This is a genomic window from Companilactobacillus sp. RD055328, assembly GCF_022835675.1.
Taxonomy (GTDB): Bacteria; Bacillota; Bacilli; order Lactobacillales; family Lactobacillaceae; genus BQUT01.
On sequence record NZ_BQUT01000001.1, the window covers coordinates 115,344 to 170,228 of the forward strand.

The 54,885-nt window shown below is 34.2% G+C and carries 81 protein-coding genes and 2 riboswitches (2 of these 83 running past the window's edge); of the genes, 8 read left to right on the forward strand and 73 right to left on the reverse strand.

The window, feature by feature from the left end:
• The 5 genes from RD055328_RS00565 to RD055328_RS00585 form a co-directional block, all read right to left on the reverse strand.
• Positions 1-170, reverse strand: the 5' portion of a protein-coding gene (locus RD055328_RS00565) for a PRD domain-containing protein (protein ID WP_244086886.1). 670 nt of this gene lie to the left of the window's left edge; only the first 170 of its 840 coding nucleotides appear in the window; the start codon lies at positions 168-170; its stop codon lies off the left edge, out of view.
• Between the two features lie 210 nt (positions 171-380).
• The gene (locus tag RD055328_RS00570; protein WP_244086887.1) at positions 381-1,292 is read right to left on the reverse strand and encodes a PTS system mannose/fructose/sorbose family transporter subunit IID; all 912 of its coding nucleotides are present in this window, start codon (positions 1,290-1,292) and stop codon (positions 381-383) included.
• A gap of 17 nt (positions 1,293-1,309) precedes the next feature.
• Positions 1,310-2,125, reverse strand: a complete 816-nt coding sequence (locus RD055328_RS00575; protein WP_244086888.1) for a PTS mannose/fructose/sorbose transporter subunit IIC — start codon at positions 2,123-2,125, stop codon at positions 1,310-1,312.
• Between the two features lie 23 nt (positions 2,126-2,148).
• Entirely contained in the window at positions 2,149-3,123 is a 975-nt protein-coding gene (locus tag RD055328_RS00580) for a mannose/fructose/sorbose PTS transporter subunit IIA (protein ID WP_244086889.1), read from the reverse strand.
• 244 nt (positions 3,124-3,367) lie between these two features.
• Positions 3,368-3,976 (reverse strand): Ada metal-binding domain-containing protein, encoded by a 609-nt coding sequence (locus tag RD055328_RS00585; protein WP_244086890.1) that lies wholly within the window; start codon positions 3,974-3,976, stop codon positions 3,368-3,370.
• Between the two features lie 93 nt (positions 3,977-4,069).
• Between RD055328_RS00585 and RD055328_RS00590 the strand changes: the two genes are divergently transcribed.
• The 3 genes from RD055328_RS00590 (at position 4,070) to RD055328_RS00600 (ending at position 5,280) form a co-directional block, all read left to right on the forward strand.
• Positions 4,070-4,555 (forward strand): methylated-DNA--[protein]-cysteine S-methyltransferase, encoded by a 486-nt coding sequence (locus tag RD055328_RS00590; protein WP_244086891.1) that lies wholly within the window; start codon positions 4,070-4,072, stop codon positions 4,553-4,555.
• 4 nt (positions 4,556-4,559) lie between these two features.
• Positions 4,560-4,844, forward strand: a complete 285-nt coding sequence (locus RD055328_RS00595) for a rhodanese-like domain-containing protein (RefSeq protein ID WP_244086892.1) — start codon at positions 4,560-4,562, stop codon at positions 4,842-4,844.
• Positions 4,845-4,959: 115 nt separating this feature from the next.
• Positions 4,960-5,280, forward strand: a complete 321-nt coding sequence (locus RD055328_RS00600) for a multidrug efflux SMR transporter (RefSeq protein ID WP_244086893.1) — start codon at positions 4,960-4,962, stop codon at positions 5,278-5,280.
• Positions 5,281-5,305: 25 nt separating this feature from the next.
• Here the strand turns inward: RD055328_RS00600 and RD055328_RS00605 are convergent, their stop codons facing one another.
• From RD055328_RS00605 to RD055328_RS00640, 8 genes are all read right to left on the reverse strand, one after another.
• Entirely contained in the window at positions 5,306-6,781 is a 1,476-nt protein-coding gene (locus RD055328_RS00605) for a DHA2 family efflux MFS transporter permease subunit (RefSeq protein WP_375708053.1), read from the reverse strand.
• 95 nt (positions 6,782-6,876) lie between these two features.
• Positions 6,877-7,890, reverse strand: coding sequence for an alcohol dehydrogenase AdhP (gene adhP, locus RD055328_RS00610; protein WP_244086895.1), 1,014 nt, complete (start codon positions 7,888-7,890; stop codon positions 6,877-6,879).
• Between the two features lie 86 nt (positions 7,891-7,976).
• On the reverse strand, positions 7,977-8,759 hold the full coding sequence (gene thiD, locus RD055328_RS00615) for a bifunctional hydroxymethylpyrimidine kinase/phosphomethylpyrimidine kinase (protein ID WP_244086896.1): 783 nt from the start codon (positions 8,757-8,759) through the stop codon (positions 7,977-7,979).
• 11 nt (positions 8,760-8,770) lie between these two features.
• Positions 8,771-9,406, reverse strand: coding sequence for a thiamine phosphate synthase (gene thiE, locus RD055328_RS00620; RefSeq protein ID WP_244086897.1), 636 nt, complete (start codon positions 9,404-9,406; stop codon positions 8,771-8,773).
• Positions 9,390-10,208, reverse strand: coding sequence for a hydroxyethylthiazole kinase (gene thiM / locus RD055328_RS00625; protein ID WP_244086898.1), 819 nt, complete (start codon positions 10,206-10,208; stop codon positions 9,390-9,392). Before thiM ends, thiE begins: the two co-directional genes overlap by 17 nt.
• Before the next feature lie 96 nt (positions 10,209-10,304).
• Positions 10,305-10,411, reverse strand: a riboswitch (TPP riboswitch).
• Between the two features lie 169 nt (positions 10,412-10,580).
• On the reverse strand, positions 10,581-13,190 hold the full coding sequence (locus tag RD055328_RS00630) for a hypothetical protein (RefSeq protein ID WP_244086899.1): 2,610 nt from the start codon (positions 13,188-13,190) through the stop codon (positions 10,581-10,583).
• 34 nt (positions 13,191-13,224) lie between these two features.
• A complete protein-coding gene (locus RD055328_RS00635; protein ID WP_244086900.1) occupies positions 13,225-14,262 on the reverse strand; it encodes a DUF916 and DUF3324 domain-containing protein in 1,038 nt (345 codons plus the stop codon).
• Positions 14,263-14,293: 31 nt separating this feature from the next.
• Positions 14,294-14,965, reverse strand: a complete 672-nt coding sequence (locus tag RD055328_RS00640) for a WxL domain-containing protein (protein WP_244086901.1) — start codon at positions 14,963-14,965, stop codon at positions 14,294-14,296.
• Between the two features lie 321 nt (positions 14,966-15,286).
• On the opposite strand from RD055328_RS00640, the gene RD055328_RS00645 reads away from it, so the two are divergent.
• The gene (locus RD055328_RS00645) at positions 15,287-15,925 is read left to right on the forward strand and encodes a hemolysin III family protein (RefSeq protein ID WP_244087146.1); all 639 of its coding nucleotides are present in this window, start codon (positions 15,287-15,289) and stop codon (positions 15,923-15,925) included.
• 34 nt (positions 15,926-15,959) lie between these two features.
• Here the strand turns inward: RD055328_RS00645 and RD055328_RS00650 are convergent, their stop codons facing one another.
• Positions 15,960-16,583 (reverse strand): pentapeptide repeat-containing protein, encoded by a 624-nt coding sequence (locus RD055328_RS00650; RefSeq protein WP_244086902.1) that lies wholly within the window; start codon positions 16,581-16,583, stop codon positions 15,960-15,962.
• A 5-nt stretch (positions 16,584-16,588) separates the two neighbouring features.
• Positions 16,589-17,359, reverse strand: coding sequence for a nucleotidyltransferase domain-containing protein (locus RD055328_RS00655; RefSeq protein WP_244086903.1), 771 nt, complete (start codon positions 17,357-17,359; stop codon positions 16,589-16,591).
• A gap of 126 nt (positions 17,360-17,485) precedes the next feature.
• Here RD055328_RS00655 and RD055328_RS00660 point away from each other — a divergent pair, with 126 nt between their 5' ends.
• Positions 17,486-18,277, forward strand: a complete 792-nt coding sequence (locus tag RD055328_RS00660) for a Cof-type HAD-IIB family hydrolase (RefSeq protein ID WP_244086904.1) — start codon at positions 17,486-17,488, stop codon at positions 18,275-18,277.
• A gap of 34 nt (positions 18,278-18,311) precedes the next feature.
• Here RD055328_RS00660 and RD055328_RS00665 read toward each other — a convergent pair whose 3' ends face one another.
• From RD055328_RS00665 to RD055328_RS00720, 12 genes are all read right to left on the reverse strand, one after another.
• The gene (locus RD055328_RS00665) at positions 18,312-19,130 is read right to left on the reverse strand and encodes an SPFH domain-containing protein (RefSeq protein ID WP_244086905.1); all 819 of its coding nucleotides are present in this window, start codon (positions 19,128-19,130) and stop codon (positions 18,312-18,314) included.
• Positions 19,130-19,462 carry a toxin-antitoxin system HicB family antitoxin gene (locus RD055328_RS00670; protein ID WP_244086906.1) on the reverse strand — a complete coding sequence of 111 codons (333 nt, stop codon included), beginning with the start codon at positions 19,460-19,462 and terminating at the stop codon, positions 19,130-19,132. The genes RD055328_RS00665 and RD055328_RS00670 overlap by 1 nt, the downstream gene beginning before the upstream one ends.
• 110 nt (positions 19,463-19,572) lie before the next feature.
• Positions 19,573-19,986: a DUF1801 domain-containing protein gene (locus RD055328_RS00675; RefSeq protein WP_244086907.1), complete on the reverse strand. Its 414-nt coding sequence runs from the start codon at positions 19,984-19,986 to the stop codon at positions 19,573-19,575.
• A gap of 30 nt (positions 19,987-20,016) precedes the next feature.
• Complete coding sequence (locus tag RD055328_RS00680) at positions 20,017-20,406, reverse strand: hypothetical protein (RefSeq protein WP_244086908.1); 390 nt, start codon at positions 20,404-20,406, stop codon at positions 20,017-20,019.
• Between the two features lie 19 nt (positions 20,407-20,425).
• Positions 20,426-21,022, reverse strand: a complete 597-nt coding sequence (locus tag RD055328_RS00685; RefSeq protein ID WP_244086909.1) for a Fic family protein — start codon at positions 21,020-21,022, stop codon at positions 20,426-20,428.
• A complete protein-coding gene (locus RD055328_RS00690) occupies positions 21,019-21,210 on the reverse strand; it encodes a hypothetical protein (protein ID WP_244086910.1) in 192 nt (63 codons plus the stop codon). Before RD055328_RS00690 ends, RD055328_RS00685 begins: the two co-directional genes overlap by 4 nt.
• A gap of 73 nt (positions 21,211-21,283) precedes the next feature.
• Complete coding sequence (locus RD055328_RS00695; RefSeq protein ID WP_244086911.1) at positions 21,284-21,772, reverse strand: hypothetical protein; 489 nt, start codon at positions 21,770-21,772, stop codon at positions 21,284-21,286.
• A 19-nt stretch (positions 21,773-21,791) separates the two neighbouring features.
• Entirely contained in the window at positions 21,792-22,934 is a 1,143-nt protein-coding gene (locus RD055328_RS00700) for a hypothetical protein (RefSeq protein ID WP_244086912.1), read from the reverse strand.
• Positions 22,934-23,374 carry a hypothetical protein gene (locus RD055328_RS00705; RefSeq protein ID WP_244086913.1) on the reverse strand — a complete coding sequence of 147 codons (441 nt, stop codon included), beginning with the start codon at positions 23,372-23,374 and terminating at the stop codon, positions 22,934-22,936. The genes RD055328_RS00700 and RD055328_RS00705 overlap by 1 nt, the downstream gene beginning before the upstream one ends.
• Before the next feature lie 35 nt (positions 23,375-23,409).
• A complete protein-coding gene (locus tag RD055328_RS00710) occupies positions 23,410-24,354 on the reverse strand; it encodes a hypothetical protein (protein WP_244086914.1) in 945 nt (314 codons plus the stop codon).
• Positions 24,355-24,357: 3 nt separating this feature from the next.
• Positions 24,358-24,654, reverse strand: a complete 297-nt coding sequence (locus tag RD055328_RS00715) for a hypothetical protein (RefSeq protein ID WP_244086915.1) — start codon at positions 24,652-24,654, stop codon at positions 24,358-24,360.
• A gap of 163 nt (positions 24,655-24,817) precedes the next feature.
• The gene (locus tag RD055328_RS00720; protein ID WP_244086916.1) at positions 24,818-25,858 is read right to left on the reverse strand and encodes a LysM domain-containing protein; all 1,041 of its coding nucleotides are present in this window, start codon (positions 25,856-25,858) and stop codon (positions 24,818-24,820) included.
• 156 nt (positions 25,859-26,014) lie between these two features.
• On the opposite strand from RD055328_RS00720, the gene RD055328_RS00725 reads away from it, so the two are divergent.
• Positions 26,015-26,326 (forward strand): helix-turn-helix transcriptional regulator, encoded by a 312-nt coding sequence (locus RD055328_RS00725; RefSeq protein ID WP_244086917.1) that lies wholly within the window; start codon positions 26,015-26,017, stop codon positions 26,324-26,326.
• A gap of 10 nt (positions 26,327-26,336) precedes the next feature.
• Here RD055328_RS00725 and RD055328_RS00730 read toward each other — a convergent pair whose 3' ends face one another.
• The 7 genes from RD055328_RS00730 to RD055328_RS00760 form a co-directional block, all read right to left on the reverse strand.
• Complete coding sequence (locus RD055328_RS00730; protein ID WP_244086918.1) at positions 26,337-26,837, reverse strand: hypothetical protein; 501 nt, start codon at positions 26,835-26,837, stop codon at positions 26,337-26,339.
• Between the two features lie 116 nt (positions 26,838-26,953).
• The gene (locus tag RD055328_RS00735; RefSeq protein WP_244086919.1) at positions 26,954-27,187 is read right to left on the reverse strand and encodes a hypothetical protein; all 234 of its coding nucleotides are present in this window, start codon (positions 27,185-27,187) and stop codon (positions 26,954-26,956) included.
• Positions 27,184-27,504 carry a hypothetical protein gene (locus RD055328_RS00740; protein WP_244086920.1) on the reverse strand — a complete coding sequence of 107 codons (321 nt, stop codon included), beginning with the start codon at positions 27,502-27,504 and terminating at the stop codon, positions 27,184-27,186. The genes RD055328_RS00735 and RD055328_RS00740 overlap by 4 nt, the downstream gene beginning before the upstream one ends.
• Positions 27,505-27,513: 9 nt before the next feature.
• Positions 27,514-27,735, reverse strand: a complete 222-nt coding sequence (locus RD055328_RS00745; protein ID WP_244086921.1) for a hypothetical protein — start codon at positions 27,733-27,735, stop codon at positions 27,514-27,516.
• Positions 27,736-28,290: 555 nt separating this feature from the next.
• Positions 28,291-29,826: a hypothetical protein gene (locus RD055328_RS00750; protein WP_244086922.1), complete on the reverse strand. Its 1,536-nt coding sequence runs from the start codon at positions 29,824-29,826 to the stop codon at positions 28,291-28,293.
• Positions 29,827-29,830: 4 nt separating this feature from the next.
• Entirely contained in the window at positions 29,831-30,988 is a 1,158-nt protein-coding gene (locus RD055328_RS00755; protein WP_244086923.1) for a helix-turn-helix domain-containing protein, read from the reverse strand.
• Between the two features lie 45 nt (positions 30,989-31,033).
• Positions 31,034-31,186, reverse strand: a complete 153-nt coding sequence (locus RD055328_RS00760; protein ID WP_244086924.1) for a hypothetical protein — start codon at positions 31,184-31,186, stop codon at positions 31,034-31,036.
• A gap of 61 nt (positions 31,187-31,247) precedes the next feature.
• Between RD055328_RS00760 and RD055328_RS00765 the strand changes: the two genes are divergently transcribed.
• Positions 31,248-31,682 (forward strand): site-specific integrase, encoded by a 435-nt coding sequence (locus RD055328_RS00765; protein WP_279593863.1) that lies wholly within the window; start codon positions 31,248-31,250, stop codon positions 31,680-31,682.
• 111 nt (positions 31,683-31,793) lie between these two features.
• Here RD055328_RS00765 and rpsI read toward each other — a convergent pair whose 3' ends face one another.
• The 39 genes from rpsI to rpsL all read right to left on the reverse strand — a co-directional run bounded on the left by rpsI (position 31,794) and on the right by rpsL (position 54,381).
• Positions 31,794-32,186: a 30S ribosomal protein S9 gene (rpsI, locus tag RD055328_RS00770; protein WP_244086926.1), complete on the reverse strand. Its 393-nt coding sequence runs from the start codon at positions 32,184-32,186 to the stop codon at positions 31,794-31,796.
• Between the two features lie 13 nt (positions 32,187-32,199).
• Positions 32,200-32,643, reverse strand: coding sequence for a 50S ribosomal protein L13 (gene rplM, locus RD055328_RS00775; protein WP_244086927.1), 444 nt, complete (start codon positions 32,641-32,643; stop codon positions 32,200-32,202).
• Between the two features lie 136 nt (positions 32,644-32,779).
• Positions 32,780-33,529: a tRNA pseudouridine(38-40) synthase TruA gene (gene truA / locus RD055328_RS00780; RefSeq protein ID WP_244086928.1), complete on the reverse strand. Its 750-nt coding sequence runs from the start codon at positions 33,527-33,529 to the stop codon at positions 32,780-32,782.
• The gene (locus RD055328_RS00785; RefSeq protein ID WP_244086929.1) at positions 33,526-34,332 is read right to left on the reverse strand and encodes an energy-coupling factor transporter transmembrane protein EcfT; all 807 of its coding nucleotides are present in this window, start codon (positions 34,330-34,332) and stop codon (positions 33,526-33,528) included. The genes truA and RD055328_RS00785 overlap by 4 nt, the downstream gene beginning before the upstream one ends.
• A gap of 11 nt (positions 34,333-34,343) precedes the next feature.
• Positions 34,344-35,189: an energy-coupling factor ABC transporter ATP-binding protein gene (locus tag RD055328_RS00790; protein ID WP_244086930.1), complete on the reverse strand. Its 846-nt coding sequence runs from the start codon at positions 35,187-35,189 to the stop codon at positions 34,344-34,346.
• Positions 35,165-36,004 (reverse strand): energy-coupling factor transporter ATPase, encoded by an 840-nt coding sequence (locus tag RD055328_RS00795; protein ID WP_244086931.1) that lies wholly within the window; start codon positions 36,002-36,004, stop codon positions 35,165-35,167. The genes RD055328_RS00790 and RD055328_RS00795 overlap by 25 nt, the downstream gene beginning before the upstream one ends.
• Positions 36,005-36,044: 40 nt before the next feature.
• Positions 36,045-36,557, reverse strand: a complete 513-nt coding sequence (gene thiW, locus RD055328_RS00800) for an energy coupling factor transporter S component ThiW (RefSeq protein ID WP_244086932.1) — start codon at positions 36,555-36,557, stop codon at positions 36,045-36,047.
• Between the two features lie 69 nt (positions 36,558-36,626).
• Positions 36,627-36,716, reverse strand: a riboswitch (TPP riboswitch).
• Between the two features lie 228 nt (positions 36,717-36,944).
• Positions 36,945-37,325, reverse strand: a complete 381-nt coding sequence (gene rplQ, locus RD055328_RS00805) for a 50S ribosomal protein L17 (protein ID WP_244086933.1) — start codon at positions 37,323-37,325, stop codon at positions 36,945-36,947.
• A gap of 22 nt (positions 37,326-37,347) precedes the next feature.
• Positions 37,348-38,283, reverse strand: coding sequence for a DNA-directed RNA polymerase subunit alpha (locus RD055328_RS00810; protein WP_244086934.1), 936 nt, complete (start codon positions 38,281-38,283; stop codon positions 37,348-37,350).
• Between the two features lie 49 nt (positions 38,284-38,332).
• On the reverse strand, positions 38,333-38,719 hold the full coding sequence (rpsK, locus tag RD055328_RS00815) for a 30S ribosomal protein S11 (RefSeq protein WP_244086935.1): 387 nt from the start codon (positions 38,717-38,719) through the stop codon (positions 38,333-38,335).
• A 15-nt stretch (positions 38,720-38,734) separates the two neighbouring features.
• On the reverse strand, positions 38,735-39,103 hold the full coding sequence (gene rpsM / locus RD055328_RS00820) for a 30S ribosomal protein S13 (RefSeq protein WP_244086936.1): 369 nt from the start codon (positions 39,101-39,103) through the stop codon (positions 38,735-38,737).
• Between the two features lie 24 nt (positions 39,104-39,127).
• On the reverse strand, positions 39,128-39,244 hold the full coding sequence (gene rpmJ, locus RD055328_RS00825) for a 50S ribosomal protein L36 (RefSeq protein WP_244086937.1): 117 nt from the start codon (positions 39,242-39,244) through the stop codon (positions 39,128-39,130).
• A 37-nt stretch (positions 39,245-39,281) separates the two neighbouring features.
• A complete protein-coding gene (gene infA / locus RD055328_RS00830) occupies positions 39,282-39,500 on the reverse strand; it encodes a translation initiation factor IF-1 (RefSeq protein ID WP_244086938.1) in 219 nt (72 codons plus the stop codon).
• Positions 39,501-39,592: 92 nt separating this feature from the next.
• Positions 39,593-40,249, reverse strand: a complete 657-nt coding sequence (locus RD055328_RS00835) for an adenylate kinase (RefSeq protein ID WP_244086939.1) — start codon at positions 40,247-40,249, stop codon at positions 39,593-39,595.
• 20 nt (positions 40,250-40,269) lie between these two features.
• Positions 40,270-41,568 (reverse strand): preprotein translocase subunit SecY, encoded by a 1,299-nt coding sequence (gene secY, locus RD055328_RS00840; RefSeq protein WP_244086940.1) that lies wholly within the window; start codon positions 41,566-41,568, stop codon positions 40,270-40,272.
• The gene (gene rplO / locus RD055328_RS00845) at positions 41,568-42,008 is read right to left on the reverse strand and encodes a 50S ribosomal protein L15 (protein ID WP_244086941.1); all 441 of its coding nucleotides are present in this window, start codon (positions 42,006-42,008) and stop codon (positions 41,568-41,570) included. Before rplO ends, secY begins: the two co-directional genes overlap by 1 nt.
• A 26-nt stretch (positions 42,009-42,034) precedes the next feature.
• The gene (rpmD, locus tag RD055328_RS00850; protein ID WP_244086942.1) at positions 42,035-42,217 is read right to left on the reverse strand and encodes a 50S ribosomal protein L30; all 183 of its coding nucleotides are present in this window, start codon (positions 42,215-42,217) and stop codon (positions 42,035-42,037) included.
• 18 nt (positions 42,218-42,235) lie between these two features.
• Positions 42,236-42,736 (reverse strand): 30S ribosomal protein S5, encoded by a 501-nt coding sequence (gene rpsE, locus RD055328_RS00855; RefSeq protein WP_244086943.1) that lies wholly within the window; start codon positions 42,734-42,736, stop codon positions 42,236-42,238.
• Positions 42,737-42,754: 18 nt separating this feature from the next.
• Positions 42,755-43,111, reverse strand: a complete 357-nt coding sequence (gene rplR / locus RD055328_RS00860; protein WP_244086944.1) for a 50S ribosomal protein L18 — start codon at positions 43,109-43,111, stop codon at positions 42,755-42,757.
• 28 nt (positions 43,112-43,139) lie between these two features.
• The gene (gene rplF / locus RD055328_RS00865) at positions 43,140-43,670 is read right to left on the reverse strand and encodes a 50S ribosomal protein L6 (RefSeq protein ID WP_244086945.1); all 531 of its coding nucleotides are present in this window, start codon (positions 43,668-43,670) and stop codon (positions 43,140-43,142) included.
• 31 nt (positions 43,671-43,701) lie between these two features.
• Positions 43,702-44,100, reverse strand: a complete 399-nt coding sequence (gene rpsH / locus RD055328_RS00870; RefSeq protein WP_244086946.1) for a 30S ribosomal protein S8 — start codon at positions 44,098-44,100, stop codon at positions 43,702-43,704.
• 28 nt (positions 44,101-44,128) lie between these two features.
• Entirely contained in the window at positions 44,129-44,314 is a 186-nt protein-coding gene (locus tag RD055328_RS00875) for a type Z 30S ribosomal protein S14 (RefSeq protein WP_244086947.1), read from the reverse strand.
• A gap of 17 nt (positions 44,315-44,331) precedes the next feature.
• Positions 44,332-44,874 carry a 50S ribosomal protein L5 gene (rplE, locus tag RD055328_RS00880; RefSeq protein ID WP_244086948.1) on the reverse strand — a complete coding sequence of 181 codons (543 nt, stop codon included), beginning with the start codon at positions 44,872-44,874 and terminating at the stop codon, positions 44,332-44,334.
• A 20-nt stretch (positions 44,875-44,894) separates the two neighbouring features.
• The gene (rplX, locus tag RD055328_RS07270; RefSeq protein WP_279593865.1) at positions 44,895-45,245 is read right to left on the reverse strand and encodes a 50S ribosomal protein L24; all 351 of its coding nucleotides are present in this window, start codon (positions 45,243-45,245) and stop codon (positions 44,895-44,897) included.
• Positions 45,246-45,295: 50 nt separating this feature from the next.
• Positions 45,296-45,664, reverse strand: a complete 369-nt coding sequence (gene rplN / locus RD055328_RS00890) for a 50S ribosomal protein L14 (RefSeq protein ID WP_025084417.1) — start codon at positions 45,662-45,664, stop codon at positions 45,296-45,298.
• Between the two features lie 38 nt (positions 45,665-45,702).
• Positions 45,703-45,975, reverse strand: a complete 273-nt coding sequence (gene rpsQ / locus RD055328_RS00895; RefSeq protein ID WP_244086949.1) for a 30S ribosomal protein S17 — start codon at positions 45,973-45,975, stop codon at positions 45,703-45,705.
• Between the two features lie 22 nt (positions 45,976-45,997).
• Positions 45,998-46,195: a 50S ribosomal protein L29 gene (gene rpmC, locus RD055328_RS00900; RefSeq protein ID WP_244086950.1), complete on the reverse strand. Its 198-nt coding sequence runs from the start codon at positions 46,193-46,195 to the stop codon at positions 45,998-46,000.
• Entirely contained in the window at positions 46,185-46,619 is a 435-nt protein-coding gene (gene rplP, locus RD055328_RS00905) for a 50S ribosomal protein L16 (protein WP_244086951.1), read from the reverse strand. The genes rpmC and rplP overlap by 11 nt, the downstream gene beginning before the upstream one ends.
• A 3-nt stretch (positions 46,620-46,622) precedes the next feature.
• A complete protein-coding gene (gene rpsC / locus RD055328_RS00910; protein WP_244086952.1) occupies positions 46,623-47,297 on the reverse strand; it encodes a 30S ribosomal protein S3 in 675 nt (224 codons plus the stop codon).
• A gap of 16 nt (positions 47,298-47,313) precedes the next feature.
• Positions 47,314-47,664, reverse strand: a complete 351-nt coding sequence (gene rplV, locus RD055328_RS00915; protein ID WP_244086953.1) for a 50S ribosomal protein L22 — start codon at positions 47,662-47,664, stop codon at positions 47,314-47,316.
• Between the two features lie 36 nt (positions 47,665-47,700).
• Positions 47,701-47,976 carry a 30S ribosomal protein S19 gene (gene rpsS, locus RD055328_RS00920; RefSeq protein ID WP_244086954.1) on the reverse strand — a complete coding sequence of 92 codons (276 nt, stop codon included), beginning with the start codon at positions 47,974-47,976 and terminating at the stop codon, positions 47,701-47,703.
• A gap of 39 nt (positions 47,977-48,015) precedes the next feature.
• Positions 48,016-48,849, reverse strand: a complete 834-nt coding sequence (gene rplB / locus RD055328_RS00925; protein ID WP_244086955.1) for a 50S ribosomal protein L2 — start codon at positions 48,847-48,849, stop codon at positions 48,016-48,018.
• Between the two features lie 22 nt (positions 48,850-48,871).
• Positions 48,872-49,156, reverse strand: coding sequence for a 50S ribosomal protein L23 (gene rplW / locus RD055328_RS00930; protein ID WP_244086956.1), 285 nt, complete (start codon positions 49,154-49,156; stop codon positions 48,872-48,874).
• A complete protein-coding gene (gene rplD, locus RD055328_RS00935) occupies positions 49,156-49,779 on the reverse strand; it encodes a 50S ribosomal protein L4 (RefSeq protein ID WP_244086957.1) in 624 nt (207 codons plus the stop codon). The genes rplW and rplD overlap by 1 nt, the downstream gene beginning before the upstream one ends.
• Positions 49,780-49,797: 18 nt before the next feature.
• Positions 49,798-50,442, reverse strand: a complete 645-nt coding sequence (gene rplC / locus RD055328_RS00940; protein WP_244086958.1) for a 50S ribosomal protein L3 — start codon at positions 50,440-50,442, stop codon at positions 49,798-49,800.
• Positions 50,443-50,472: 30 nt separating this feature from the next.
• Positions 50,473-50,781, reverse strand: coding sequence for a 30S ribosomal protein S10 (rpsJ, locus tag RD055328_RS00945; protein ID WP_244086959.1), 309 nt, complete (start codon positions 50,779-50,781; stop codon positions 50,473-50,475).
• Positions 50,782-51,318: 537 nt separating this feature from the next.
• Complete coding sequence (gene fusA / locus RD055328_RS00950) at positions 51,319-53,427, reverse strand: elongation factor G (RefSeq protein ID WP_244086960.1); 2,109 nt, start codon at positions 53,425-53,427, stop codon at positions 51,319-51,321.
• Positions 53,428-53,458: 31 nt separating this feature from the next.
• The gene (gene rpsG, locus RD055328_RS00955) at positions 53,459-53,929 is read right to left on the reverse strand and encodes a 30S ribosomal protein S7 (RefSeq protein ID WP_244086961.1); all 471 of its coding nucleotides are present in this window, start codon (positions 53,927-53,929) and stop codon (positions 53,459-53,461) included.
• Between the two features lie 38 nt (positions 53,930-53,967).
• Entirely contained in the window at positions 53,968-54,381 is a 414-nt protein-coding gene (rpsL, locus tag RD055328_RS00960) for a 30S ribosomal protein S12 (protein WP_244086962.1), read from the reverse strand.
• 208 nt (positions 54,382-54,589) lie between these two features.
• On the opposite strand from rpsL, the gene RD055328_RS07295 reads away from it, so the two are divergent.
• On the forward strand, positions 54,590-54,885 hold the start of the coding sequence (locus RD055328_RS07295; protein ID WP_375708054.1) for a prepilin peptidase. The gene runs 379 nt beyond the window's last position; only the first 296 of its 675 coding nucleotides appear in the window; it begins with the start codon at positions 54,590-54,592; its stop codon lies off the right edge, out of view.

The window sequence follows — 54,885 nt, forward strand, 5'->3', positions numbered from 1 at the left end:
TCACTATTAGTATCGTCAGCAGCTTTATAGCGATGTTCAACTTTGTTCTCATCAATTTCTTGCCCAATTTTTTTCCCAAAACCAACGCCCTTCCCAACTACGACGAACTCCGAATTCTTATCATCTCTGACCAAGGCAGCATTATTATTAAAATTCTTAATAAATTTCACTTTTTAGATTAGCCTCCTTTCAGTCAAACAAAAAACCTACCAATTGGTATACAAATAATATTGCACAACTAATTAGTAGGTTCATGCCTGATCGAATCAGTAACACACTTGCTTAATTAAAAATATATACCCCTGTGTAAGCGCTGTCAATTAAAAAACAATAAAAGACTTCGAAAAATTTCGAAGTCTTTTAAGTTGCTTATTATTTGATTACATAAGGTTCATGTAGTGGAAAAGAATTCCGACTGCGAATAATCCGAAGATAATAATAATTGGTGAAACTTTCTTCTTTAGTAACCACATACAGAAGAATGTTAATAATAATCCAGCAAGACCTGGGATCAATTGATCCAAGTTTTGTTGCAATGTTGTAACTTTAGTTGCATCCATTTGCATACCAGCAGCTTGTTGTTCTAATGCTGACTTGATACCTTGAGCACCATCTGGAAGTTTGTCCCAGTGAATGTATGCTTTTGAATCAAGCTTAACTGATGAAACAACTGGTGTAAACTTAACAGCAACCCAACGGTTAACCAATGATCCAAGAATGAACATACCAAGAATTGAAGCACCCTTAGTAACATCTCTTAGAAGTCCACCTGAAAGGTCATCACTGATTTTTGAACCAGCACGGTAACCAAATTCTTGAGTGAACCATGTAAATGACATACGAATTGCATTCCATGCAATAAAGTATAGAAGTGGTCCAACAATACTACCAGTCATAGCTAGTGAAGCAGCAATAGCACCAATAATAGGTTTAACAGTAAACCAGAATACGGGATCACCAACACCGGCTAAAGGACCCATCATACCAACTTTAACACCTTGAATAGTAACATCAGTAACGGGAGCACCGTTAGCACGTTCTTCTTCAAGAGCCATAGTAACACCAAGAACTGGTGAAGCTAAGTATGGATGTGTATTAAAGAATTCCAAGTGACGTTTTAGTGCTGCGGCACGGTCTTCTTTTGTTTTATATAATTTTTTAAGAGCTGGGATTAAAGTATAAGCCCAACCACCATTTTGCATACGTTCGTAGTTCCATGATCCTTGAAGGAAAGTAGAACGAAGCCAAACGGAAATTCTATCTCTTTTTGTTAAAGTAATTTTATCTGCCATTTTTATTTCCCTCCTTCTTAGTAATCATCTATGATATCGCCGACTGGGTCGCCTGTGTTTGAGCTTCCACCGTCGTTATTTGAGCCACTGCCTTGTTTTGAAAGTGCAAGGTAGATAATAGCCATTGAAAGTCCAATAGCACCAAGACCAATCAATGTAATATCTGTAACAGTTGCAAGTACGAAACCAATAGCGAAGAATGGCCATACTTCTTTTGAAGCCATCATGTTGATAACCATAGCATAACCTACGGCAACAACCATACCACCACCGATAGCAAGACCATCAGAAAGTTTTGTAGGAATCATGTTTAACCATGAACTAACTGTTTCAGTACCTACGGCTAAGATTAATCCAGCAGGAATTGCGATACGTAGACCTTGCATTGCAATAGCAATATATTGCCACATATCAATTTTAACAAAGCTACCTTCTTCAGCAGCTTTATCCATAGCATGAACAACACCAGTTGTTAATGTACGAACAAGAATTGTTAGAAGTAATCCAGCAACAGCTAGAGGAACAGCAATAGCGATAGCAGTTTTTACACCTTTTTCGCCTTGTCCACCTAGAACAAGAATAATTGCAGAAGCAATTGATGCTAAAGCAGCATCAGGAGCAACAGCAGCTCCAACGTTTGCCCATCCAAGAGCAATCATTTGAAGTGTACCACCAAGGATGATACATGGAACTAAGTTACCAGTTACAAGTCCGATTAGTGTACATGCGATTACTGGTTGATGGAAATGGAATTGATCCAAGATACCTTCCATACCAGCAAGGAATGCAACTAACAAAACTAAAATAATTTGAATAAAGTTTAAATCATGCATAGTTATAACTCCTTAATTAAGATTTATTTCCCTTTGTTAATTTCGTTTTGTGCTTTTTTCAAGATGGCATCCATGTTGTCCCCTGAATCAGCAGGAACTTTACGGACATCAAACTTGATACCAAGTTTTTTAAGTTTTTCAAATGTATCAATATCTTTTTGATCAAAAGCTAAAACTTTGTTTGGTTGAACTTTACCTGTTGAGTGTGCCATAGAACCGACATTAATCTCTTGAACCGGAAGTCCACCTTGAATTGCAGTAAGTACATCTTCTGGTGTTTCGAATAGAAGCAATGCTCTTTCTCCACCGAAGTGTTTATCATCGTTTGCTATTTCAATCATCTTCTTGATTGGTACAACGTGAGCTGTAACACCAGCAGGTGCAGCATCTCTAATCAAGTTCTTACGAAGTTCGTCTTTAGCAACTGCGTCTGAAACAACAATAATACGTGTTGCTTTAGAAGTCTTTGTCCAAGTTGTAGCAACTTGACCATGCAATAAACGAGAATCGATACGAGCTAGACCATAAGTCATTTTTCCTGGTTTACCACCAGCAGGTGCAGCTTTTGCTGTAGCCTTTTTAGCAGGTTCAACCACATCTAGACTTTCTGGTTTAGCCTTAACACCTTCTTTTGCTGCGCCAAGAATTGATTTAGCAATATCTTGAGCTTTGTCCATCGACATTCTTGCTGAATATGCCTCAATTAGCATTGGCAAGTTAAGTCCGGTGACGATAGCCCAGTTATCTTTATGTCCTTCAAACAAGTTATTAGCTTGATTAAAAGGTGAACCACCCCATAAATCGACTAAGAAAAGAACTTGATCGTCAGAACTAAGATTCTTAACTGCTTCTTCCAAATGAGCTTTAAGATCATCTGGTCCTTCATTTGGCATGAATGTAACTGATTGTACGTCTTCTTGTTCGCCAAAGATCATTTGTCCAGATTGTTTAATACCATCTGCAAATTCACCATGACTGGCAATAATAATTCCAACCATTACAAAACCTCCTTATATATTATTGGCTTCAAATAATAAAATAATTGCAATAAAATATGAAACCGTTATCTTGGCTCACATAACAACTTTGTGAACGTTATCAATTATAGAATAGAAAAACAAAAAAGACCACTTTTTTACTGTAAAAGTGGTCTTTTTTTATGCAATTTAATAAACCCTTAAAAAATTGGTATCTAGGTATGTTTGTTAGCTAATGAACAAAATTGGTATACATCATTTCAAATTATGTTTGTTGTAAATTCATCGAAATCGACTTCAAAAGTTCGCTTAATTGATTATTTGGATGTTCTTTTCTAAATTTAAGCGGAGTTTGTCCAACATGTTTTTTAAATAATGTACTAAAATAAGCAGGATTATTTATGCCAACTTCTTGAGCAACTTCAGGAATACTTAATGCTGAAGTTTTAAGAAGATTCTTACTTTTAGCTATTCTAATTTCAGTAAGTTTTTCTAATGGTGTTTTTGAAGTATGTTCTTTATATTGATGGTGTAAATAATACGGTGCTCCATGAGCAAGTTGAGCAATATCATCTAGATTTAAGTCTTTTTGATAATTAATTTTCAAAATATTATCTATTTCTATGATCCATTCGCTTGCAGTAAGTCGGTCATCCATAGGATGACATTTTTTGCATGGCAAATAACTCTTTGCCCGCGCTTCTTTTGCACTATTAAATAGTTCAATATTATTTCTATCAACAATATTGTAATCACAAGAAGGAGCACAGAATATTTTGCTATTTTTGCGTGCATATACGAATTTATCATCATATTCACTATCTTTATTAATGATAGCTTGCCATCTTTTTTCAGTAATTCTAAGTTGTGACATTTCGATACCTCAAGGATATAATATATAAACTAACCGTATTTTTGGTATATAAAAGCTAGATTTTAAAAAAAATTAATAATAATGAGGTTTCTTATGGCGATTGTTTATTATGATGATTTCATCTATCAAAATCAAAGTTTCATCTATGCTTATACCGATATAGGAATATGCTTTATTGGTTCACCAAACAGTGACATTAACGAGATGAACGATTTCATTAAACCTGAAAAAATAATAAAAAAAGCTAATAACACTATTAAAGAAGAACTCATCTCATATTTATCTGGCAAACTTATTGAATTTAATCAAGCCATTGATTTATCTTGGTCTACAGCATTTCAAAAATCTGTATATTCTGCTCTTAGCCAAGTTAAATATAGTGAACTGACTGATTATTCTAGTCTTGCCTCAACAATAAATCAGCCAACAGCTACTCGAGCAGTTGCCACTGCTGTGGCAAAAAATCCCGTATTATTCATGATTCCTTGTCATCGTGTAATTAGAAAAAACGGCTCTCTTGGTGGATATCGCGCTGGATTACCTTTAAAACAATACTTACTAAACTTAGAAAAGAAGTGACATTATGAAATCAATTACCGTTACTGAATTAAAAGAACTATTAAAAAAATCAAACATCAACCTATTAGATGTACGTGAAGTTGATGAATATGCCCAAAGTCATATTGACCAAGCTACTCTATTGCCTTTAAGTACATTTCCAAAGGCAATAGAAACCCTAGATAAAAATGATACGTATTATCTTATTTGCCGTTCGGGTCGCCGTTCCGTTCAAGCCGGTATAATGATGGAAGATGAAGGTTTTGAAGTAATCAATGTTAAAGGTGGCATGCTAGAGTTTTACGAATAAGAAATGATTTGCTAGAATAGTGTTATTAAACAAATTGCCACCGGGCATTATTAACTTCTTTAGGTCTTTGTAGAGGTTAAATAACCGGTGGCTATTTTTTTGGAGGAAACATATTATGTCATGGATTTATCTATTAATTGCAGGTATTGGTGAAGTTTGGTGGGCAACCACTATGAAATTAAGCCATGGTTTTTCTAAAATCAATTATTCAATACTAACAATTGTTGGAATGATTTTTAGCTTTTATTTTTTAATAAAAGCAACTAAGAATCTACCATTAAGTATTGCTTATCCGATTTGGACAGGGGTTGGAGCTTTAGGTTCAATTCTAATTGGTTTATTTTTATTCAAAGAACAGATTTCTCCAATAACCTGGCTGTTCATTTCTTTACTACTTATAGGAATTATTGGAATTAAAGCTACTAGTGGCCATTAAAAAAACACTCTTTTAGAGTGCTTTTTTATTCCACAATACTTTTCTTATTATCTAAATAATTAGCAATAAAAACTATTACAAATAGGAGAATTACTATCATAAAAATACTGTGCATATTATTTATGATAATTTGATTGATTTCACTACTTAAATGTCCATTAATAGTCCCTTTTGTAACTGTACTAATATCATTAGATATTTGATTAATTGAGACGTCTGAATATTGCTTTAACTGGGACTGTGTAGAAGCATTGAAAACTAGTCCAAAGACACTTGTCATAATAGTTTGGCCTAACGTTCTTCCTAGCGTAAACATTGATGACGCCGTACCTAAGTTTTCTTTAGGTACTAAACGTTGTGAGATCACAGTATTTGTTGTAATAATAACCCCCATAATTAACCCGTTAGTTGCGGCAATTATATAAAAGAATATTTGTGGGAATTGGGTCGCGGCAAAGACTAATGGTAAATAACACAATGCTTGAATAATAATTAGTGGCATAATAATCGTTCTCGGAGCATATTTAGTAATTAACATCCCCACAAAAAATGAACCCACTAACCACATAATTGAACTCGGTGTGATCGCAAGCCCTGCCATTGATGGACTTAGTGAATATACTGATTGCAACCAAATTGGGAAGTATATTTGATAAGCCATTTGTACTCCACTTAGAACTAAAGCTGTAACTATTTGTATTGTAAATGTACGATTCTTAAATATATCTAATGGGATAATTGGATCCATAACATGATATTCAGTCTTAATAAAGAAATAACTAAATATAATAATTGCTAAAGCAAAGATTACAATTTCACCAATCTTTATATTCGTTCCTAAAGCCTGGAATAATAGTAAGACTAATAATAATGTTATCGATAACAAAACAATTCCACGATAATCGATTTTGAACTCAGATTTAACTTTAGTTATTTCTTGATATGAAAACAAAATTATCAGAGCAACAATTAATCCTAGTGGTAGATTAATAAAGAATATCCAATGCCAGTTAAGTTTTTCTACAATGAACCCACCTACAAGTGGTCCAAATAATGCAGATATACCCCAAGCGGTATTATTGAATGCAATTTTACTGGAACGTTTTTCGTATGAAAATAAATCAGCAATAATTGTAAACGTAATTGGCATTATTGCTCCGGTTCCAAGTCCTTGAATAGCTCTAAAAATAATTAATGATTGAATATTAGGCGCTATCCCACAAAGAAATGAACCTAAACAAAATAAAATTATTCCTCCTAAGAATATTTTCTTACGACCGATTGTATCTGCTAATTTCCCATAAATTGGTGTACTAATAGCGGAAGTTAGTAAATATGCTGAAAACACCCAACTCTGCATTGATAATCCTTTTAATTCGGATATTATGGTTGGCAATGCTGTTGTTACAATTGTTGCTTCAATTGAAGTCATGAACGTAGCAATGAAAATAGCAACCATAATGAGCGTTGAGTTGTTTTTCTTTTCTAACATGCTCATCATCTCCTATTTCTTATACCACTACTATATTCACATTCAATTAAATTGTTAAATGTTATGCAACAAAAAAAACGCTATAAATAGCGTTTTTTTAATACCTACTTAGAAAAATCAATTACCATTCTTCCGGTTATTTTTCCTTGTTCCATTTCTTCTAAAATATCATTAATATCTTCTAATGGACGTAATGCAACAATCGGATCAACGGCACCTTGTGCCCCAAATTCAAAAGCTTCCCTTAAGTCTTCACGAGTACCTACTAATGAACCTACAACTTCAATTCCATCAAGCACTAATCTTGGAATAGATAGATCCATAGTATCTGTTGGTAGTCCAACAGCCACAACACGGCCAGCAGCTTTCACAATATCTACAGCTTGGTTAAAGGCAACTTTAGAAACAGCTGTTATTACGGTAGATTGTACACCTTCACCAGTGATTTCTTTGACTTTTTGAACTACATCTACTTCTTTTCCATTAATGACTTCGTCAGCTCCTAATTTTTTGGCAACTGCTAGTTTCTCATCATTAATATCAATAGCGATCACTTTGGCATTAAACACATTCTTTGCATATTGAAGTGCTAAATTACCAAGTCCACCCATGCCAAATATTGCTATCCATTGTCCTGATTTAATATGTGAAACTTTGATGGCCTTATAAGTTGTAACACCAGCACATGTTATACTACTTGCTTTTGCAGGATCTAATTTTTCAGGAACCTTAACGGCATAATCTGCATCAACTATGCATTCTTCAGCCATCCCACCATCAACAGTGTAGCCAGCATTTTGTGCTGAACGACAGAATGTTTCTTGTCCATTAACACAATATTCACAATGTCCGCATCCTTTAAAGAACCAAGCGACACTAACCCTATCGCCAACCTTTAAGGTTGTAACATCACTTCCAACTTCTATAACTTTACCAATTCCTTCATGACCTAAAGTACGTCCGGTAACATCACCAAAGTCAGCGTTTTTAACATGTAAGTCTGTATGACAAACACCACAATACTCCATTTTTACTTTAGCTTCATTAAACTTTATTGGGCGTAATTTTTTATCAATAATATCTACTCTATGATCTTTTGTAACAACTGCTGCACGCATAATCACTACCTCACATTTTTTGATTTTATTTTACATACACACAATAACGCTTTGCTCAGTAAATCACAATAGAAAAGTTAACGTTTTCATAAATTATACAAATGGTCTACTGGACCGGATCCTTTACCCAGATTCAGTTTAACTTTTAAGGCGCCGGTTAAGTATTTCTTAGCAAATTCCACAGATTTAAGTAGTGGTATTCGATCTGATAAGTTACAGGCTATTGCTGAAGATAACGTACATCCCGTACCGTGCGTATTATTATTATCAATACGTTCTCCTTTTAACCAGTAACCCTCTTCGTTGACAATATATAGATAATCATTAGCATCATTACCTAAATGTCCACCCTTAACTAATACTGAACAGTTATAGTTATCACTAATTTCTTTTGCTACTGCTTCCATTTGATCTGCAGATTCAATTTTTGATCCACTTAATACTTCGGCCTCAAAAGTATTAGGGGTAATTACAGAAGCTAGTGGAAAAAGTTCTGATTTCAATGCTTCTATGGCCTTCCCATTTGATAAGTTACTACCACTAGTAGCCACCATTACAGGATCAACGACAATGTTCTTTACGTCATATTCTTTTAATTTTTTTGCTATTACATGTACGATTTCCTCATTAGAAACCATACCTATTTTTACTGCATCTGGATAAATATCTGTAAATACCGCATCTAACTGCCAAGATACAACCTCAGGTGTTACATCCATTACATCGAATACTTGTTGTGTATTTTGGGCAGTGATAGCTGTAATAACACTCATTCCATATTTTTTGTGTGCCGCCATTGTCTTCAAATCTGCTTGAATTCCAGCCCCTCCTGATGAATCTGATCCAGCAATCGTTAATACTTTTTCCATCTTACTTCTCCTTACTTGAATGGTTCAACTAACTTAGTTAATTGTTGTGCATTAGCCTTAATATCATCTTGATTAAATATTTCAGAGATTAGCGCTACCCCATCTATTCCCGTGTCATACAACTTACTAATATTAGTTTGATTGATTCCACCAATAGCACAAACCGGAATTTGTACTGCTTGTACAATATTTGCTAACTCAGTTAAAGAAACATCATCAGCATCGTTTTTAGTACTAGTGGGAAATACTGCCCCAACGCCTAAATAAGTGGCACCAAGTTCTTGGGCTTTTTGAGCTTGTTTTACAGTTTGTGTCGATACTCCATAGATTTTATCCGCACTCCAATTCTTACGAACTTCTATTAATGTCTCGTCACTTTGGCCAATATGAATTCCATCAGCATCGCAAGCTTTAGCAACTTCTAAATTATCATTGATAATTAATGGAACGTTATATTGATGACATACTTGTTTAATTTCGTTAGCTAATTCTACAAAGGCAGTATATTCGAGTTGTTTCTCTCGCAGTTGAACTAGAGTAACTCCTCCTTGTATTGCTTGTTCTACACATTGAGCTAAACTTCGATTATTCAACCAAGTTCTATCAGTTACTGCATAAAGTGTTAAATCATTATTTTTTAATCTCATATTTTGCACCTTTTTCTAATTCATCAGGTGTCATCTTACTTATTTCATCGATTAAATAATTTCTGAACGAAGCTGTACCTGCATTATTATTATTTCTAATTTCTTCAGCCTTTTGTCCAGCAAGTCCCATCATACATACGGCTGAAGTTACTGCCTCAAACTGTTCATCTTTGTTAGCTGCGATAAATCCAGTTAATAAGGCACTTAACATGCAGCCAGTTCCTGTTATCTTAGACATTGTTGCCACACCATTCTTGATAATAGCTGAGGAATTGGCATTTGAAACAATATCTGTTGCCCCAGACATTACTATAATTGCTCCAGTTTTTTGGCTGAATTGTTGTGAATATTCCATTAATTGTTCAATATTGTCTTCTTCATCAGTTACAGCATCAACTCCTCTTGTTTGACCTACACCGGCCGCCATAATCGTAATTTCTGATGTGTTACCTTTGATTACCGAAAACTTAACTTCCGACATAAGTTCCTTAATGAATTTCTTTCGGAAATCAGAAGCTCCCACACCTACTGGATCGAGTTCAACCGGGATATTTAACTCATTAGCTTTCTTTCCCGCCGCTATCATTGCTGCACTTGTATTTTCATTTAATGTTCCAATATTGATATTTAATCCATTACAAATGCTCGTAATTTCTTCTACTTCTTTCTGATCATCTGCCATGATTGGTGAAGCTCCACTGGCTAATAAAATATTGGCACAATCATTGATTGTCACATAATTAGTGATGTTATGAATCAGTGGAGTTTGTTCTCGCACGCTTAATAAGTATTTGTCTAACATAAGTAATATCCTTTCAAAATTATCCTACATCCATCTACAAACCAATAAGCAGTTATCAGGTATTAAAAAAGCCTACCTAAAATTAGGTAGACTTCAAGAATCTCGAGTTAAGTCTTCCTACGTTAGTATTAACTAATTCAGGTTATAGGGTCGAAGTTGATTACTTCCTCTCAGCCTGCTAACAAGCTCCCCTGCTTAATATATTTGTATAATATGAGTGTAGGCTCAAAATATCTTTAGGTCAAGAACTATTCTTTTCTAATTTAATTGATTATGTATGATAACTTGCTGAAGATGATATAGCGTTGTGTGAATCGTTATAACGAAATGTCGAATGTTATATAAATAAAAAAACACATCAAATTGATGTGTTTAATTCAAATCTAAATTCCAAGTCAAATCAGCCTTATATTCACCGATATTATAACTATTGCTATATGGCATGTTGAAATACATTGTCTTATTTTGTAATAGTTCATCAATCGACTTAACCCTATAACCTATAATCTTATTTATAGTATTAGGATTTTCAGGATCAACGGGGTCAATAGGATCGATTGAAGAGTTAGAATCCGTCTTTCTATTAAGAACATTAATATACCCTGAACTGCCATCTACAATTGATAGATAATCACCTTTAGGTTCTTTATCTGTCAGTTGATAACCGAAGTTATCAGTCATCTTAAGCGGATTAGTTTTATCTTGTTTTACATGTTTTAGATTTAGCTTGAATTTATACTTCATAGGATTATATACATTCAAGATGGGAGTGTTGCCGTCTATTTGTGCAGCAACATACTTTTTATAAGGTGTTGAAACTTCATTTACTTCTATTTTACGTACAAACTTATTACGATGTCCAAGATATTCTTTACCCATATCTAAGTTTTTAGGAACTGTAACTTCAAGTGTCCCATTAACTATCAAGTTAATACTAAACTTAGATACTGCAGTAATTGATTTATTATCAATACTTTTTCTATCGTAGTCATTAGTTACAGCAAATTCAATTTCATTAGTCCGACCTAAAGCATATCCCATGTGGTTTGAATCAGTCTGTTCTAAGACATTTTTGACTTTACCTTTGTCAAAATTAGAATTACTTACTAGTAACGATTCCAAATCACTAATATCTATTTGAGTATCCTCGGTAGTTTCAGGTTCTCGTTCTCCACTACCCAATCTAATCCAAGTATCAGCATTTTTTAATTTATAATACAAACCAAATTTTTGAGGAGCATTTCTGACATGAATGCTGGCCTTTATTCCGGACTCAGGCAATGGCTTCAAACTACCGTTACTATAATCAAAACTTGCGCTTCCACCACTTGATGATACCTTTTGGGTACCACCATTAATTAGATCAATACTTGAAATAGTAGTTTCTGGTAATTGATTACCTGGCTTATTTAATGTAGGAAAATCAGAAACTCCACCATTTTCTTTTCGTCCAAACACACCAAAGGCACCGTCATTTTGATCTGGAGAAATCGGTGCGCCATATCCATCGATCGTGATGTTATTAGCAGCAGTAATCCCACCAACAAAAGATGCACCACTGGCATTCCCTGCATAAAAAGAACCATGCGGTATTATGAAAGAGCCGTACATCAAATGCGTTTTAGATTTGAAATAAACGGCTGCATTATTCCCTAAGCCAGCCATATCTCTACTTGAGCTTGCTGAACTTTCAGGGTAATTATCAAGATCGTAAATATCAGTGAAATTATTAAGAATTTGTGAGCCCATCCAAAGAACTTGAGAATTATTCCAATCATCTTTGACAACACCAAGAGCTTCATTCATATATTTTTCATTGATTAATTTATCATCTTTGATTTCACCAACACCAAAACCATCAGTATCACCCCATGTGAATTGACCAGGAGTATTTCCTTGTGTAAATCCCTTATAGTTTAGGACAATATAAGGAACTTTTTTGGCATTAAGTGTGCCATTATCATTGTAGAACTCTTTTGAAAAGTTAAACAGTATGTGCATACCTGTTAAATTCCCTCTAGAATTCCCTGCTTTTTTAACGGCTTCAATCATTTTTTGCTTATCAATCGAAACTGCTACTACAGGTTTACCTTGTCCTTCTGCAATATTAGGATCTCGCTTGACGTTTATTACTACCGCCGCCACAGAAGTATCACTTTCAGCTATATATTGAGGATTTTCGGTATTATCATCAACTATTCGTGAATCACTTGAGGTGAAACTTGAAGCAGTATCATCACCTGAAGCCAAATTATTATAGTATTGTGATACATCTTGAATGTCAGTTTCGACACTTCGACCTGCAACATTGGTATTTTGAGATAAATATTTTGTAACATTATTATCTTTGAATTGGGTTAAATCACTCAATCCTGTAATTATTTCACCTGAGTCAGTCTTAGTATCAAAATTATTATTCCATGCAACATCTACTAGTTTTTGGTTAGCCTTAGATAAGCTATTTTTAACTTCTTCTTTAGATGTATCAGTAATGAAACGCACACGCTTTTGTGATTCAGGATAGTTCTTATAAAAAGGTGTATTCTTCACATATGGCCACATCGCAATAATATTAGCAGTTAATTGCGTTGTTGGATCTTTAAAAGTTGGATCGCTTATACTTTTTTCTTTTGTAAAATCATTGATTACAACTCCTGGATTCCATAGTTGCTCATAAAAATCATCAGCAGAATGAGAGTCTTCACCATTATAAGTATTTAGAGTATTATTCCAAATACCCCAATCGTTAAATCCAAGTGAGTCAAAAGCCATTGAATTAGCCATAAAACGGCCAGATATCGTACTCCCGCCAATATGGCGAATACGATTCCCAGCCGTCATCATATAATCTGAAGATACACCAATTGGGTATTGTCCATCAATTCGTGCATCATTTCCATTAGCATTGGCGTTTTGAGGTATGACAAAAAAACTAACAAAAAACAAAGCTATTAAAAATGTTTTTTTAAGTTTCCCTTTCATAAGTCCCCCCTATAGAGCCTTACTAATAATTAATTTACTCTTCTATGTTAATTTTTGAAGCTCTCCTACGATATCCTAAGTAATATACAAAAGCTAAAATAACAATAAAGATAACAACCGCTATTACAACAATCCAAACCCACCAGAAGCTACGGTTCTCACGGTTCAGTTCTATAGCTTGAGTGAAGCTTACATCGAATTCACGATCAAAGACCCACTCATCAATACCATTAGTTGCCGTTAAATGTAGATGGTACTTCCCTGGATTTATCCATTGATTTCCCATAGGAACTGCAAAATCAAATTTTGAGTTTGGCGCTACACTACGATTGTTAGCTTCAGTAGTAAATAGTGCCTTAGAATTAGCCGTTCTTGAAACCTTAGCCTTAATAGTCATTTTTCCAATCGCAGCAGGTTGATTATTTTCTAATGAAACAAGAATCGCTGGATTTCGTGTGAAGTTACGCTGACTAGCACGAACTTGTCGAATCTTTAATTTAGGAACGGCATGTTCTGTACTACTTTCTCGTAGAATTACCCCAATAGCCATTGAAAACTGATTTCTAATTCCAAAATCTTCTTGATTAGTAAGTTTAGATTCACCCTTATTAATATCAACTACATTGATGGCACCCTCTAAAATACCTTCAATTTTTTCAGTTGGCATATTAACATCTAAACTTACTGTCTTGGTTTCATATGGTTTAAGAGTTACCGTTTGTGGTCCAGAAAAAATATCTGAGAACTTATATTTGGCCGTTGAATACTTGTCGATATTGTACTTATCGTAAGCTTCAGTAACACCACTAGCTGTGTAAGCCGAGTTTGGCGATACCTTAAATGTTTTCTCAGCGTCTAATAAGTTCTCAATAGTAATATTTAACTTCTGTGATTGACCAGGCTTCATCAATAAATCAAAATACGAAACACTATCATCATATTGATTATCAGGAATTTGTGCGCTGACTGTGAAACCAGGTTCAGATGCTAGTGCTTTTTCAGGTTTTACAGTAAGCATAATAAGTACAACAGAGAAAGTTGCCAAGATGATACTGATAATTTTCTTGTTCATAATTTCTCCTACTTATTTTTAAAGTTAATTATTACCCTTGAACTGCCACTTTAGTTGTATTTTGTAGTGACCAGTTAATTGTTGCATTATACTTACCAGCTTGAATATCTTGAGAGTCACTTAGTGAAAGTGTAGCTCCACTTGATAAATCTGCATTAGCAACGCCTTGACCGTTAGTTTTAGCATTGCTTGAATCCCAAACTACTGATGATGTGTTGCTGATTGCTGCACCATGATTCAAACCGGGAACGCTGATTACTCCCTTAACTGAACCTTTACCATCTTTATTTGTAAAATCAGTAATTGAAGCAGCTAGTTGCCAAGAACTTCCAGCTCCACGGTAATCACTAATTTGTAAAATCCCTATTGAGATAGCGTCTAATTTGTCACCATCTTCATTAACAGTTGTATGAGAATCATTATGTTCATCAGTAATTAAGTTATTTTTTTGTTGCCATTCACCTTTTAGAATATCCAAAATAGATTTTTGACCAAAGTTGAAGTCAGGTGCTGAGTCGAAACTTAATTTGCCAGCTTCTACACTGAATTCAGCGGTTGTTGTTGCTGAAGCAGATGTTTCATCTTTAACTTCAATTCCATCTTTACTTGGATCTGCAGCTGATGCTGCGTTGACAACTGATGATGTTGAAAGAATTGATCCTGACAACAAGGCAGTTGCTAATAATAAATTTGTTTTTTTCATGCTATATACTCCGTCTTCTATAAATATACTTTGTTGAAAATTGATGGGGATAACCTTTATTTTCAAAATATATATTATAATATTTCGCAAACTAAATCAAATTTTTTCATAGTAAAATAATTTTTTTATTATCATTATAAATAATGCTTCCAACCTCTTTTAAACGCTGTTAAACCAACATTTATCTAGAATTAATTAGCAAACTGGTTATTACCATTATTATCACATGTAGGAACTTTTTTAATTAAATTTTGATAATATATACAACAAGTAGTAATCAATTCTAGATTATGTTATCATCTATTCTAGTTAAGGAGAATTATCATGTTAACTCGAAAACAAAAGATCATTTATGAAGTATTTAATGCAATTACACACGGAATTGGATTCATTGCTAGTGTAGTATTAATTATTCTGTTATTAATTAGAGGAGTTAACCACTCACTAAATAGTTATGAATTAAGTAGCTTAGCTATTTATGGTTTTACTCTTCTATCTTTATACTTAGCATCTACTTTATTCCATTGTCTTGCATTCACACGTGCCAGAAGAATTTTTCAAATATTTGACCATAGTAATATTTTCTTGTTGATTGCTGGAACTTATACCCCCTACTGTGTAATTATGCTTGGTGATACCAAAGGATACGCTATGCTTATTGGAGTTTGGGTATTAGCAATTGGTGGGATATTATTACACCTTCTAACTCACGGAAAAAGGCAAAAGACTGAAACAACTATTTATATTTTAATGGGCTGGTTAGTTATGATTGCCGGACCTGATTTGTATCATAGTCTTTCACTCTCAGGTTTTTGGTTACTTGTAAGTGGTGGTGTTGTTTTCACAATAGGCGCTATTATCTATAGCTTTCCAAACGTTAGAGGAATGCATTTAATATGGCACTTCTTTGTTCTCGCTGGTACAACTCTAATGTATGCTTCTATTTATTTAAACATCTAAAAAAGGATTGAACTTTTTAAGAGTTCAATCCTTTTTATTTGATTTTTATTCGTAAAAATTTCTGGCTCATGATATTTGCTTGAACCTCGTTCATGATGACGCCTTTTAGTTCTTGAAAAGATAGATCAAGATTATCAAAACTATTCGAACTAAGATCAATATCTTTTAAGCTAGTATCATTAAAATCCACATTATTCATTTCACATTCATTAAAATGAGTGTTTTTAATTTTCATTGAAGTAAAAACCGCATCATCTAATCGTGATTCACTAAATGTGCATTCCATCTTTGATTCATTGAAATTAGCATACATAAATGTGCAGCCAATGAATTCAACATTCTTAAAATAAGCTCTATCAAAAATCGTTCCCATGAATTTGCAATTAACGAATTTACTATTATATAAGCTAGCTTCAGTTAAATTAGCATTGGAAAAATCACAATTTTTCGCTTGAATATTATTAATTTCAAATTTCTCAAAACTGTTATTTGCAAGTACTACATTTGTTAACTGACTAAACTCAATAATTGGGTGTCGCAAATCCATGTCAGTAACAGTTTCATTCTCAATTAATGTATTTTCTAGCAGATAATCATCGTAATCTACAATATCAATAAAGTTAGTTTTTATTAGTTCTCTGTTATCTAGTGATTCCATAGGAATTACGCCTCTCTAATAAGTCGAACAAAAGTATCATTTAATAATTGCCAATCATTGTTATTCTCAGGAATTCCTTTAATAATATCTTCGATACTAATCAAATTATCGGTAATGAATTTATCAAGCTCAGGATTTTTTTTGATCATTTTTAACTCTGGAACATTCATTTTCTTATCCAGTAAGTCAGTTATAATCTCTTTAATAGGACCTGTTAATTGATTATTAACTAAATCAGTAAACTTCATAGGTGGATTAGTATTTTTTTCTATGATCCATTGGCACGCCAAAATAGCCCGCAAGACATAAAAATATTTCTTGATGCTAATCATATGATCACCATTCTGAATAGACTGCTTATTATTTGTACGAGCCATATTCAAATAATGATACAAACTTTTTTTCTTAGAAAAAAATTGAGGGAGAATATCACGCAAGATATTTATCTCTTCAGTTTGATAGTAAACAACATCAGAATTAAACCATTCAAACAAAGTTGGATTAGAACGATACAATAATCGTAAGGATTTTTGAATATCCCAACCACTGATATCAAGAGTGTCATCAAGTTGCCACTCAATAACATCCCTAATACCTTCCAATCTCAAATAGTCAGTTTCATTTCGCTTATAAATAAATCTAACATCGTAGTCACTATCAGGAGAATCAAATCCCCAAGCGCGACTTCCTGATTCAACTGCAAGTAAGACTTTTACATTCTCATTTGCTTCGATTTCTTTAACTTTCTCATTAACTAATTCATTTATATTATCCATAGTTTAAGTATACACAAAATTTATTAAAAATATCTTACATCATATTTTTATCAATAATCACAAATAATTATTTGTGCTATAGTTGTCATTGAAAACGATTCCAAGTTAAAGCGAGGGATTTATTACATGTTAAAGTTAATTGCAACTGATATGGATGGAACTTTCTTACGTAGTGACCATTCTTATGATGAAAAATTATTCGCCAAAGTCTATCAAAAAATGATTAACAATCATATTCAGTTTGTTGTTGCTAGTGGAAATCAATATTATTTACTAAAGCGCTTCTTCAAAAATTATCCTGATATCATTTATATAGCAGAGAATGGTGCACTTATAAGAGACACTGAACAAATATATAATATTCAATCATTTTCAAATGAAGTCGTTGATACTATATTATTTAAACTCTCGTTAATTCCCAACTTGAGGATATTAGTTTGTGGCCGTGATAGTGCTTATACTACAGAAGCTACAGAATTTGATTACATTGAAAATCTCAAACATTATTATCATCGACTAGTTGTTGTTGATAATTATTCTGGTATCAAAGATGAAATACTTAAGTTTGCTCTCACCTGCCCACCTGAGAAGACAGATGAATTAATGGAACAACTAAAAATATCTCTTTCTGGTATAGCAGAACCAACAAGTAGTGGACACGGATCAATTGACATTATTCAACCTGGAACTAATAAAGCTTTCGCTTTGCAAAATCTGGGCGAGATATTAAATATCAAAATGAGTGAAATGTGCGCTTTTGGTGACGGCGGCAATGATTTAGAAATGTTAAGAGAAGTCGGCTTAGGTGTAGCAATGAAAAATGCTTATCCGCACGTAAGTAAAGTTGTTACTCAACACACCTTACAAACGAATGAAGAACAAGGTGTCCTTAAATATATAGATAATTTATTGGATTAAAAAAGCAATGTGATAAATCACATTGCTTTTTTAGTTATTTCTTCTTACTTTTTAATAGTTCACCAATAGCCGGAATATTTCCCAATTGGCTAATCTTATCTTCTGACATCACAACCATATTAGCGTCTGATTTTGCTAAATCAGAAAAAGCATTAATTGATTGATTCTTGAAATACTCATCAGTAGCTTCAACAAGCCCTGATTGAATCATATCGATACGATATTTTTCAGCATCAGCACGTGTTTTTGTGGCTTCGGCTTCAGCTTTAGCTGTTGACATAACAGCGTCATTCTTAGCCTTAGTTGTTAACTCGATTGACTTAGCTTCACCTTCGGCTTGTGCAATAACAGCAACACGTTCACGGTCGGCAGTTAATTGCTTATCCATAGCTGCTTGAATTGAAACAGATGGAGTTAGCTCATCAATATTGATACGGTCAACGTTGATTCCGTATGTATTAGTTAAATCCCCAATAGCAATTGCAAGTTCTTGGTTAATCTTAGCAGTAGCTCCTAGAGCTTCATTCAACTCCATACGACCAATAATATCACGTAAGTGACCACGCACTAGTTGTGCCATAGATTCAACTGAATCAGTATTTTCATATGTATATTTTTGAGCATCAGTTACGTGGTAGTTAAGTGTTACACTAGCCGAAACATCAGCGTTATCTTTTGTGATAATTGAATAATTAGGCAAAGATAAAGGTGACATTGCAAGGCTAACCTTGCGCACTCTTTGTACTAAAGGAATGTAGAAATGCATTCCTGATTCAACACTCTTACTATACTTTCCCAGTGTTTCAATTAAACCACGATTATTTTGACGAACAATAGTTATTCCAAATGGCATTAGTCATTCTCCTCTTGTTTAATATAAATTACGTTACCAATTGCTTTTACAATCTCATAAAACGAATCTTTGTTGATTTTGGCTGATTCAACTAGTTGATATTTATAGTAAATACCGGCAACTTCAATTAGTTCTTTGCTCTCAACAATGCTTGATCCCTTAACAAGCGTTCCAACAATATTGCGTCGCTCAAAATTTGTATCTTGTTTAATTCCAACTTCTTTAATCAGAATATCATTAATATACTTGTTTAAAGAAACATTCTTATCCTGAGCCAAATTATTGGCCTTATCAAATAACTCTTCATCAAGTCGCAAAAGAAATTTTTTCAATTCAACCAACCTCCGTTCATATTCGTTCATGATATCACAGTGATATCATATCAATAAGAATGAGAAAGTACAAGAAATATAAAAAGACATCAACTTATGATGTCTTTTTATTAGTGAATTGTTATTTTATCAACGTCCAAAATTACTTGTTTAATTATATCTTCATACTTATTTAGGAACTCAATATTTTTAATATTAATACATCCCTTACCCATAGCGGACTTAGGTAACTGATCTGCATACTTTTCAATAATTTTACCATCGCCACCATTTACCCAAATATATAGACCAACGAAGTTCTTTTGGGTATTAATATTAATTACTCCCGCATCAGCGTAAGCATAATTTTTACGCCCCAAATCACCAATTCTTCCATACGAAATCGCACTGAAAGTTTTGCCATTATCAAAATAGTGACGCTCTAAATTAGTATTAGAAGAAACCATTTCATCTACTTTTTCCATTACTTCTTGATATGGCGATTTACTAATCAAGTCTTCGATTGATTTTGCTTTTGTATACATAATTACCCCCTAAATTACAAAAAGTATATTTTATCTAGCTTTAATATTCTCAAAGCATAATATATAACCTGCAAAATCTCCCCAGCGTTTTCTATCTTCTGACGGACCAAGTTTTGTCATCCAGTCGCCATTTATTCCCAACTGTTCTGTTAGTCTGTGAAATGCTTTTAAGTTAGTAATAAATTGATTATGAAGTCCGGTTCTTTGTGGATCTTTTTCCATCTTCTCTTCTCTAGAAAAATAATTCCAGTTCGTTCTCATTTTAGAATATGCTAGGATCGAATTTATAACTTCTTCCCAAAGCTCATGCAAATATTCATCTTGGTTCTCTAGTGCTTCAAAAATAGAATTATAAATATCCAACGCTTCCTCAAATGACATTGCATCTTTCTTCTTTAAATATTCAGTATAATCTAACATTTAATTTACCCCTCATTTGTTATTGGTTTTTCACCAAAGTTTCTTTCATTGCTTCTATCATTTCTTCGTAATCATCATGCACATTAGCTTGGAAGTATGAATTATATTTTTGCTTTTTATTCGATAAATTCCATTCATATCCTTTGTCTTTGCAGATTAATGAAATAAACAATCGATGACTTCGCCCATTACCTTCTCTAAACGGATGCATATAATTAATATCACTTACAATTGGGCCGAGATGTTTAGCTAAATCATCTACCGATTTAATAGTAGCATTTTTTAATGCAATTAGTTTTTTGTTTAAATCATTTTCTGCATAATCAAAACGTGTACAAGACAAGAACTGCGACTCACCTTTAGCAATTTCTACAGTTCTAAACATCCCCGCCCAATCATATATTTCATTGAACAGTAATTCATGAATCTTCTTATATGATGATACTTGATACAAATCACGGACCGTTAATTTCTTAGCCCCAATTAAATAATCCAATACATTCAACGTAACTATTTCATGTTCACGTTGACCTAGCACTTCACAGTCTGTAATTTCTAACTTATTCTTTAACGTTCCATTTTCTTGTTTATATGGATCAATAAATTTGCTCATCATTTATCCACACTTTCAACATGACGTTGTAGTTCAATAATGTATTCGTGACTGGGATCAAATCCTTCGTACATCGAACTTAACAATGCATTTTTTGCTGCAAAATAATTAGCTTCATTTTTAAATCCAATTCCATCAATTAATAACATTTCATCATCAAATGGCACTCGAAAATTCTTATCATCCATCATCAAACATCCCCTTTTTGTATTCTTTAATTATAACAATTTAAATAAAAAAACGCCTTACTTGGCGTTTTTTGTTTTATATTTCAATCCTTCCATCCGCATAAACTATCCATCTTTCGCCATTATCACCATCTATTGTCCAATAAATTGGTGATGACATTCCTGCAGAACCGTGAGTAACAAACCAATTATGATCCCCTTTTTGAGTAATCAAGTATGCAACTGCTTGATCCGCATTTTTAATAGGATCTGAATCTATTGGCATATTGCCATTTTCAGCTTCAAGTTGTGCATTAGTCTTAGCTGGTGCTTGTTGTTCTTGAACCTGTTCAGTTTGAACTGGTTCATTTGTGGTTATTGCTGGTTTTTCTTCCTCAGTTGTCGTGTCTTTCTTCTCTTGTTTCTTTGTAGTTTCTTTTTTTGTCTTATTTTTCTTCTTGTCTACTTTTTCTGTCTTATTCTTTTCAGATGATTTTTTAGAATCATCATTATTACTACATCCCGATACTAAGAAAAGTAGCATCAAACTAGTTATACTTAGAGTTAAATATTTTTTATATTTCATATTTGCTAGCTCCACTTTTTTATTTAATCATTACAGCTCTACTACCCAAATTATGCTGAACTATTTCTAATGTTTTGCCAGTAACCTTATCTTGAATGCTATCATCTGTATTCTTATCATCAATGTTAAGAATATGATCTTCAATTTCTAATCCTTCATAACCATACTGAACATACTGAACTTCAGCTTTATTATTATAAGTTGAAATTGTCGTAACCTTATACATCCCAAAAACATTATATGTATTACTCATGTCAGAATTATCATTAACAGATACTTGTGAACTAGTCTTCGAGTAATCGTCATCTGCGTTATTTTCTATATAACTATGGACTAACTCAACTTTATAAGTTGTTGCATCGCCACTTTCATTTTCATCGTTAGCTAATGCAGTGTTCAAATTAATAACATCTTCAATATTAGATATTTCATTTACATCTTGAAGGCCACTTACTGTTGTTTCAAAACTTCTACTACCTTCGAATTTTTTACCATTTGATTCCATGTCTTCAATGTCTTGCTTACTAATTACAATTTTTACTTTGTCATTATTTTTTAACTTACCGTTCTTTTTAACATTTAGAACCATGTCTTTGTATTTATTACTATTAACTCTAATTTTTCCTAATCCACTGACACCTTCAAACTTGATTTTTAAGTTCGATTTAATATCTTTAACATCTACTGTTTTTACTTTTTTAAGTCCTTTAACAGTTAATGTTTTTGTGACTTCTTTAATTGGTATTTCTTTTGAAGGAACTACAACTTTCAACTTAATCTTGTCACCATTTGATAAATTATCATCTTTAGATAAGTCCACCGAAACCATATTAGTTAAGTCTTCTGTTTTTGCTGCCTTAGCGTAGATATCAATCATGTCATCATATTCCATATCGTTAGCTATAATACGGTCAATATCTTCTTGCTTCAAACCTTCTCTTTTACCAACTAATTCGAATATCTTTTTATGAGAAGCCGTTCCATCAAAATGAGCCGTACCTCTTCCATTATATCCACTGAAAGACACATTTATTTGATCTGACACATCATATTTTCTATGTGAGTTCCAGAATAAGAAGCCAAAGATAATTACTAAGACTGCAATAGCAGAAATAATCCATTTTCTATTCACTTCTTTAAGTTTATCCAAATATTTTTGCATTATTTAACATCCTCAATTCTAAACATCTTCACTTTTAATGTTTGTTGTCCATATTTAAAACTTCCCGAAATTGTTTTACCATCTATTTTCAAATCGTAAAAACTCATCGTTTCATCATCAGCTTTAATAGTTATAGAATCCTTAGTTGCTGAGTACGTTGCTGTTGTTCTCAAAAGATCACTCTTTAAATTATCATTACTTTTTAGCTCGTTTTTAAATGTATAATCACTATCAAATGAAACAAATTTATCTTTATCACCAAAAATCATTCCACCTGGGACTTTTTGTGAGTCTCCATTCATCTCAATGTTATATTTATAAACACCGTTTTTTATTACATGTTTTACATTTCTACTTTGATAGAAAGTATAACCACCAATAAGAACTACAATAATTGCTATAACTGTTACTATCTTGTTATGTTTTTTAACAAAATCCATTTCTAAGCTCCTCTTTTCAACGATATCTCTCTTTGTTAGACTTTTTGAAACTTCTTTAAATATAATTTTCTAATCAATGTATATAAGAAAAACAACGGCACAATAAAGTTAGCAAATAAAAAAACGTAAGCATTATATACCAATATTATCCATAATTTAAAAATATAAATATAAGTATGTAGCGCTGCTCTTCCAAGTAACTGTTCATCTTTTTGCTTTTCACTGTAATATCTAGTGTGCGCATCTATACCAGTAATTCCACGACTAAAACTAGTTATTCTACTGACACTCCAGATATCCGTATCCATGTATTTTTGAAATGCACTAATTACTTTATCTAAATCTTTATAATTTGATCTAGTCCTAATTCCAATTACGTTGAGAATTAAGTCAGTCAATGCAATCGCATATCTAAACGTATAAAATCCTAATAATAAAACAAAAAAAATATATCCTCTTTTGAATAGCAATTGATCAATGAAATATCCACCATGTTGACTCAAGAGGTTCTTAACTCTCGGTGCATCTGAAAGTAAAGATGATGACTTCATCATCATTTCAGTAAATTGCTGATATTTAAAATAAATAATAAAAGAGAATACTAATATCACAGCGATATAAGCAACCGGATGGGGTCTAACATTCAAGATTTCTTTCAATTCACTCAAATTATTAATTCGCGTTAAAAAGAAACATGAGAATATACATGTAGAAATAATTGCCCAATACATCCAATCTCCAGGGAATATGTATAAAAGTCTAAATAGAAGAATTGACAGTCCTATGATAATCATTACTAAACTAATTTTTCCCTTAGTTAAATACGATAGTAATGATATAGTCGCACCAATGATTCCTATAATATAAAGGACCGAAAGTTCCGGATTCAAATTCAATAAAATTGCATCACTAACTACGTTAATTATTAAATAGCTAAGCAACAATACATGTACATAGTATTTATCAAGTTTATTAACCACTAGCTATTCCTCACCACTATACACGTGCCAATTTAAAACTTTTTTAGATTCGATTGTTGGTTTAGCTTTATCGTCAACACCTTTAATAAATTGAATAGCTCGATTAACATCATCAAAAATAATTGCATTATCAGAATTAGTACTATATTCAAAACTACTATTGATACCATCAACTTTAGATAGATATTTTATGTATCCTGTAACAGGATCTGTTAAAACAACTCGATATTTAGTTTTTTTAATATATTTGAAATAAGCCCAAATAATTACTGCAACAAAAATCAAAAATAAAATAAACATAATTTAAATCTCCTCTTCCCATAAAAAAACACTCACCGAGTAAGTGTTAAGTAATATTTAGTTAAGAAAAATCTCAACAATAATGCCACTGGGATTCGAACCCAGTTCACACCTTAATTATGTTGGCATTACTGATAATTAATGAATTATCATTTTCTTGCTATTAGCCAATTCCGTAGAACGGATCACCGTAATAAGTATAAGTAATGCTGTAATTAATCATACCTGTTGAAGGATTATTTCTATCAACAGAACCAGTTACTGAAATATTTGAAATAACAGCTGATACAAATTTTGGTTCATCAATTTGGTTTGGTTGCGATAAATAATTCTTAACGATATAGCTAGCCACTGCATCATCTGATTGGAAATTACTACTATTACCGAATCCAGTTTGAGGTCCATCATCTAGTGTATCCCAGTCAGCACCTGATGGAGCTTGACCTGTTGGAACACCCCAGTATTTGTTATGAGCTGACATATCAATTTTACTCATAACCAATTGTTTAATTTTTTCAGCATTTGGTGTGTAAATATCGTCTGTTGGAGGTGTTACTTCTCCACCACCATTGTTTCCACCGTTACCTGGGTTTGATGGGTCTGTTGTTCCACCACCGTTATTTGATCCACCGCCATTGTTTGATCCACCGCCATTGTTTGAACCACCATTGCCTGGATTTGATGGATTAGTTGTTGAACCATTACCATTGTTTGATCCAGAACCATTTGAACTACCATTTCCTGGTGTTGATGGTGTTTGTGTTGATCCATTGTTTCCACCTGTTACAGGTTTGTTTGGATTTAAGTTATATGTTTTATCATTACCATTAGCATCTTTACCTGTTACTGTTCCGTTTGCGGCGTTAAACCATAATTGGTTGCCCGCATAGATCAAGTCTGCATTAGCAATCTTGTTAATTTCTGTTAAACGTTGAACTGAAGTTTCGATACCATTCTTGTTTGCTGCTTCAGCAATTGTTGAAAGCGTGTCACCCCATTTGATTGTATAAGGTGTTGTACCATTAGATTTCAACGCTGTTTGAATTGATTCAACTGAGTTAGCTGTCCATGTTGCAGCATCAACATTATTTGAGTCCATAGCTGTTAGTCCTAGACCAACCCCTAAAGCTAAGGCACTTGTTGTGATAGCTTTTTTAGCCATCTTATTGTGTTTCATCTTTCTGATTTGTTTTCTTGTTAGCATAATCTTCCTCCAAATTTTATGTTGTTAACGCTTTAATTATAATTTAATTATATATTTATTGCTATATTTATTTTACTTTTATATCTTCTCTGCTCTTTAAGAGACAAAAAAAATATTCTATCGTAGCTATAAGAACTAAACGATAGAGGTAACTAAATGCTTGATACTATTAGTCGCATGATTAGAGACCGTCGTAAAGCGCTCGGTTTTACAATTGAAGAGCTTGCTGAAAAATCAGGCAGCTCATACAGTTTTATCTCCAGAATAGAGCGTGGCGAAGTTGACAATCTCAAACTTAAAAAACTAAATGATATCGTCAACGCTTTAGGTTTGAAGATGTCAGACCTATTTGTTGATCCAGATTTAACTGGTGTACAAACATTAGAACTAATGCATTATCTAGCTAAGCTTCCTAATGACAAACGTGAAGAAGTAGCTAGCACATTATTAAAGGTAATTAATTTATAGTTGATATTTATCAACTATTTTTTTTGCTCTTTTTTCTTATCAATAGTGTTATCAACTCATAGATTGCATAAATGATAACTACAAACCACATACTAGCTAGAAATGTGGCTCCACTTTCAAGTGCATCACTACTAAGATTTGATCCATTAGTATATGCATCTACAACTTTGAATCCACCAGTCAAAATAGAATACTCTGATATTCCAAAAATAATAACACCAATAATGTAGCTAATAGTATTTTGTTTTTTCATTATTTTGTTAATAGCAATAACCAATGCTATCGTTGTCAAAATAAGTAATACTATCATGTACATTTTTAACACTGACCCTTGATGTCTAATTGAATCCATAGTTGAAGAAAAATTCGATATAGTTATGTATCCACCATCACCAACGTTGTTCTCGAATGAAAGCTCAGACATCAAGGCAAATGTCGTAATAATTCCAATGATGACGCTTAATAACTTATAATTCTTATTTGTTCCATACTTCTCTAAATACTCGTTCATATTTCCTCCTCTAAAAAATAATAAGCAGTACAAGGTTAATTATGCTATAAAGATACTTTTTATGCCATATTATTATTATATAAATACTTACAATGCCACATAAATTACAGAATTATCTATCGAATAATATAGAAATTATCATTATTAAATAACCAAGTAGGAATATTTAAGCTATCTTTCTTACCCAAGTGCCCATATAACTGGATTTCTAAGAACTCTTCAGCGATGCTTCTTATAATGTACTTCTTTTCAGCATGTAACTCACACCATGTCCTAGTTCCGTTATTAATATCTATGAATACCAATAATTTTTTAGGAATCAAAATATCATTTGTTGAAATTTTAATCATAATATTCCTTCCCATGGTTGAGAGTAATCAGCCATCTTACAGAAATACTCATCTGTTGTTACATTGTAGCCACTGATAACAGAGAACTGTTTACGATGAATAGCTAGAATGAGTAAGTCCAAATTTACTTCAAGCATCTCACTATACTCATCGCTAAAGACTGTATCATATTCGTAAGAACATAATCGAACTGTTTGCGTTGTTATTGCATCAACAATATAATCTCTGTCAAACTTCAGTTCTCTAAACTCATCATTTTCATATAACACTATTAATTCATCAGTAGGCGTTAATATGTCATTTTCTTTCAAAATCATAGCTGAAGCCTATAATCCGTATTCTTGAACAATCATTTCCGCGATTTCCGGTAATGAGTTTTTTTCTTTGTAATTACTAATCCAATCACTAAGATCAATAACTTCATCATTATTTATTATGATTTTATATATATCAAAAGAATGAAAATCCAAATTTGAACTACGAGAATAAATTTCGAATTTCAAATCTTGTAGTAATTTTATATTTTCAATCAGTCTATCTTTTACCATAATGTTCCCCTTCATTTTTTGTTTTGATATCAAAAAAGGCCTTAGCCATATTGGCTAAGACCTACTGTAATATAAGGTTTTCAACTTGTAAATACCGTGAATTAATTTCTTATTTTATAAATAATATTTTTTTGAATAAATTAATTATAAACTAGTTGTCAAGTCGTGTCAATTTAGTTCGAGAAATAAAAAAACACCTCACAGTGCTGACTGTGAAGTGCTTCGAAATATTGATATATAAATGCAAAGGAAACAACGTTCCGTTACACTCACCTTGTAATTCCTCGTAAGCAATTGAAAATTGCAACGATGAATTAACGTTTTGAGAATTGAGAAGCTTTACGAGCTTTCTTAAGACCTGGTTTGACAGTATTTGCAGTCGTTCTGTTTCAATATATTTCATTCAGGATTGAAAATAAGATTTTTACAATCTCATAGTTTCATATAGTATCAAATAATTTCAATTATTAAATAAATTCGTACATTAAAATAAAGTAATAAAACGAAACAAAAGCGGCAGAAATAACTTTCTAGCCGTTTTTTACGTTCATATTATCAATAAAATTCATTATCATTATAGTATTTTTTTTGATTTTTAATTTCTAGTGAACTCGAATAATCATCATAATCATCAAAAAAGCGAGCATAGGATGGTCCTAGACTAATATTTATTCCAATATCCATATCTGGCGGTAAATCTAGTCTATTGTTACTTTTAAAATATCCAAAATGTTCTAATTCATCAGAGGAAATAGATGATATTACATTATAATGAGATAATCTATAGTTCATATACTTTATGAATTCATCAATATCACCACTACATCCCCATAAAATTCTTTTCAATGCAGACATATTAACTATCCAAGTATCTGAGTGTTGCTCTTTCAAAAATTCACTAGGAGATTCTGCTAGATTCAAGTAATCATTAAGGGTTAAACCGATTTTAAAAACTTTTTTATTTTTCCCAAAAATTTTGACTGTCTCTTTTTTATTTTTTTTATCAGAATCATAAAACGAAATTAAATCATTACTAATAATTTGCTTGTCAATACGATCGCATTGTTCACATGCCTTTTTTATTACATTGTCAAATTCTCCTTGAAGCCTTATATCCGATAAACTTTTATCTCTAAAAACTTCTTTAAACTTTTGTGCTTTACATTCAATAATAAAAACATATTTTTTATATTGCACTAATATGTCATGTTCCGTACCATTTTTTTCATAGTACGTTCTAACAACGTTCTTTTTGCCAAAAAAATTCTTTAATATTTCTTCGGCATTTTTCTCCAATATTTCTCCTTTAATTTTATTAATTTCATTAGAAGCGAGAATTTCGTTTAACAAACTGTCAAATACAAAATATGATTGTGGTATATAGAAATTCTTTCCCATCTTTACACCTAATTTCCCACTTACTCTTTTAGGTATATCCGTAGGATATACCACATCACTAATTTCATTATCATTAATGAACAGCCGCGATATAACCAGTTCATATTCCTCTTTCGAAAGTAATTCTTTTGATAACATTTCCTTTAAATCTTTTTCTCTGAATATATTTTTGGATGCACCCAATACCGCTCCCGTGTTTCTATCTCTAACAATTTCAGATGTTAAATTCAATAACTTACCAGATAAGTAATATAAAGAAAATCCATAAAGTTTTATTGATACTTCATCAAATAGTCTAAGCATCTCCAAATAATCCCCTGGGGAATAGCTAGGATAATTAAATTGATTATTAATATATGTAAAATTAAATCCACTTTCATTCTCAAATTGCTGTTTATTGTATAAGGAATCAATTTTTAAAACTAATTGTTTAAATATTTCAACTTCTTTAGGATAGTCTATTGTTTTTTTCTTAAATATTATATTTTCTTTAAACGGATAACTAATGATGATAAAAGAAACATTAATCATTAATTTCATGGATATTGAAATATATTCTACTTTCTTTTCAACTATTAAATCATTAAAAATTTTAGCCCTCTTTCTTTGTGGTATTTCTGAATAATATTTTTTAGATTTAATCATTAATTTTTCAATTGTTTGGGCCTTACTGATCTCATTTTTTATATTCATAAAATCAATTGTCTTTCATTATTTTTCTAATATTCAAAACAGTATTTTTTTCAGACACCGTTTTATTTATTAATCTTAAAATTTTATCCTTATCGGTATCATATAAGTCTCTATTCGCCCTGAAATTAATACTCTCTTTTTCCGTATCATCAATTAAATCCATATTTTCTATTTCACCATAAATTTTTTCTATATTACTTTCTTCACTTTCATCTTTATATACTATGACGTTTGAATTTACAAAACTTCCATATCGATCTTCCCCACTAGGAGTCTTGTTCATATATTTGAGTAATTGTTGTACCAAATATTCATAATCATCTACAAAACAGTAATAATAAAATGACTTCTTATCATTTTTATCATTAATACTCTTTACGTTAGGAACAGTAGATAAAAATCTTGCCCCATCTAAATATATCATCTGCATTTTATATAATATAATTCCTCTATATTTCAGATAACCTAGTACCCAATCCACTCTCACATCTTCTTGATCAATACTAAGAACATGCAAACTATTCCTTCTTTTTGAATCTTCATCATCAACAATTTCAACAAAAAAATCGGGAATTAAATTATAAACAAACCCATAATTACTTTCGTAGGGTACCTCAGACCAATTACTAGTATCTTTAAGTATATATTTAAATCGTTCTTGAATAGATTCATGCATTCTAAAATGTTTTTCCCATAACTTCTTCACATGATAATAATCTGCGCTTGAATTTAAGCTTGTATTGGTATCACCGTTTCTGGCAAAAATACTATTAGGTTGGGCGTTCTTATACTTTTTGCTTAAATATATAGGAACATCGTAAGTGTTATAAATGGTCACAACATCAACTTCATGACTGTTTATCATGAATGTATCTAAACTTATTATTGGTTTCACCATAGAAGCAATCGAAAGATTATTTATGAAATCAATTATATTTTGTTGAGTCATCCTATTTTCGTCATTTTCAACACCTAATACTTTTCCGGTTAAATCCTCCACTCCAAATATTAAATAACAATTGTCACTATGCAACGTATTTACGAAACTAAAAATATCTTTAATCATTTCATCTTTTTTATTTTTTAAATACCATTTTTGCTTAAAATCGTGTTGTTCATCTTCTGGTATATTTATAAGATTTATCAATTGGTGAATGTTCACAATGTATTATCCTTTCATATAATATTATAAAATCTATTCGTTCGGTTATTTGTTAAGCTCTTCCCAAATAATATTTCCAATGGTTTGTTTAACTTTAATGAATATACTTGTTAAAACTGTTCTATAATCTGTAGATTCAAATATGTCAATTTCATATTTATCATCATTAAATGGCAAATCAAATTCTTTATCACTCATTCAAAATACCTCCTAAGTCTCTATTAATATTATATCATTTACTATGATTGACCTCTGGTTCATGAATGGAAAACTAAAGTCCACTAAATCAAATAAGAGTACAAAAATAGTGATTTCTGAAGATCTCGCAACTCTTCTTCTAAAGTGGAAACAAGAGCAATCTGAAGAGTTAAAATCTGCTGGAATCACTATTGATGAAAATCAATTCATTTTTACTTATAACGATCGACATGGAAATATCAACATTTCAGTTCATACCGATTATCTCAATTATCGAATGAAATCAATTGAACATCGCCATTCTGAGTTGAAACATGCTTCACCACATAAATTACGTCACACATACAGCACACTAGCACGTGAAGGTGGCGCAACTATGGCTCAAATATCTCAAGCTCTTACTCACTCAGATATCAAAACCACAGAGATATATGTAAATACACCCAACGTGGTTGATCTCGCTACTCATCAAAAATTTGAAGAAAGATTAGATTAGGAGAAAAAAATCAATGTAAAACTCGTACATTTCTCGTACATCACGAAAACAAAAAAACACCTCACAGGGCTGACTGTGAAGTGCTTCGAAATATTGATATATAAGTATATATTAACGTTTTGAGAATTGTGAAGCTTTACGAGCTTTCTTAAGACCTGGTTTCTTACGTTCCTTCATACGAGGGTCACGTGTTAAGAATCCAGCGCGTTTTAAAGCGCCACGGAAATCAGGATCTACTTCTAGTAGTGCGCGTGAGATACCATGTCTGATAGCTCCTGCTTGTCCTGTAAATCCACCACCATTAACGTTAACTAAAACGTCATAGCTGTCTTTTGTTTCTGTTAGTTCAAGTGGTTGAACCATATCAGCGATCAACATATCGTAGGGGATGTAATCTTTAACATCACGCTTGTTGATTGTGATTGCACCGTTACCAGGTACTAAACGTACACGAGCAACTGAGTTTTTGCGACGGCCTGTGCCGGCATATACAACTTGTGCCAAAATTTCTTCCTCCTTAGATTAGTTTATTAATATCCAAAACTTCTGGTTTTTGAGCTTGTTGATCATGTTCAGGACCAGCATAAACGTGTAATTTCATACCTTGAGCACGTCCAAGAGTATTCTTTGGCAACATACCTTTAATTGAGTTTTCAATTAATCTTGTTGGTTTGTCGTCTCTTAATTCTCCAGCTGATACAGCTTTTAGTCCACCAGGGTAATCACTATGTCTGTAATAGATTTTATCTGATGCTTTTTTACCTGTTAATTTGATTTTTTCAGCGTTGATAACGATAACGTTATCTCCAGTATCTACGTTTGGGGTATATTGTGGCTTGTTCTTTCCGCGAAGAATTGAAGCAACCACTGTTGATAGGCGTCCAAGAACAACGTCTGTAGCATCAACTACATACCATTTACGTTCAACTTCGCCTGCTTTTGCAAAAGGTGTTGTGCGCAAAATAACTTCCTCCATGTTTCATTCTAATGTTTGACACCAATTAATAAGTTTCCGGGGCTTATCGTGGGGCAAACAATACCAAAGTTCATAATACGTTGATTACTGCCGAAAGTCAATAATAATCAAGAGATTTTTATTAGTTTTCGTAGTAAACTTCTTTCAAGTACAAACCGCTTGCTGGGGCTGTTGCTCGTGCTTGTTGACGGTCTTTAACTTCATAAAGTCTTAATAAATCGTGTACATCCCTGCGGCCATTACCAATCTCTAGTAGCGTTGCAACTAAAATGCGAACCATATTGTATAAAAAACCATTTCCATAAAACTCAAAAATCAGTTCATTATTTTTTTCGTCAAATTCAACTGTGGCTTCATATATCGTTCGCACCTTATTCTTAATAACTCCGCCACTTGCTGCAAAACTCGTGAAATCATGTGTTCCTTCTAAGTCTTTAAGTGCTTTTTTAATCGGCTCTACTTCAATTCCGTACGGATAATGCCCAGTAATATTTCTCTTGAATGGATCTGTATAGTGCCCTAAGTCAACTCGATACATATAGCGCTTGCCTTGAGTTGAGAATCTAGCGTGAAAATCATCATCTACAATCTCGCATTCTTTAAATAAAACATCCAGTGGCATCAAACTATTCAAAGCGCGCAACATATTAGTTGCCGGTATATTTCCCGGGTAATTAAAACTTATAACTTGTCCTAACGCATGTACTCCTGCATCAGTTCTACCAGAGCCAATAACATCAACATGCTTACCTTTAGTCATCTTCTCAAGAGCTTTTTCCACAACGCCTTGAACTGTGCGCAAGTTGTTTTGAATCTGAAAACCATGAAACTTCGTACCGTCATAAGCCATGGTTAGCTTATAATTAGTCATCTATTAACTCCAAATCTCAATATAATAAGCAATATCGTTACAATAACAAAGGCCACAATCATTAAATTATCAATTCGTTGCCAAGCTAATTGTCGATATTTAGTGCGGTTCTCTCCACCTTGATAGCCTCGTGATTCCATTGCCACGGCAAGATCATAAGCTATGGAAAAACTACTAACAAATAGTGGAATTAATAAGGGAATAAAACTCTTAATTCTCTTCATAATAGATCCTGAGCCAAAATCAACTCCACGGGCTCTTTGGGCGTTCATAATCTTAGTTGTTTGGTCCATTAATTGTGGAACGAATCGTAATGCAATTGATAACATCAATGCCACTTGCGTAACTGGAAACTTGATCCATTTAAGAGGTTTCATCACCGATTCAATAGCATCAGATAGTTCAACAGGTGTTGTTGTTAGGGTTAATAAGGTTGAGAAGAAAATTATTAACATGAAACGCATGAAAATATAGGCACCATTAATCAAACTTTGCCATGATAATGAAAAAATCCACCAACTCCACAGAACTTGTTCTCCTGGTGTGAACAATATTTGTAGCATAACCGTAAAAAGTATCAACCAAATCAGTGGTCGCACACCACGAATGAAATACGACAAATTAATTCCAGATAGTTTAAGAGACATTAAAACAAACGCAAATAATAGCAAATAAGTATACCAACTATTTGCTAAAAAGATTATCCCTATGAAATAAAATGTTCCCAAGAATTTTCCTCTTGGATCCAGATTATGAATAATTGAATTTCCAGGTATATATCTACCTACAATTAATTTATCCAAGTCAATCCCTCTTATATATTATTTGTGATTGTTTCTATTAATTCCTTAATTACTAATGGATTATCAGTTGTTTTCAGTCCCTTAGCTTTTAACTGATTCATAAATTCTACACTACGTGGTAACTCAAGATTGTTATCTTTTATCCACTGTTCATCAGCAAAAATTTCAGAAGGTGTTCCATGTTTTGCAACTTTTCCATGATTAAAAACTACTACATCATCCGCATAATTTACGACATCTTCCATATTATGAGTTACTAAGATAATACTCTTGCCCTCATGATATAAGTTGTTAAACAGAGTCATCATTTCTAGACGTCCTTCTGGATCTAAGCCAGCAGTTGGTTCATCTAAGATTAGAGTCTTAGGATTACTAGCTAATACACCGGCAATTGCAACTCGACGCATCTGTCCACCTGATAAGTCAAAAGGTGATTTTTCTAAATATTCTTCTGGTAGTCCAACTTGATGAAGAGCTTTTTTTGCCATTTGTTTAGCTTCTTCTTCACTCATTCCAAAGTTCATTGGACCAAACATGATATCTCGTTCAACTGTTTCTTCAAATAACTGACTTTCAGGAAATTGAAATACCATTCCTACCTGCTGGCGAAGTGGCTTCAAATCCTTGTTATTGGTTTCCGGTGTAATTGTTTTTTCACCAACTTTAATTTCACCTGAAGTTGGTTTAAGTAGAGCATTAATATGCTGTACAAAAGTCGACTTGCCACTTCCTGTATGTCCAATTAAAGCTGTGAAACTATGATCGTTGATTGTTAAGTTAATATCTTCTAAACCAATATTTTCCATTGGTGTATTTTGTTGATAAATAAAACCTACTTGTTTAAATGAGATTTCCATATTTCTTCAATTAACCCTTCTTCATCATGCCAAGTATCAGGAATACTTACTCCTTTAGCAATTAGTTGTTGCTGCACATCTTGAACGAATGGAAGTTGTAGTCCAGCTTTGATTAACAAATCTTTATCAGTGAATATTTTTTCAGGACTATCTTTTTTCAAAATCACACCTTTACTAAGTACTAAAACATCACTAGCCAATGTAACTTCTTCTACGTCGTGCGTAATTGAAATAACGGTAAGATCAAGTTCTTTACGTAAACCTTGGATGATCTGAATAATCTCACGTCGTCCACTTGGATCTAACATACTTGTGGCTTCGTCTAAGATAATTATTTTAGGTTCTAGTGCAATTACACCCGCAATTGCTACACGCTGTTTCTGGCCCCCTGAGAGGCTCTGTGGGTCGCGAGTAGCAAATTCTTCCATTCTAACTTTTTTAAGGGCACTGATAACTCGCTCTTTCATTTCAGATTGAGCAATCCCTTGATTTTCTAATCCAAAAGCAACATCATCTTCTACGGTTGCTCCAACAAATTGATTATCCGGGTTTTGAAAAACAATACCGATAACTTTACGTATGTCCCATACAGTTTCATCTGTAAGTTCCATGCCATTAACGACAATCTTACCTTCATTGGTTTGTAATATTCCATTTAAAAGTTTAGTTAATGTACTTTTTCCACTTCCGTTTTGTCCAACGATAGCAGTCCATGAATTCTGTTCAATATCCACGGTTATGTTTTTTAACGCATTGTCAGCGGCTTCTTCATAGCGATAATTTAAATCATTTATTTGAATTATTGAATTAGTCATACGTTCCTTCTTCAAGGTGTTTATTATTATGATACCTTATTTATTTTTTCTTTTTAAAAAGTTTTTGAACATTTATAAAAGTGCGTTGTTTGAGTAATAGTTTACTAATTAGCATTCCTGGAAAACCTCCAACAAGTGTTGCTAACATAAACGTTGGGGTATAGATTAGCCAATATAATCCATTAGATGAGCCTGTGAACCATACCATAACTGGATAGCTAATAAGTGAGGCAATAATTCCAGTCCCTATTATTTCGCCTACCCAAGACATCCATACTTTATTAGTAAATCGATACAGTGTAGCTGCTAATGTTGCTCCAATGAATGCACCCACAACAGCTAAAGGTGTCGAACCAAATAAAATCATTCGTAAAATACCAGTCATTGTTGCCACTATAAATGCATATAATGGTCCCACCAGCACCCCTAAAATAACATTTATTACACTAGACATTGGTGCCATTCCTGGAAATGTAATTAATACCGTACAAAAAGTATCTATTGCAATTAAAATTGAAGTAATTGTAAGTCGTAAAATTTTCTTATTTTGCATATGTTTCTCCTTAGATTAATCTAAGTCTAGAGAAATTAAAAGCCTCTTCCAGAAAGAAGAGACTTCAGCCTTATAACATCGAATTCTCCCTGCGCCAGAATTATCTGTTTCAGGTTCAATGGGTATAATCTCAGCTGTTAAGCACCCCAGACACTTACTACAATATCATTATAATAACACATTTATAATTTTGAAAAAGAAAAATCTATTGCAAACAAAAAGAGAAGCTGTCTCGCTTCTCATAGTTTTTCTTCAAATAAAAAAATCATTCGAAAACTTAGTGTCCTTTCTTTCGAAAAGATCTTAGAGCTAGACTTGGAATTACTTCCAACATCATAACGCTCACTAAGCCACGAATGACTGATTTTAAATAGATTGATGTAATAATTAAACTAGTTCAATTATTGCCATTGGTGCAGCATCTCCACGACGTGGAGCTGTTTTCATAATGCGTGTGTATCCACCTTGTCGGTCTTTGTAACGAGGTGCAACATCACTGAAAAGTTTTTGAAGAGCAGATTGAATTTCTACTCCGTCATCTTGTTCTTTAATGTTAGCAACTTCATTTCTCATGAATTTAGCAGCTTGACGACGAGCATGAAGATCACCTTTTTTACCTAAAGTAATCATCTTTTCAGCTGTACGACGAACTTCTTTAGCACGAGATTCAGTAGTAACGATACGTTCGTTGATGATCAAATCAGTTGTCAAATCACGAAGCATGGCAAGTCTTTGATCTGTTGAACGTCCTAGTTTACGATAGCCCATTATAAGCGCCCTCCTTATCTAATTAATCGTCTTGTCTAAGTGATAAACCTAGATCAATTAACTTAACTTTGACTTCTTCTAAAGACTTACGTCCTAAGTTACGAACCTTCATCATATCAGCTTCACTCTTATCTGTAAGTTCTTGAACGGTATTAATACCAGCTCTCTTCAAACAGTTATATGAACGAACTGAAAGATCCAATTCTTCGATAGTCATTTCAAGTTTCTTTTCTTTTTGAGTTTCTTCTTTTTCAACCATCATTTCAGCATTTTTAGCTTCTTCTGTGAGGTTTACAAAACTATTTAAATGTTCTGTTAGAACCTTAGCAGCTAGACTAATTGCTTCTTTGGGGTTGATTGATCCATTAGTCCAAACGTCTAATGTTAATTTATCGAAATCACTTCTCTTACCGACACGAGCGCTTTCAACTTGATAATTAACCTTAGTAACAGGAGTAAAAATTGAATCAACGGGCAAAACACCAATAGGTGTTGCTTCAGTTTTGTTTTGATCTGCTGGAGTATATCCACGACCAGTTATAACGTTCATTTGCATGTTAAGTACTCCGCCTTCGGCAACAGTACAGATATATTGTGAAGGATCTAGAATTTCTAAATCATCATCAGCAATAATATCAGCAGCTGTAACTTGTGCAGGGCCTTTAACATTAATTTCAACTGTCTTTGTATCACCATGAAGGTTTAAAGATAGTTTCTTAATATTCAAGATTATTTGAGTTACGTCTTCCACAACACCATCAATTGTTGAGAATTCATGAAGAACTCCATCAATTTGGACATCAGCAACAGCTGTTCCTGGTAAAGAAGCAAGTAATACACGTCTAAGTGAATTACCCAAAGTAGTACCATATCCACGTTCTAGTGGTTCAATAACATACTTTCCGTAATCGTTTGTTTCTTCAACTTTTATGATACTTGGTTTTTCGAATTCAATCATTCAGTTTTGCCCCTTTCATCTATTGCGTTTAGCTTCAAAGAACAATCCACTATACACGACGACGTTTTGGTGGACGAGAACCGTTATGAGGAACTGGTGTAACGTCACGAATTGCTGTAACGTCAAGTCCAGTTGCTTGTAACGAACGAACTGCTGCTTCACGTCCAGAACCTGGACCTTTAACTGAAACTTCAACAGTCTTCATTCCATGTTCCATTGCCTCTTTTGCTGCTGCTTCACCAGCCATTTGAGCGGCGAATGGAGTAGACTTACGACTACCTTTAAATCCTAAGGCACCAGCTGATGACCATGCAACGGCATTACCATTAACGTCAGTAATCATGACTAATGTGTTGTTAAATGTTGAATGAATATGGGCAACGCCAGACTCAATATGTTTCTTAACTCGACGTTTACGACCTTTATTTACTGCCATGAGTTTACCTCCTTATTAGTCTTTCTTCTTACCTGCAATTGTAACTTTCTTACCTTTGCGAGTACGTGCATTGTTTTTTGTATTTTGTCCACGAACGGGTAATCCACGACGATGGCGAATTCCACGGTATGAACCAATTTCTTGTAGTCTCTTAATATCCATGCTTACTGTACGACGTAAGTCACCTTCAACAGGGAACTTGTCGATTTCAGCTCTGATTTTATCCTCTTGATCAGGAGTTAAATCACGAGTTCTGATATCTTCAGAAACTCCGGCATCCTTTAAGACTTTGACTGCTGTTGAGTTACCAACACCAAATACATATGTAAGTGCCACAACGATTCTTTTATCACGTGGCAAATCAACACCTGCTATACGAGCCATTCAAGTATCCTCCTTTTTAAAGTATTAACCTTGTCTTTGTTTGTGTTTTGGATCTGCTGAACAAATTACCATAACGCGACCTTTGCGTTTAATAATTTTGCATTGTTCACACATTGGTTTTACAGATGGTCTTACTTTCATATTTTGTGAACCTCCCATCAATTTAAAAAACAGAAAATTATCTATATCTGTATGTAATACGTCCCTTACTTAAATCGTATGGTGACAATTCTACAGTGACTTTGTCACCTGGCAAAATTTTAATATAATTCTTACGAATCTTACCAGAAATATGAGCTAGTACTGTAGCATCATTTTCTAGTTTTACTCTAAACATTGCATTTGGCAAAGTATCTGTAACTGTACCTTCGATTTCAATAACATCGTCTTTGGCCAACTTAGACCCTCCTCGAATTTGTAAGGTATAACCTTCTAAAAACATATACCGGAAGATAATAGCACTAAACTTTTAAAAAGTAAATTTATCGGCTATTTTAAGCCGTTAATTACTGATTGTACTTCAGCGTATACATCATCGATATCTTTATCTCCATCAATCTTATATAGTAGACCTTTATTTTCATAAAAATCAATTAATGGAGTATTCATTTTAATATTTACATCTAATCTATTCTTTACAGTCTCAGGTTTATCATCATCACGTTGATAGAATTCATGTTGACCACATACATCACAAGTTCCTTCAACCTTAGGTTGATTAAAAATCTTATGATAAGTAGCTCCACAATTCTTACAAATGAATCTTCCCGATAAACGGTCGACCAACTTATCAGCTGGAACATCTATATAGATAACTCCATCGATTGGTTGATCAAGTTCACTTGTAATTGTCTCAAGTGATTCAGCTTGAGCGATTGTTCTAGGAAAACCGTCCAACATATAACCTGATTTTTTAACATCTTCTTGTGCTAATCTTTCTTTAACAATTCCAGAAGTAACTTCATCAGGAACTAATTCGCCTTTATCAATAAATGATTTAGCTTTCATTCCTATTTCTGTTTCTGCTGACATTGCCTGTCTGAACATATCTCCAGTAGAAATATGTACAACTTTGAAATCATCCACAATATATTCGGCTTGGGTACCTTTACCGGCACCGGGTAAGCCCATAAGTATTAGATTCATTTTTTATCTCCCAACTTAATTTATTGTCTAATAAAACCAATATATTTACGTTTCATTAATAATCCTTTAAGTTGACGATCACTTTCAAGAGCAACCCCGATAACAATTAATAGACTTGTTCCACCCAAACCAATTGATTGAGGTAGCCCAAAAATATTTGATGCTAATAAAGGTAGCAAAGCAATAAGTCCAAGGAATACTGATCCTACTGTTGAAAGTCTCATCAAGATACCGGAAACAAACTTAATTGTTCCATTTCCAGGCCAAACACCTGGAATATATGCACCTTGTTTTTGAAGATTCTCAGCAAGTTTCTCAGGATTGACCTGAACAAATGCATAGAAGAAAGTGAATAAAATGATTAATAGTGTATATAACAAGGCTCCGGTTGTTGTTTGCATATTAAATATATTATGCATAACCTTGAACCAAGTATCTTCACCATGACTAGCTTGAAAAGCCATCATGATTGTTTGCGGTGTAACGATGAATGAACTAGCGAAGATAACTGGGATAACACCCGCAACGTTAACTTTTAATGGTAAGAAACTTTCGCTTCCACCACTAGTAGCACGTCTTGTGTATTGAATAGGAATTCTTCTAACTGCTTGTTGAACATAAGTAACAAACACAACAACTAATAAAATAATTACTAGTACTGCGACAAAGAACGCAATGTTCTTAGCCAAGTCAGATTTAGAAGCGCTCATAATATGTTCTTGGAACAATTGATAAAGCCCATTAGGCATTCTAGCAATGATACCCGCGAAGATAATCATTGAAACACCATTTCCTAATCCTTTATCCGTAATTTGTTCACCTAACCACGTTAATAACATAGTCCCACCGGTTAAGATAAGACCAATTACTAAGTAAGTTTGGATACTTGGTTTGTTAACTAATCCCATACCACTAAGAGCATTGAAACCAGCTGTAATACCAATTGATTGAACAAATCCTAGAATAATAGTCAAGTAACGAGTTACTTGATTTAATTTTCTACGTCCAACTTCACCTTGCTTACTCCACTCCACAAAACGGGGAACAATATCCATCTGCAATAATTGAACAACAATTTGTGCAGTAATGAATGGTGAAACACCCATTGAGAAGATTGAGTAATTAGACAAGCCACCACCAGATACGGTATCCAATAAAGGAACCAATCCAGTAGCACTTAGTTGATTCATCGCTGCCGCGTTAACACCGGGTACGGCGATGTATGATCCCAATCTATATATAGCTAAAATCATTAAAGTGAAGAAAATCTTCTTTCTTATCTCTTTAACTTTTAAAGCAGCTTTGATTGTTTTAAACATTAAATCACCTCGACAGAACCACCGGCAGCTTCGATTGCTTTCTTAGCAGCATCTGAACATTTTGCAACTTTAACTGTAAGTTTTGTTTTTACTTCACCATTGGCAAGTAATTTAACACCTGCAAGTTCTTTTTTGATGATTCCAGCTTCTTTAAGTGTTTCCACAGAAACTTCTGAACCATCTTTGAACTTAGCTAAGTCGACAAGATTTACAACAGCATATTCCTTACGGTTAATGTTGTTGAATCCGCGCTTAGGCATACGACGGAATAAAGGCATTTGTCCACCTTCAAAACCAATACGTGTTTTACCACCTGATCTTGCAAGTTGACCCTTTTGTCCACGTCCAGCAGTTTTACCTGTACCAGATGAAGTACCTCTACCTACACGTTTTCTTGAACTTCTTGAACCAGTACTGGGTTTAAGAGTGTTTAATTCCATGAGAAGGTACCTCCTTGTTTAAATTATTATTTAACTTCTTCAACATCTACTAGATGTGCAATTTTAACAATTGCGCCACGTGTTGCTGCATCGTCGTTCTTGATAACAGAACTACTGATGCGACCTAGTCCCAACTCTTTAACGATTGTACGTTGAGCTGGAAGACGGTGTGCAGCACTTCTAATAAGAGTAATTTTTAATTTAGCCATTATTTACGACACACCTTTCTAGTTAAGCAATTCTTCAGCTGAAACACCACGAAGTGATGAAACGCCTGCGGCTGTTTTTAGACGACTTAAGCCATCAATTGTTGCACGGATAACATTAATTGGTGTATTACTACGCAACATTTGTCCTGTAATATCAGCGATACCAGCTAATTCAACAACTGAACGAACTGAACCACCAGCAGCAATACCTGAACCTTCAATAGCTGGTTTCAATAGAATTTCACCAGCACCGAATTTCCCAATAATTTCATGAGGAATGGTTGTACCAACCATTGGTACTTCAATTAAGTTCTTTTTAGCATCTTCAACTGCTTTACGAATAGCTTCTGGAACTTCTTGAGCTTTACCAGTACCAAAACCTACATGACCGTTCTTGTCACCAACAACGACAATAGCAGCAAAACGTAGACGACGTCCACCTTTAACAACTTTTGTAACTCTGTTAATAGCAACAACACGATCTTCTAATTCAAATTGATTTGGATCGATAAATGTCATACTTAGGTATCCTCCTTTTTAGAATTTTAGTCCGTTTTCACGGGCTGCTTCAGCCAATGCTTGTACACGACCATGATAGATGTAACCACCACGATCAAATACAACATCAACAATCTTTTTGTCTGCGGCACGTTTAGCAACTAATGCACCAACAGCTGCAGCTTTTTCAGATTTTGAACCATCTTTAATTTCATTATCTAAGCTTGAGGCACTAACTAGCGTTACACCCGCTACGTCATCAATCACTTGAGCGTAGATGTTTGTATTTGAACGAAATACATTTAAGCGTGGGCGCTGTGCAGTACCAGAGATTTTTCCACGGACACGTTTATGACGTCTTAGGCGTATCTTATTTTTATCTGGTTTAGAAATCATTTTTTCACCTCATATATTTTTAGTAAGACTACTTACCAGTCTTACCTTCTTTACGACGAACATGTTCATCAACGTAACGAATACCTTTACCTTTATATGGTTCTGGTGGTCTTACGTTTCTGATTACGGCAGCAAATTGACCAACAACTTGCTTGTCGATTCCTGAAATATTAATTTCAGTATTTGAAGGAACTTCAATCTTAATGCCTTCAGGCGCATCCATAAGTACAGGATGTGAATATCCAACATTAAGTTCTAGTTGACTACCTTTAAGTTGTGCACGGTAACCAACACCAATTAGTTGAAGTTTCTTTTCAAAACCTTCGGTAACTCCTTGAACCATGTTGTTCAAGTTAGCACGCATAGTTCCGTGTAATGCTTTATCATTTTCGCTTTCGCGTTCAAATCTAACAACATTACCTTCTTGAACAAATTTAATTTTTGGGCTGAACGTGTTTTTTAGTTCGCCCTTAGGACCCTTAACAGTGATTTCGTTGTCTTTTTTGTCAACAGTTACATCTGCAGGTACTTCAATTGTTTTTAATCCAATACGACTCAAGTTTGTGCACCTCCTTCTTTAAATCTTACTCTTACCAAACGTATGCAATTACTTCGCCACCAATTTTCTTAGCGCGAGCTTCTTTATCGGTGATAACACCTTCAGAAGTAGAAATAATAGCAATACCTAATCCGTTAAGAACCTTAGGAACTTCTTCAGAGTTTACGTAACTTCTAAGACCAGGTCTTGAGATACGTTTTAGTCCTGTTAATACGCGTTCGTTAGATTGACTGAACTTCAAAGTAAGATTGATCATACCTTGTTTGTCATCTTCTACGACTTCGTAATCTTTGATAAAACCTTCACGCTTAAGAATTTCAGAAATACTTTTCTTCATTTTTGAAGCGGGAACTGATACAGCTGTATGCTTAACCATATTCGCATTACGGATACGTGTTAAGTAATCTGCAATAGGATCTGTCATTACCATTCTATTTACCTCCTTGTAATATTTGTTTTTACCAACTAGCTTTCTTCATACCAGGAATTTGGCCCTTGTGGGCTAAATCGCGAAGGCAAACACGGCAAAGTTTAAACTTGCGATAAACAGAATGTGGACGTCCACAACGTTCACAGCGTGTGTATTCTTGAACTTTAAACTTAGCTGGACGATGATTCTTTGCAATTTGAGATTTCTTAGCCAATGAATTGACCTCCTTTTTTATTTTGCAAATGGCATACCGATTTGTGTAAGCAATTCTTTTGCTTCTTCATCAGTATTTGCTGTTGTAACAATAACAATATCTAATCCGCGAACACGATTAATTTTGTCATAATCGATTTCAGGGAAGATTAGTTGTTCTTTAACACCAAGTGTGTAGTTACCGCGACCATCAAATGATCTGTCATTTACACCACGGAAATCACGAACTCGTGGAAGTGAGACATTAATTAATTTGTACAAGAAGTCGTACATTTTTTCACCACGTAGAGTAACTTTAGCACCAATTGACATACCTTCACGTAAACGGAAGCCAGCGATTGATTTTTTAGCCTTTGTGATTAATGGTTTTTGACCAGCAATTAATGCTAATTCTTCAACAGCGTCATCTAAGTTTTTTGAGTTAGATACAGCGTCACCAACACCCATGTTCAAAACAATCTTTTCAACTTTAGGTGCTTGCATTACTGAACTGTAGTTAAATTTTTCCATCAATTGAGGAGTAATTTCTTCTGTGTATTTCTTTTTTAAGTTACTTACCATTTATTAGATCCTCCCTTCCACTATTTTTCTTCTTTTTTAGAAGTTGTTTTCTTTGTTGTAGTTTTTTTAGCTGCTGGTTTTGCAGCTGTTGTTTTAGTTGTAGTAGCTTTCTTAGCTGTAGTTGTCTTCTTTGCAGTTGACTTCTTAGCAGCTTTCTTAGCTAAGCTAACGTTTGAAACATTGATAGGCATTTCTGAATCAATAATTCCACCGTTAGGTTGTTCGTTAGTTGCTTTTTGATGTTTCTTAGCAACGTTGATACCTTCAACTATAACTTTGCCAGCTTTAGGAAAGACTTTAAGGACTTTACCTTCTTTGCCTTTGTCATTTCCTGCAATTACTGTGACATTATCTCCTGTTTTTACAAACATAAGTCGGCTCCTCCTTGTTTAATCTTTTTATCTGTAGTCATAAATTATTCTTATAGTACTTCTGGTGCCAATGAAACAATCTTCATGAAATCATTGTCACGTAATTCACGAGCTACCGGTCCAAAGATACGAGTGCCTCGAGGTGTCTTGTCAGCGTTAATAATAACAGCTGCATTTTCATCAAATCTGATGTATGAACCATCGGTACGATGTGCACCAGAAACAGTTCTTACGATAACGGCTTTGACTACGTCACCTTTTTTAACAACGCCACCTGGTGTTGCTTGTTTAACAGTTGCAACAATAATATCACCAATATTGGCTGTCTTACGGTTTGAACCACCAAGTACTTTGATAGTTAAGATTTCTCTAGCTCCTGAATTATCAGCAACTTTCAAACGACTTTCTTGTTGAATCACTGTGTTGGTCCTCCTCTTCTTTAAACTTGATAGAAGTTTTAAATAATAACCGCTTTTTCAACGATTTCTAATAAACGGAAGCGTTTTGTACGTGATAAAGGTCTTGTAGCCATAACACGAACAATATCGCCAACTTTTGCTTCATTATTATCATCTTGCGCATAGTACTTCTTTGAGTATTTAACACGTTTGCCATATACAGGGTGTGTCTTGTAAGTTTCAACAACTACAACGATAGTTTGATCCATCTTATCTGAGACAACACGACCTTGAAATACTTTACGATGATTTCTGTCTTTTAATTCGCTCAAGTGTAGTACTCCTTCCTATTTATTATTTACTTTTAGTTTCTGTTTGTTGAATCACTGTCTTAATGCGAGCAATATTTTTACGAACTTTTTTCAATCTTGCTGTGTTTTCTAATTGACCTGTAGCTTGTTGAAAACGAAGGTTGAATAGTTCTTCTTTATATTGTTTTTCTTTATCAAGCATTTGAGCAGTGGTTAGTTCTTTAATTTCATTAGTTTTCATCAGATTCGCCACCTACTTCCTCGCGTTTAACGAATTTGGTTCTAACTGGTAATTTGTGTGATGCCAATCTTAGAGCTTCACGAGCTACTTCTTCAGATACCCCGTCAATTTCGAACAAGATCTTTTCACGTTTAACTGGAGCAACCCATCCTGCTGGTGCACCTTTACCATTACCCATACGAACCCCTACACCTTTAGCAGTGTAAGATTTGTGAGGGAAAATTTTAATCCAAACTTTACCACCACGTTTCATGTAACGAGTCATCGCAACACGAGCGGCTTCAATTTGTCTATTTGAAATCCAGTGTGAATCTAGTGAACGTAGGCCATACTTACCAAAGGCTAATTCTTTACCACCTTTAGCGGCACCACGCATCTTACCACGGAACTCACGTCTATGTTTTACACGTTTAGGTACTAGCATTGGTTATTTCCCTCCTTTTTCAGCATCCTGATTATCAGTGTTTGCTTTAGTAGGAAGAACTTCTCCACGATAAATCCAAGTTTTAATACCTAGCTTACCGTAAGTAGTCATAGCTTCAACCCAAGCGTAATCAATATCAGCTCTTAGAGTGTGCAAAGGAACAGTTCCTTCTGTATGCCATTCACGACGAGACATGTCTGCACCGTTAAGACGTCCAGCAATTTGTGTTTTGATACCTTTTGCACCGGCACGACGAGCACGAGTAGTTGCTTGTCTTTGTGCGCGACGGAAAGCGATACGAGCTTCAAGTTGACGAGCTATACTTTCACCCACCAATTTAGCATCTAAATCAGGTTTTTTAATTTCAACGATATTAATATGTACGTTCTTACCAGTTAAGTTGTTAAGTTGCTTACGCAAGTTGTCAACTTCGGCTCCACCTTTACCAATAACCATTCCTGGTTTGGCAGTATGGATAGAAACATTAATACGTTTAGCAGCACGTTCGATTTCAATTCTTGAAACTGAAGCATCTGCAAGTTTGTCTTCAATATATTTACGTATACTTAGATCTTCGTGTAAGTAATTAGCAAAGTCTTTTTTGTCTGCATACCATTTAGCATCCCAGTCGCGAATGACTCCGACACGAAATCCAGTAGGATTTATTTTTTGACCCACAAGTTTCCCTCCTATACTATTCTTTTTCTGAGACAACCACTGTAATGTGAGATGTTCTCTTGTTAATTGGTGAAGCTGATCCCTTAGCACGAGGACGGAAACGTTTAAGTGTTGGTCCTTCGTCTACGAATGCTTCACTAATATATAAGTTCTGTGCATCTAAATCGAAATTATGTTCTGCGTTAGCAACTGCAGATTTGATAACTTTGGCAACAACTGGTGCGCCAGCGTTAGGTGTGAATTGTAAGAGTGCTAGTGCTTCTGCAGCGCTTTTACCGCGAACTACATCCACAACTAAGCGAAGCTTACGTGCAGCAATACGAACTGTTTTAGCTTTAGCGAATGCTGAAGTTACTTGTTCTGCCATAGGACGTTCTCCCTTCATTTTATAAAACTACTTTTATTACTTAGTTCTCTTATCGTCTGATCCATGACCATGGAATGTACGTGTAGGAACAAATTCTCCTAGTTTATGACCAACCATATCTTCTTGTACAAAAACGGGTACGTGTCTACGTCCATCATATACAGCGATTGTTGCGCCTACAAAGTTAGGGAAAATTGTTGAACGACGAGACCAAGTTTTAATTACTGATTTTTTATCTTGATCTTCTTGTTCTTGGACTTTTTTCATCAAATGATCATCGACGAAAGGTCCTTTTTTAAGACTACGAGTCATCTTGTTGCCTCCTTCTTTAAAATAAATTCAAATATCAGATTATTTACCTTTTCTGTGACGAATAATAAGTTTTTCTGATTTGGCATGAGATGATCGAGTTTTCTTACCAAGAGTTTTCTTACCCCATGGTGATAATGGTGATGGACGTCCGATAGGAGCTTTACCTTCACCACCACCGTGTGGGTGATCGTTAGGATTCATAACTGAACCACGAACTGTAGGGCGGATACCCATCCATCTCTTACGACCAGCTTTACCAATGTTAATCAATTCGTGTTGTTCATTACCAACTTCACCGATTGTTGCACGACAAGCTGAAAGAATTAATCTAACTTCACCTGATGACAATCTAACTTGTGTATATTTGCCATCACGTCCAAGTACTTGAGCTGATGTACCAGCTGAACGAGCAATTTGTCCACCTTTACCAGGTTTCATTTCGATGTTGTGAATAATAGAACCAACAGGAACGTTTTCAAGTGGTAATGCATTACCAGTCTTGATGTCAGCAGCTGGACCTGATTCGATCACTGTACCAACTTCCAAACCTTTAGGAGCTAAAATGTATGATTTAATACCATCTTCATAATGTAGAAGAGCAATATTAGCTGTTCTATTTGGATCGTATTCGATAGCTTTAACAACAGCTTTTGTATCGTCTTTGATACGTTTGAAATCGATAATACGATAATGTTGTTTATGACCACCACCACGGTGACGAACTGTTATATGACCGTAAGAATTACGACCAGCAGTGTGGCTTTGTGAGTCCAACAATGTCTTTTCTGGCTTAGTCTTTGTGATTTCCGCAAAGTCTGAAGCTGTCATATTACGACGACCGTTTGTAGTTGGTTTATATTTAATAATACCCATTACAATTTTCCTCCTTTATATATTAGTCTTCAAAAATTTTAATTTCTTTAGAATCTTCTGTAAGAGTAACGATAGCTTTACGACGTTTTTTAGTCATACCTTCGTAACGACCAACGCGTTTTTTATGACCTTTTACGTTCATAATGTTAACTGAGGCAACTTTTACATCAAAAATTTCTGTAATAGCTTGACGTACTTGAATCTTGTTAGCATCAACAGCAACGTCAAATGTGTACTTCTTGTCATCCATCATAGCCATTGATTGTTCTGTGACTACAGGACGTAAAACGATATCACGTGCGTTCATTATCCAAGCACCTCCTCAATATTTGAAAGTGCAGCTTTTGTAATTACCATTTTTTCGTTATTGATTATGTCAAGGACATTAATCTTACGTGAAGCAACTACAGTAACTTTGTCCATGTTTCTTGCTGAAAGAGCAACGTTTTCGTTTTCTTCTTCAACAACAACTAGAGTTTTACCTGTTGCTTTAACTTTATTAAGTAATGTAGCAAACACTTTTGTTTTTGGTTCTTTATAGTTAATTGAATCGATAACAATGATGTTACCTTCACTAGCGCGTTGAGAAAGAATTGACTTCAATGCCAAACGGCTAACTTTTCTAGGTAAGTGATAAGCATATGATCTTGGTGTAGGACCGAAGACCACTCCACCACCGACCCATTGAGGTGATCTGATTGAACCCTGACGAGCACGACCAGTACCTTTTTGACGCCAAGGTTTTCTACCACCACCACGAACAGCTGAACGGTTCTTAACGGCGTGAGTACCTTGTCTCATTGATGCACGTTGCATAACAACAGCGTCAAAAATTACATTTTCGTTAGGTTCGATGTTGAAAACTGAATCGTTTAATTCAACGTCTGTACCTTTTGTACCATTTTCTTTGAATGATGTAACTTTAGTCATTTAAAAGCTCCTCCCTTCTTATTTGTTTTCTTTAGCCAAAGCTTTAATACCTGATTGTACTCTTACAAGTGAGTTCTTAGCACCAGGAATGTTACCTTGAATCATGATTACGTTATTTTCTGCGTCAATCTTAGCAATTACCAAGTTTTGAGTTGTAACTGTCTTACCACCCATACGTCCAGGTAATTTCTTACCTTTGAATACACGGTTGATAACAGCACCCATTGAACCTGGAACTCTGTGATAACGAGAACCGTGAGTTTCTGGTCCACGTGATTGTCCGTCTTTCTTAATGTTACCTTGGAAACCGTGACCTTTTGTTGTTCCTGTTACGTCAACGATTTCGCCTTCAGCAAAAGTATCAACTTTTACTTCAGAACCTAATTCAAAACTTCCCATATCTACATCACGGAATTCGCGAATGAAGCGTTTAGGAGTTGATTTAGATTTTTCAGCATGACCCTTAGCTGGTTTGTTACTTAAAACTTCACGCATATCTTCGAAACCAAGTTGTACTGCTTCATAACCGTCATTTTCAACTGTTTTAAGTTGCATAACGACGTTTGGAGTAGCTTCAACAACTGTAACGGGAATTAATTCACCGTTGTCAGTGAAGATTTGAGTCATTCCAACTTTTCTACCGAGAATACCTTTTCTGGCCATGTCTACACCTCCGTTAATTTATTTTTATTATTAAAGTTTAATTTCAATATCAACACCACTTGGTAAATCTAGTTTCATCAAAGAATCAACTGTCTTTTCAGATGGATTTACAATGTCGATAAGTCTTTTATGCGTACGAATCTCAAATTGTTCACGAGAATCTTTATGCTTATGTGGTGAACGTAGCACCGTATATAATGAACGTTCTGTTGGCAATGGAATTGGACCTGAAATTTCAGCACCAGTTCTTTTTGCTGTTTCCACAATCTTGTCAGCTGACTGATCAAGAATGCGATGTTCATAAGCCTTTAAACGAATACGTATCTTTTGACTTGCCATGGGGTTACCTCCTTCTTGTCTATAAAATGACCGGTTCAGTAGAAACTACCGCCACACTTGCCGTGGCAAAGCGGCCGGGTGTGTCGCAACCTCCTACGTCAACACCGACGATACCTCTTCGGTACCTAATGGGCAGACTTGTCCCTGCGGACAATCAGCACGAGTTATATATTACTATGAAATATCGGCAATATCAAGGTTTTTTGGCTATTTTTTTCATCTTTTTGAAATAGCAAGATTGAGAAAAAATTCGCATACTTTTTTTGTTAAATAATACAAAAAATTATATAAAATTTATTATTTTACATATTTTTCGGTTATTTATAATTTTATTTATATTTTTGAGTTATTTTTTCCTGTTTTTTCAGTTTCTTCTATAGTAATGAATTTTAGTAGCGAAAATTTTGCTTTTTGATCATCTAAAATGCGCTCCAACTTACAAAAGTCTCTCTTAAACAAAAAAGCTATTAGGAATAATTTCCTAATAGCTTTTTTAATTTAATGCTCGACTTCTAAACGTAAGTTGTCGCGCTCTTTTTATTCGTCTTCAGGGTTAACGATCTTACCACCGTTTTCCTTAATAATATCAGCTTGGATACTCTTAGGAACTGGTTCGTAATGATCCATAACCATTGTAAATGTACCACGTCCTTGTGTTGCTGAACGTAGAGTTGTTGCATATCCAAACATTTCTGAAAGTGGAACATATGCATTAACTAATTGTGCATTACCACGAGCTTCCATTCCTTCAACGCGTCCACGTCTAGCTGTAACATGTCCCATAACATCACCTAAGTAATCTTCTGGAGCAACAATTTCAACTTTCATGATTGGTTCAAGAATTTCAGCACCGGCTGATTTTGCAGCATTTCTCAATGACATTGAAGCAGCGATCTTGAAGGCTGATTCAGATGAATCGACATCATGGTAGCTACCATCATAAAGCTTAGCTTTAACATCGATCAATGGGAATCCAGCAAGAACACCATTTTGCATTGCTTCTTTAAGTCCTTGTTCAACTGATGGAATGTATTCACGAGGAACAACACCACCGACGATAGCATCTTCGAATTCGAAGCCTGCACCCTCTTCATTAGGTGTAAATTCAACCCAAACATCACCATATTGACCTTTACCACCGGATTGACGAACGAATTTACCTTGTGCTTGAGTAGACTTAGTAAATGTTTCACGGTAAGCAACTTGAGGAGCACCGATTTGAGCGTCAACTTTAAATTCACGACGTAGACGGTCAACTTGGATATCCAAATGAAGTTCACCCATACCAGAGATAAGAGTTTCACCTGTTTCAGGGTTTGTTTCAGCTCTGAAAGTAGGATCTTCTTCAGCTAGTTTTTGTAAACCAACATCAAGTTTGTCTCTATCTTCTTTTGATTTAGGTTCAATTGAAACTTGGATAACTGGTTCTGGGATTTCTAGTGATTCCAGAATCAATGGGTGATCTGGATCAGTAAGTGAATCACCAGTTGTTGTATCTTTCAAACCAATAGCAGCAGCGATATCACCTGAATATACTTCAGGAATTTCGTTACGGTGATTTGAATGCATTTGTAGAAGACGACCAACACGTTCACGTTTGTCTTTTGTAGCATTCAATACGTATGAACCTGATTCAAGAACACCAGTATAAACACGGAAGAATGTTAGACGACCAACGAATGGGTCAGTAGCAATCTTAAATGCCAATCCAGCAAATGACTTGTTATCATCAGCAACAAGTTCAACTTCTGAATCATCTTTAGGATCAATAGCACTGTAAGGCTTAACATCAAGTGGTGATGGTAAGTAATCTACAGTAGCATCCATTAACATTTGAACACCTTTGTTCTTGAAGGCTGAACCAGCAAGTACAGGGAAGAATTTCAAGTCAATAGTAGCTTGACGAATAGCAGCTTTAAGTTCTTCTTTAGTAACTTCTTCACCTTCAAGATATTTAGCCATGACGTTGTCATCAACATCAGCAACAGCTTCGATCAAATCTTGACGGCGTTTTTCTGCTTCTTCTTTGTATTGGTCAGGGATTTCAACTGTATCCCATTTTGAACCTAATTCATCTTCGTCATAAATATCGGCAACCATTTCGATAAGGTCAATAACACCTTCGAATTGATCTTCAGCACCGATAGGCATTTGGATAGCATGAGCGTTAGCTTGTAATCTATCATGTAGAGTTTCTACAGAGTAGTCAAAGTCAGCACCGATTTTATCCATCTTGTTAACGAAAACAATTCTTGGAACTGAGTATGTTGTAGCTTGACGCCAAACATTTTCAGTTTGTGGTTCAACACCTGATTGTGCATCTAGTACGGCAATAGCACCGTCTAGAACACGAAGTGAACGTTCAACTTCGATTGTGAAGTCAACGTGACCTGGAGTATCAATGATATTGATACGGTGGTCTTTCCATGCAGCTGTTGTAGCAGCTGATGTAATTGTGATACCACGTTCTTGTTCTTGTTCCATCCAGTCCATTTGTGAAGCACCTTCATGTGTTTCACCAATTTTATGGATTTTACCAGTATAGTACAAAATACGTTCTGTAGTTGTAGTCTTACCAGCATCAATATGAGCCATGATACCAATGTTACGTGTGTCTTGTAATGGGAATTCACGTTTATTAGCCATTAGTTAAGTTATCCTTTCTAAATATTATTGATTACCAACGATAATGCGCAAAGGCACGGTTAGCATCAGCCATCTTATGAGTATCTTCACGTTTCTTAACAGCAGAACCTGTGTTGTTTGCTGCATCCATGATTTCATTAGCTAGTCTGTCAACCATTGTGTGTTCACCACGTGAGCGAGCATAGTTAGTTAACCAACGTAGTCCTAAAGTAGTACGACGATCTGGACGAACTTCGATAGGAATTTGGTAGTTAGATCCACCGATACGGCGAGCCTTAACTTCAAGAACCGGCATAATGTTATTCATTGCTTCTTCGAATACTTCTGTAGGTTCGTTTCCTGTAGTTTCTTTAATCTTATCAAATGCTGCATAGATAATTTTTGATGAAGTACCACGTTTACCATCAATCATCAAATGGTTGATCAAACGAGTTACTAGTTTTGAGTTATACATTGGGTCAGGCAAAACATCACGTTTTGCTACGCTACCTTTTCTAGGCATTTAGATTACCTCCGATTATTATATTAGTTTTTTTGAAATTATTTTTTAGGTCTCTTAGCACCGTATTTTGAACGACTTTGCATACGGCCATCAACACCGGCTGTATCTAAAGCACCACGGATAACGTGATAACGTACACCAGGTAAATCCTTAACACGACCACCACGGATAAGAACAACACTATGTTCTTGCAAGTTGTGACCTTCACCAGGAATGTAAGCTGTAACTTCAATCAAGTTTGATAGACGCACACGAGCATACTTACGCAAAGCAGAGTTAGGTTTCTTAGGTGTCATTGTACCAACACGAGTTGCAACACCACGTTTTTGTGGGGCTGGAGTGTCAGTCAATGTTTTCTTCATACTGTTGTAACCAAAGTTCAAAGCAGGTGAATCTGATTTTGATGACTTTGATTTACGACCTTTACGGACCAATTGATTAATTGTTGGCATTAAAGGTTCCTCCTATGTAATTTATTATTTTTAAATACACACATCCAGGCGTTTCATTTTTGATTAAAATAAAATACCACCGACGTGGTTGGTGGCTAATTAATGCAAGATATAATCTTGCTGCTACTAAAAAGCACATCTATTAATTTATCACCCATGGACATGCTTTGTCAACATGTTTTACGTAATATCTCTTGAGGTGATTAATATGAAAATTATATATATTACAATACTTTTTGTTCTTGGTAGTTGTTTCGGTTCTTTCATTAATTTATTAGGTATGAGAATCCCGATGAAACAAAGTATTATTTATCCACGTTCTCATTGTGACAGTTGTAAAAAAAATCTTACTTGGTATGAACTTCTACCTATCGTTGGTTATTTGATAAATCTAGGAAAATGCCGACACTGTAAAACTACTATCTCTAGATACCTCCCACTAAACGAATTAATACTCGGGGCTTCATTTACATTCATCTTCATTAATAAGATAGACGGATTATT

Excerpts from the sequence above, each read along its gene's own strand:
- RD055328_RS00655 (WP_244086903.1), bottom strand. The coding sequence starts at position 17,359 with ATGGATAATATAAATGAATTAGTTAATGAGAAAGTTAAAGAAATCGAA.
- RD055328_RS00740 (WP_244086920.1), bottom strand. The coding sequence starts at position 27,504 with ATGATTTTGAAAGAAAATGACATATTAACGCCTACTGATGAATTAATA.
- fusA (WP_244086960.1), bottom strand. The coding sequence starts at position 53,427 with ATGGCTAATAAACGTGAATTCCCATTACAAGACACACGTAACATTGGT.
- secY (WP_244086940.1), bottom strand. The coding sequence starts at position 41,568 with ATGTTTAAAACAATCAAAGCTGCTTTAAAAGTTAAAGAGATAAGAAAG.
- RD055328_RS00750 (WP_244086922.1), bottom strand. The coding sequence starts at position 29,826 with ATGAATATAAAAAATGAGATCAGTAAGGCCCAAACAATTGAAAAATTA.
- RD055328_RS00685 (WP_244086909.1), bottom strand. The coding sequence starts at position 21,022 with ATGATGAGCAAATTTATTGATCCATATAAACAAGAAAATGGAACGTTA.
- rplV (WP_244086953.1), bottom strand. The coding sequence starts at position 47,664 with ATGGCAGAACAAGTAACTTCAGCATTCGCTAAAGCTAAAACAGTTCGT.
- thiM (WP_244086898.1), bottom strand. The coding sequence starts at position 10,208 with ATGTTAGACAAATACTTATTAAGCGTGCGAGAACAAACTCCACTGATT.
- adhP (WP_244086895.1), bottom strand. The coding sequence starts at position 7,890 with ATGCGTGCAGCAGTTGTTACAAAAGATCATAGAGTAGATATTATTGAT.
- RD055328_RS00680 (WP_244086908.1), bottom strand. The coding sequence starts at position 20,406 with ATGTTAGATTATACTGAATATTTAAAGAAGAAAGATGCAATGTCATTT.
- rplC (WP_244086958.1), bottom strand. The coding sequence starts at position 50,442 with ATGGCCAGAAAAGGTATTCTCGGTAGAAAAGTTGGAATGACTCAAATC.
- truA (WP_244086928.1), bottom strand. The coding sequence starts at position 33,529 with ATGACTAATTATAAGCTAACCATGGCTTATGACGGTACGAAGTTTCAT.
- RD055328_RS00675 (WP_244086907.1), bottom strand. The coding sequence starts at position 19,986 with ATGTATACAAAAGCAAAATCAATCGAAGACTTGATTAGTAAATCGCCA.
- rpsE (WP_244086943.1), bottom strand. The coding sequence starts at position 42,736 with ATGACATTTATCGATCCAAATCAATTTGAATTAGAAGATCGTGTTGTT.
- rplE (WP_244086948.1), bottom strand. The coding sequence starts at position 44,874 with ATGGTAAGTAACTTAAAAAAGAAATACACAGAAGAAATTACTCCTCAA.
- rpsL (WP_244086962.1), bottom strand. The coding sequence starts at position 54,381 with ATGCCAACAATTAATCAATTGGTCCGTAAAGGTCGTAAATCAAAGTCA.
- RD055328_RS00765 (WP_279593863.1), top strand. The coding sequence starts at position 31,248 with ATGAATGGAAAACTAAAGTCCACTAAATCAAATAAGAGTACAAAAATA.
- rpsS (WP_244086954.1), bottom strand. The coding sequence starts at position 47,976 with ATGACTCGTAGTCTTAAAAAAGGACCTTTCGTCGATGATCATTTGATG.
- rpmC (WP_244086950.1), bottom strand. The coding sequence starts at position 46,195 with ATGAAAACTAATGAAATTAAAGAACTAACCACTGCTCAAATGCTTGAT.
- thiE (WP_244086897.1), bottom strand. The coding sequence starts at position 9,406 with ATGAGATTAAAAAATAATGATTTAACACTTTATGCAGTAACTGATAGA.
- RD055328_RS00720 (WP_244086916.1), bottom strand. The coding sequence starts at position 25,858 with ATGCTAACAAGAAAACAAATCAGAAAGATGAAACACAATAAGATGGCT.
- RD055328_RS00760 (WP_244086924.1), bottom strand. The coding sequence starts at position 31,186 with ATGAGTGATAAAGAATTTGATTTGCCATTTAATGATGATAAATATGAA.
- RD055328_RS00580 (WP_244086889.1), bottom strand. The coding sequence starts at position 3,123 with ATGGTTGGAATTATTATTGCCAGTCATGGTGAATTTGCAGATGGTATT.
- RD055328_RS00570 (WP_244086887.1), bottom strand. The coding sequence starts at position 1,292 with ATGGCAGATAAAATTACTTTAACAAAAAGAGATAGAATTTCCGTTTGG.
- RD055328_RS00635 (WP_244086900.1), bottom strand. The coding sequence starts at position 14,262 with ATGAACAAGAAAATTATCAGTATCATCTTGGCAACTTTCTCTGTTGTA.
- RD055328_RS00695 (WP_244086911.1), bottom strand. The coding sequence starts at position 21,772 with ATGAAATATAAAAAATATTTAACTCTAAGTATAACTAGTTTGATGCTA.
- thiD (WP_244086896.1), bottom strand. The coding sequence starts at position 8,759 with ATGGAAAAAGTATTAACGATTGCTGGATCAGATTCATCAGGAGGGGCT.
- RD055328_RS00605 (WP_375708053.1), bottom strand. The coding sequence starts at position 6,781 with ATGATGAGCATGTTAGAAAAGAAAAACAACTCAACGCTCATTATGGTT.
- rplQ (WP_244086933.1), bottom strand. The coding sequence starts at position 37,325 with ATGGGCTATCGTAAACTAGGACGTTCAACAGATCAAAGACTTGCCATG.
- RD055328_RS00790 (WP_244086930.1), bottom strand. The coding sequence starts at position 35,189 with ATGGAAATCTCATTTAAACAAGTAGGTTTTATTTATCAACAAAATACA.
- RD055328_RS00730 (WP_244086918.1), bottom strand. The coding sequence starts at position 26,837 with ATGAACGAGTATTTAGAGAAGTATGGAACAAATAAGAATTATAAGTTA.
- RD055328_RS00640 (WP_244086901.1), bottom strand. The coding sequence starts at position 14,965 with ATGAAAAAAACAAATTTATTATTAGCAACTGCCTTGTTGTCAGGATCA.
- rpmJ (WP_244086937.1), bottom strand. The coding sequence starts at position 39,244 with ATGAAAGTAAGACCATCTGTAAAACCAATGTGTGAACAATGCAAAATT.
- rplP (WP_244086951.1), bottom strand. The coding sequence starts at position 46,619 with ATGCTAGTACCTAAACGTGTAAAACATAGACGTGAGTTCCGTGGTAAG.
- rplR (WP_244086944.1), bottom strand. The coding sequence starts at position 43,111 with ATGATTTCTAAACCAGATAAAAATAAGATACGCCTAAGACGTCATAAA.
- rpsJ (WP_244086959.1), bottom strand. The coding sequence starts at position 50,781 with ATGGCAAGTCAAAAGATACGTATTCGTTTAAAGGCTTATGAACATCGC.
- rplW (WP_244086956.1), bottom strand. The coding sequence starts at position 49,156 with ATGAACGCACGTGATATCGTTTTACGTCCTGTAGTCACAGAACAATCA.
- rpsH (WP_244086946.1), bottom strand. The coding sequence starts at position 44,100 with ATGGTAATGACAGATCCTATTGCAGATTACTTAACACGTATCCGTAAT.
- rplO (WP_244086941.1), bottom strand. The coding sequence starts at position 42,008 with ATGGAATTAAACACTCTTAAACCCAGTACTGGTTCAAGAAGTTCAAGA.
- rpsM (WP_244086936.1), bottom strand. The coding sequence starts at position 39,103 with ATGGCTCGTATAGCAGGTGTTGATTTGCCACGTGATAAAAGAATCGTT.
- thiW (WP_244086932.1), bottom strand. The coding sequence starts at position 36,557 with ATGCAAAATAAGAAAATTTTACGACTTACAATTACTTCAATTTTAATT.
- rpsG (WP_244086961.1), bottom strand. The coding sequence starts at position 53,929 with ATGCCTAGAAAAGGTAGCGTAGCAAAACGTGATGTTTTGCCTGACCCA.
- RD055328_RS00810 (WP_244086934.1), bottom strand. The coding sequence starts at position 38,283 with ATGATTGAATTCGAAAAACCAAGTATCATAAAAGTTGAAGAAACAAAC.
- rplX (WP_279593865.1), bottom strand. The coding sequence starts at position 45,245 with ATGTTTGTAAAAACAGGAGATAATGTCACAGTAATTGCAGGAAATGAC.
- RD055328_RS00595 (WP_244086892.1), top strand. The coding sequence starts at position 4,560 with ATGAAATCAATTACCGTTACTGAATTAAAAGAACTATTAAAAAAATCA.
- RD055328_RS00715 (WP_244086915.1), bottom strand. The coding sequence starts at position 24,654 with ATGTTTATTTTATTTTTGATTTTTGTTGCAGTAATTATTTGGGCTTAT.
- RD055328_RS00835 (WP_244086939.1), bottom strand. The coding sequence starts at position 40,249 with ATGAATCTAATACTTATGGGCTTACCCGGTGCCGGTAAAGGTACCCAA.
- RD055328_RS00665 (WP_244086905.1), bottom strand. The coding sequence starts at position 19,130 with ATGCCATTTGGAATAACTATTGTTCGTCAAAATAATCGTGGTTTAATT.
- rplD (WP_244086957.1), bottom strand. The coding sequence starts at position 49,779 with ATGACTAAAGTTACATCATTCAAAGAAAATGGTACAAAAGGTACAGAC.
- rplB (WP_244086955.1), bottom strand. The coding sequence starts at position 48,849 with ATGGGTATTATTAAATATAAACCAACTACAAACGGTCGTCGTAATATG.
- RD055328_RS00745 (WP_244086921.1), bottom strand. The coding sequence starts at position 27,735 with ATGGTAAAAGATAGACTGATTGAAAATATAAAATTACTACAAGATTTG.
- RD055328_RS00705 (WP_244086913.1), bottom strand. The coding sequence starts at position 23,374 with ATGGATTTTGTTAAAAAACATAACAAGATAGTAACAGTTATAGCAATT.
- rpmD (WP_244086942.1), bottom strand. The coding sequence starts at position 42,217 with ATGGCTAAATTAAAAATTACTCTTATTAGAAGTGCTGCACACCGTCTT.
- RD055328_RS00600 (WP_244086893.1), top strand. The coding sequence starts at position 4,960 with ATGTCATGGATTTATCTATTAATTGCAGGTATTGGTGAAGTTTGGTGG.
- RD055328_RS00660 (WP_244086904.1), top strand. The coding sequence starts at position 17,486 with ATGTTAAAGTTAATTGCAACTGATATGGATGGAACTTTCTTACGTAGT.
- rpsK (WP_244086935.1), bottom strand. The coding sequence starts at position 38,719 with ATGGCAGTAAATAAAGGTCGTAAACGTCGAGTTAAGAAACATATTGAG.
- RD055328_RS00795 (WP_244086931.1), bottom strand. The coding sequence starts at position 36,004 with ATGACTAATTCAATAATTCAAATAAATGATTTAAATTATCGCTATGAA.
- RD055328_RS00650 (WP_244086902.1), bottom strand. The coding sequence starts at position 16,583 with ATGGAATCACTAGATAACAGAGAACTAATAAAAACTAACTTTATTGAT.
- RD055328_RS00700 (WP_244086912.1), bottom strand. The coding sequence starts at position 22,934 with ATGCAAAAATATTTGGATAAACTTAAAGAAGTGAATAGAAAATGGATT.
- RD055328_RS00630 (WP_244086899.1), bottom strand. The coding sequence starts at position 13,190 with ATGAAAGGGAAACTTAAAAAAACATTTTTAATAGCTTTGTTTTTTGTT.
- RD055328_RS00735 (WP_244086919.1), bottom strand. The coding sequence starts at position 27,187 with ATGATTAAAATTTCAACAAATGATATTTTGATTCCTAAAAAATTATTG.
- RD055328_RS00725 (WP_244086917.1), top strand. The coding sequence starts at position 26,015 with ATGCTTGATACTATTAGTCGCATGATTAGAGACCGTCGTAAAGCGCTC.
- RD055328_RS00690 (WP_244086910.1), bottom strand. The coding sequence starts at position 21,210 with ATGATGGATGATAAGAATTTTCGAGTGCCATTTGATGATGAAATGTTA.
- RD055328_RS00585 (WP_244086890.1), bottom strand. The coding sequence starts at position 3,976 with ATGTCACAACTTAGAATTACTGAAAAAAGATGGCAAGCTATCATTAAT.
- RD055328_RS00590 (WP_244086891.1), top strand. The coding sequence starts at position 4,070 with ATGGCGATTGTTTATTATGATGATTTCATCTATCAAAATCAAAGTTTC.
- RD055328_RS00575 (WP_244086888.1), bottom strand. The coding sequence starts at position 2,125 with ATGCATGATTTAAACTTTATTCAAATTATTTTAGTTTTGTTAGTTGCA.